This window comes from Geobacter sp. PheSNFMC, from assembly GCF_059620965.1.
On record NZ_JCAMRN010000055.1, the window covers coordinates 1 to 43051 of the forward strand.

At 61.6% G+C, this 43051-nt stretch carries 30 protein-coding genes and 1 pseudogene; 8 read left to right on the plus strand and 23 right to left on the minus strand.

What is annotated here, in order from left to right; genetic code table 11:
- Positions 1 to 249 (minus strand): annotated as a pseudogene (locus AC6CDK_RS12730) (thiol:disulfide interchange protein DsbA/DsbL); the annotation flags it as partial.
- 521 nt (positions 250 to 770) lie between these two features.
- Between AC6CDK_RS12730 and AC6CDK_RS12735 the strand changes: the two are divergent.
- The gene (locus AC6CDK_RS12735) at positions 771 to 2615 is read left to right on the plus strand and encodes an ATP-binding protein (RefSeq protein ID WP_226048363.1); all 1845 of its coding nucleotides are present in this window, start codon (positions 771 to 773) and stop codon (positions 2613 to 2615) included.
- Between the two features lies 1 nt (position 2616).
- Positions 2617 to 3273 (plus strand): response regulator, encoded by a 657-nt coding sequence (locus AC6CDK_RS12740; protein ID WP_039648621.1) that lies wholly within the window; start codon positions 2617 to 2619, stop codon positions 3271 to 3273.
- A 50-nt stretch (positions 3274 to 3323) separates the two neighbouring features.
- Here AC6CDK_RS12740 and AC6CDK_RS12745 read toward each other — a convergent pair whose 3' ends face one another.
- Positions 3324 to 4010, minus strand: coding sequence for a DUF554 domain-containing protein (locus tag AC6CDK_RS12745; RefSeq protein ID WP_039646340.1), 687 nt, complete (start codon positions 4008 to 4010; stop codon positions 3324 to 3326).
- A gap of 334 nt (positions 4011 to 4344) precedes the next feature.
- On the opposite strand from AC6CDK_RS12745, the gene AC6CDK_RS12750 reads away from it, so the two are divergent.
- The 3 genes from AC6CDK_RS12750 to AC6CDK_RS12760 all read left to right on the plus strand — a co-directional run bounded on the left by AC6CDK_RS12750 (position 4345) and on the right by AC6CDK_RS12760 (position 7827).
- Positions 4345 to 4689: a hypothetical protein gene (locus AC6CDK_RS12750; protein ID WP_039646341.1), complete on the plus strand. Its 345-nt coding sequence runs from the start codon at positions 4345 to 4347 to the stop codon at positions 4687 to 4689.
- Between the two features lie 16 nt (positions 4690 to 4705).
- Positions 4706 to 5044, plus strand: coding sequence for a hypothetical protein (locus AC6CDK_RS12755; protein ID WP_226048364.1), 339 nt, complete (start codon positions 4706 to 4708; stop codon positions 5042 to 5044).
- Positions 5045 to 5283: 239 nt separating this feature from the next.
- The gene (locus AC6CDK_RS12760; protein ID WP_192905520.1) at positions 5284 to 7827 is read left to right on the plus strand and encodes an MMPL family transporter; all 2544 of its coding nucleotides are present in this window, start codon (positions 5284 to 5286) and stop codon (positions 7825 to 7827) included.
- Between the two features lie 19 nt (positions 7828 to 7846).
- Here AC6CDK_RS12760 and AC6CDK_RS12765 read toward each other — a convergent pair whose 3' ends face one another.
- A complete protein-coding gene (locus tag AC6CDK_RS12765; protein WP_264158256.1) occupies positions 7847 to 7975 on the minus strand; it encodes a hypothetical protein in 129 nt (42 codons plus the stop codon).
- A gap of 1170 nt (positions 7976 to 9145) precedes the next feature.
- On the opposite strand from AC6CDK_RS12765, the gene AC6CDK_RS12770 reads away from it, so the two are divergent.
- The 3 genes from AC6CDK_RS12770 to AC6CDK_RS12780 all read left to right on the plus strand — a co-directional run bounded on the left by AC6CDK_RS12770 (position 9146) and on the right by AC6CDK_RS12780 (position 18023).
- Entirely contained in the window at positions 9146 to 15721 is a 6576-nt protein-coding gene (locus AC6CDK_RS12770) for a fibronectin type III domain-containing protein (protein ID WP_318842689.1), read from the plus strand.
- Positions 15722 to 15755: 34 nt separating this feature from the next.
- Positions 15756 to 16301, plus strand: a complete 546-nt coding sequence (locus tag AC6CDK_RS12775; protein ID WP_039646343.1) for a hypothetical protein — start codon at positions 15756 to 15758, stop codon at positions 16299 to 16301.
- A 381-nt stretch (positions 16302 to 16682) separates the two neighbouring features.
- A complete protein-coding gene (locus AC6CDK_RS12780) occupies positions 16683 to 18023 on the plus strand; it encodes an MFS transporter (protein WP_039646345.1) in 1341 nt (446 codons plus the stop codon).
- A gap of 111 nt (positions 18024 to 18134) precedes the next feature.
- On the opposite strand, the gene AC6CDK_RS12785 is transcribed toward AC6CDK_RS12780, so the two are convergent.
- The 20 genes from AC6CDK_RS12785 to AC6CDK_RS12880 form a co-directional block, all read right to left on the minus strand.
- Positions 18135 to 18629 (minus strand): chemotaxis protein CheW, encoded by a 495-nt coding sequence (locus tag AC6CDK_RS12785; RefSeq protein WP_039646348.1) that lies wholly within the window; start codon positions 18627 to 18629, stop codon positions 18135 to 18137.
- Between the two features lie 9 nt (positions 18630 to 18638).
- Positions 18639 to 20729, minus strand: coding sequence for a HAMP domain-containing methyl-accepting chemotaxis protein (locus AC6CDK_RS12790; RefSeq protein WP_066357870.1), 2091 nt, complete (start codon positions 20727 to 20729; stop codon positions 18639 to 18641).
- 204 nt (positions 20730 to 20933) lie between these two features.
- Positions 20934 to 21584, minus strand: a complete 651-nt coding sequence (locus AC6CDK_RS12795; RefSeq protein WP_039646352.1) for a response regulator — start codon at positions 21582 to 21584, stop codon at positions 20934 to 20936.
- 1209 nt (positions 21585 to 22793) lie between these two features.
- The gene (locus AC6CDK_RS12800) at positions 22794 to 23612 is read right to left on the minus strand and encodes a CoA-transferase subunit beta (protein ID WP_039646354.1); all 819 of its coding nucleotides are present in this window, start codon (positions 23610 to 23612) and stop codon (positions 22794 to 22796) included.
- A gap of 1 nt (position 23613) precedes the next feature.
- Positions 23614 to 24630 (minus strand): CoA transferase subunit A, encoded by a 1017-nt coding sequence (locus tag AC6CDK_RS12805; RefSeq protein WP_226048365.1) that lies wholly within the window; start codon positions 24628 to 24630, stop codon positions 23614 to 23616.
- Between the two features lie 115 nt (positions 24631 to 24745).
- Positions 24746 to 25903, minus strand: coding sequence for an acyl-CoA dehydrogenase family protein (locus tag AC6CDK_RS12810; RefSeq protein WP_192905521.1), 1158 nt, complete (start codon positions 25901 to 25903; stop codon positions 24746 to 24748).
- A gap of 235 nt (positions 25904 to 26138) precedes the next feature.
- Positions 26139 to 26669: a cob(I)yrinic acid a,c-diamide adenosyltransferase gene (locus AC6CDK_RS12815; protein WP_039646357.1), complete on the minus strand. Its 531-nt coding sequence runs from the start codon at positions 26667 to 26669 to the stop codon at positions 26139 to 26141.
- On the minus strand, positions 26666 to 27577 hold the full coding sequence (locus AC6CDK_RS12820) for an electron transfer flavoprotein subunit alpha/FixB family protein (RefSeq protein ID WP_039646359.1): 912 nt from the start codon (positions 27575 to 27577) through the stop codon (positions 26666 to 26668). Before AC6CDK_RS12820 ends, AC6CDK_RS12815 begins: the two co-directional genes overlap by 4 nt.
- 9 nt (positions 27578 to 27586) lie before the next feature.
- A complete protein-coding gene (locus tag AC6CDK_RS12825) occupies positions 27587 to 28363 on the minus strand; it encodes an electron transfer flavoprotein subunit beta/FixA family protein (RefSeq protein ID WP_192905522.1) in 777 nt (258 codons plus the stop codon).
- A 10-nt stretch (positions 28364 to 28373) separates the two neighbouring features.
- Positions 28374 to 30353 (minus strand): heterodisulfide reductase-related iron-sulfur binding cluster, encoded by a 1980-nt coding sequence (locus AC6CDK_RS12830; RefSeq protein ID WP_192905523.1) that lies wholly within the window; start codon positions 30351 to 30353, stop codon positions 28374 to 28376.
- Between the two features lie 123 nt (positions 30354 to 30476).
- On the minus strand, positions 30477 to 31616 hold the full coding sequence (locus AC6CDK_RS12835) for an acyl-CoA dehydrogenase (protein WP_192905524.1): 1140 nt from the start codon (positions 31614 to 31616) through the stop codon (positions 30477 to 30479).
- Between the two features lie 28 nt (positions 31617 to 31644).
- Complete coding sequence (locus tag AC6CDK_RS12840; protein WP_039646366.1) at positions 31645 to 32427, minus strand: enoyl-CoA hydratase-related protein; 783 nt, start codon at positions 32425 to 32427, stop codon at positions 31645 to 31647.
- Between the two features lie 15 nt (positions 32428 to 32442).
- Positions 32443 to 33291 (minus strand): 3-hydroxybutyryl-CoA dehydrogenase, encoded by an 849-nt coding sequence (locus AC6CDK_RS12845; protein WP_192905525.1) that lies wholly within the window; start codon positions 33289 to 33291, stop codon positions 32443 to 32445.
- A 9-nt stretch (positions 33292 to 33300) separates the two neighbouring features.
- Positions 33301 to 34476 carry a thiolase family protein gene (locus AC6CDK_RS12850; protein ID WP_039646370.1) on the minus strand — a complete coding sequence of 392 codons (1176 nt, stop codon included), beginning with the start codon at positions 34474 to 34476 and terminating at the stop codon, positions 33301 to 33303.
- 317 nt (positions 34477 to 34793) lie between these two features.
- Positions 34794 to 35963, minus strand: a complete 1170-nt coding sequence (locus AC6CDK_RS12855) for a M24 family metallopeptidase (RefSeq protein WP_039646371.1) — start codon at positions 35961 to 35963, stop codon at positions 34794 to 34796.
- Positions 35963 to 36493 carry a nitroreductase family protein gene (locus AC6CDK_RS12860; protein WP_192905526.1) on the minus strand — a complete coding sequence of 177 codons (531 nt, stop codon included), beginning with the start codon at positions 36491 to 36493 and terminating at the stop codon, positions 35963 to 35965. Before AC6CDK_RS12860 ends, AC6CDK_RS12855 begins: the two co-directional genes overlap by 1 nt.
- 10 nt (positions 36494 to 36503) lie before the next feature.
- On the minus strand, positions 36504 to 37562 hold the full coding sequence (locus AC6CDK_RS12865) for an acyl-CoA thioesterase (protein ID WP_039646376.1): 1059 nt from the start codon (positions 37560 to 37562) through the stop codon (positions 36504 to 36506).
- A gap of 14 nt (positions 37563 to 37576) precedes the next feature.
- Positions 37577 to 40825, minus strand: a complete 3249-nt coding sequence (icmF, locus tag AC6CDK_RS12870; protein WP_192905527.1) for a fused isobutyryl-CoA mutase/GTPase IcmF — start codon at positions 40823 to 40825, stop codon at positions 37577 to 37579.
- Positions 40826 to 40953: 128 nt separating this feature from the next.
- Positions 40954 to 41526 carry a DUF6125 family protein gene (locus tag AC6CDK_RS12875; RefSeq protein WP_039646380.1) on the minus strand — a complete coding sequence of 191 codons (573 nt, stop codon included), beginning with the start codon at positions 41524 to 41526 and terminating at the stop codon, positions 40954 to 40956.
- A gap of 89 nt (positions 41527 to 41615) precedes the next feature.
- Positions 41616 to 43051: solute symporter family protein (locus tag AC6CDK_RS12880; protein WP_496639858.1), on the minus strand; the 1436-nt coding region annotated here is incomplete at its 5' end.

Sequence of the window (43051 nt, forward strand, 5' to 3'; positions counted from 1 at the left end):
GTGAAACGGCCTGAATTGAAGATCAGCCGGCAACCGGGGCACCACCTTGGGGGTCACCTGCTTGTCATACTTGTAGCAGAAGGGGCAGTCGTAGCTGAAAACCTTGATCAGGGTGTTCTTCGCGTTGGGAATCGGCTTTTTCAGCGCGACGTAGTCGCTCCCTTCGCTGAAGGCAAAACAGGTGCTGGAAAGAATGGCTACCAGGGCGAGGCTTTTCGCGATAATTTTCGAAATTCTTAATGACACCATCGTTATTCTCCTTAGCAGTTGACGTGTTAACTTCGCGTACGGCTTGGTCCTTTCATTTCATGGGCACCTTCTCCTTTCCCTGCTTTTTTGGCCGCGCACAGCGCAAATGCATCCATTCAGAACATTCCCATTGACAGACGGGGAGACTCTCCCGCGCCGCCAGGTACTGGTAATCAGCAAAAACACCGCTTAAAAACCTCAAATATTACAACTAGGCTTACTTTTAGTCCATATTTACAAAACATTTAAAACTTTACTCCATAAAAGCAGACTATTTTTTTTGAGTCAAGCTTTTTTATCTTTTAATAGAAGGAATATACCAATTGCTCACAAAGGGGCTCCGGGGGCCGGACAAGGCGCCGGCACAGCACGGTAGCCCGACGACGCCGCTGCTACCCGCGAGGGCTTCAATGGATGTACGAGCTACTTTCCGGAATACGGGGGAAAAGGAAACGGGTGGGGGACGGGGTTGTTTTGCTGGTATACTTGAATCGATATGAAGCAGGACTGGAACTATTTCATTGCGCGGCAAAACGCATTTAGTTTATTATTTTGTAACAAATACCTATCCACAAGCACCGGTACAGCTACAGCGGCCAGCCACACATAGGGCAATTCCCCCTTGGAGCCGAATCATGATGAAATTTCTTGAAACAAATAAAAGCCGAATAGTTACGGTCACGTACATTTTCCTGTTCTGTACATTTTTTCTCTTCTCCCTGCTCGTCCTGCAGAAGAAAATGTCGGATTACTATTTTTCCACCAGCAAGACCAATGGCACCTTCAAAAAGATTTACGAGGGCGAGGCAACCTGGCTCAATCAACGCATGAACAATTACCTCAGGTCGATAATTGTCGAGCAAGGGGTAGCCGCCCATGTCGTGGGAAAAGACCGGGAACGCCTGAGCCGCATTTTCGATCCCGTCTTTGCCTCGTTCGGCAAGCGATACGTTCCGGTGATTGCTCTGTTCATTGCCGACACAAAAGGGAACATTATTTACCAGAATCCCGGTTCGGCCCCGGCGCTGCAAACATCCCACCTCGCGTCCCCGGCCATCCGATCGGCACTCGCGTCCGGCAAACCTGTTTACGGGTTTGAAGCGGGACCACTCCCCCTCCACCATTGCGTGGCGGTGCCGGTCATTAACGACAGTGATGGCACCGTTGTCGGCGTCATCAAGGTAGCCACCAGTCCCGCTTATTTTCATTTCACGTACAAGTGGATTTTCGATGACATAAAAACCGTCATCATACAGACGAAAGACGGGTCCGTGTTCATTCCATCCGATCTGCCGCTGCCTGGAGAACCGTCACCCGCCAGCAAAGACAAACGAGAGCAGGACATCGAGTTTTTCAAGCCGATCCTCAATCAGATCGATATGAGTTCCGAGTTTTCGGACCTCAGGGTGAAAGACCGGCATTTTCTGGTCAGCACCTCATCCCGCTTTCTTTCCCCCGAAGGCAAGGAGATGGGGAGAATCCTGGTTGCCTATGACATGACCGATGTCCGGGACAGGCTGTGGAGCGACGTCTATCTCTGGGGGGGCTTCTTTGCCGTGAGCGCAGGGCTCATGTTTTTGATCAACTTCGTCGGCTTCTACAAGTACGAGAGAATCATCACCAACCAGGGAAAGGTCCTGGCCCAGCGCTCAAAGCAGTGCGCCCTGGGAGAAATGTTGGGCTATATCGGCCACCAATGGCGGCAACCGTTGTATACTCTGTCGGTAGTCATCCAGAACATTGAGCTGCAGAGCCAGTTGGGGCAGCTCGACGATGCCCTGCTGAAAAAGCAGGTTACCCTGGCTAACCAGAACATCCAGTATATATCGAGCATTATCGACGACTGGCGCGCCCTGCTGATGTCCGGCAGCAGCCGGCAGGCGATCGACCTGCGGGCGTCGGTTGAGCGGGCCATCGCCATGGTGGCGCCAATAATGGAGATGAACCGGATTACTATCGACAACCAGATCAAAACAACCGTGATGACGTTAGGGTTCGTGAACGACCTGGTGCAACTGACGATCAATGTCCTGTTGAATGCCAGGGACCAGCTATGCATGAAAGATGGCGAGCGGATCATCCAGATATCCTGCCGCGAGGAAAACGGCTCCCTGGTGACCGTAAGATTCCAGGATAATGCCGGCGGGATTCCCAAGCATCTGCTGAAACGTATTTTCGAACCGTATGTCACCACCAAGGACAAGGCGGACGGTACCGGCCTGGGACTTTACTTGTGCCGGCAAATTGCCGAAAACCTTGACAATGGGAAGGTATGGGCCGAGAACGGGCCCTTTGAGTTCCAGGGCACGCGACATGTTGGCGCCTGTATCTGCCTGCAATTTGCCAAAACCACACAAAGGAGCTGATATGGATGTAAATGCCTTGAAGGAAATTACCGTTGTTTTCGTGGATGACGAGGAAGTCGCCCTGGATCAGATCTATATGGTTCTGAGCAGCTTCTGCAAAAAGACCATATGCGTGCGGAACGCAGAACTGGCACTGAAAGCCATCGAGGAGCACCACCCTGAAATAGTCATCACGGATATCCGGATGCCCGGAGCCTCCGGCATCGAATTGCTGGCATCCGTAAAGCAGCAGCACCCCGACATCGCCGTGGTCATCGTCTCGGCCCATTCCGAGTCTGAATACCTGCTTGACGCGTTTCGGCTGAAAGCGGACGGTTACCTGCTCAAGCCGTTCAACTTCCACGACATGCTGGAACTCATCTCCAGCATAGCCACCCAGAAGGTGACCGCCCACAAAGGATCGGCACACGAGCCGGATCAGAGGGAGTTTTTGTTGAAACTGCTCGACACGATCGGCGGAAGGCGGGTTGAGGTCATTGAGTACATTATCAACCACCTCGACGGTGACCTCATTTTCCATGGAACGTATGACGAAGTGGCGGAGGCCCTCAATGCCAGCAAGACCACGGTAGTCAATACGTTTCAGGTCATGCTGGAGAAAAATGTCCTGACCCGCGTGAAGAACGGGGTCTACAAGATGAACATCAGCGCCACCTGAGAGACGTAAAGTGACCGGCTGACGTCACGGCTGCCCCCAGACGCGCCGCCTCACGCCAGCCCGAAGGCCCACGCCAGCCCCACCACCACGAAGACCGACGGCAGCAGGTTGCCGACCGGGATTCTCTTCAGCTCCATCATGTCGAGGGCAATGGCCACGATCAGCAGGCCGCCGGCGGCGTTCATCTCCACGATGACGGGCTCGGTCAGCACCCCCTTGGCCACGTCGGCGGCCAGGGTGATTCCGCCCTGGTAGAGGGCCACGGGCAGCGCGGCGAACAGGACGCCGATGCCGAGGGTGGAGGCCAGGGCAATGGAGGCGACGCCGTCGAGGGCGGCCTTGGCGTAGAGGATGGAGGGCTTGTCGCCGAGGCCGTCCTGGAGCGCGCCCATGATGGCCATGGCGCCGACGCAGTAGAGCAGGCTCGCGGAAACGAACCCCTCGGCGATGTTGCCGGCACTGGAGAAGCGCGCCTGGAGCCAGCGGCCGAAATCCTCCAGCCGGGCCTCGATCTGGAGCATCTCGCCGAGGATGCCGCCGATGATCAGTCCGCCGATCACCAGGAGCGGCTGGCGGCTCTTGAGCGCCAGTTGCAGGCCGATCAGCAGGACGGTCAGCCCCAGCCCAGCCATGACCGTCCGGCGCATCCGGGCGGGGACGAAGCGGCCGGCATAGCGGCCGATCAGGGCGCCGGCGCAGATGGTGGCGACGTTGGCGATGGTTCCGGTGAGGATCATGGGCGTGGCGCTCCTTGCGGGGAAATGCCGCCGTGATAGCACGACAGCCGGCAACTGGCAATGGAAAATACCGCGGCCTCGCCATCCTGAAAACAGGGTGGCACCGGGCGCAATCACCCTCCGCCAATGGCGGGGATGCCATGCGCTACCGCTGGGGGCGACACCGCCGGGCTCGGGGACAAAATTCTTTTTGCGCACGGTAAACCCGTGCCGGAGTCGTGCGTTGTCCACAATGAGCCGGCCATGATCCCCCAAGCCGGGAACCCGGGAGACAACCTGCCCCGCCCGTCGCTCCGTTTGGGGCGTACGTTGCGCCGGGTGACAATCAGGAGCCATGGATACCAACGACACCCAGAAGACACAGTGCGACCTCGGCCTCGAAGAAGACGTGTCCATCCACATCTTCACCGCCTCGGCGGCCATGGTGGGGGTATGCCTCACGGTCATCGGGCTGCTGCGCGTGGTGCTGACCATCCGCGGGGGCGTGACCCTGGCGGATGATATGCTTGCACTCGATGCGTTCCTCTTCCTTGCGTCGTGCATCCTCTCCTATTTCGCGCTTCGCACGCGCAGCTCCCGCAGGATGCATCGCGTGGAGCGCTGGGCCGATACCATCTTCATTACGGGGCTGGTCCTTATGGTGTCCGTGTGTGCCATTATCGTGTATGAAATCGTGTAGATCTTCCGGAGGCGTTATGACGAGAATACTGGCGGTCGCCCTCCTGCTGACAACGGCGTGCGCCCAGGCCGGCGGCGGACGGCTGTCGGCCCCGACAACGGTGGTCCCCTGCTCCGCCCCCTGGAACCAGGCAGTCGAAGAGAGCGTGCCGACCGGCGACGGACAGGGGCACGGCCCGGACCTCGGCTCCGAGGAATGGAAGTCGGCAATCGAGTTCAGGCTGGGGGTCCGGGGCAACCCGAATGTGCCGGACCGTGCCGGCGACGCCTGGTGCGGGTATATCGACCGGCTCGTGCGGGAGCGCGCCCCGGCCCGGGCAACCGCGCCGGAGATGCGCCGCGTCGAGGCGCCCTGACGGGCCTCGGTGACATCATCCCGGGCCGGCACCCGGCGACTGCCGCCGCCACTGCCGACTGAAACGCAGCCCCTCCGCACCGCCCCACCCTTCCCGCTCTCCCTCCTCCGCCCGCGCATGCCCCATTGCACGCCAGTGAATAATGCGCTACGTTAGCCCGACCGGCACGCCACGCCTCACAGCCGGCGCGCCGGGCAGCGCTGCGCTGCCCGCCAATCCCACTCTCGGATACACGGCCAATGATCAAGCTCCTGCTGAACACTGTCGTCCAGACCTCCAACACCCTGGTCCAAAAGCATCTGGAATGGATCTACCGGATTACCACCACGAAGCCGGCGGCGGTCTTCGTCGCCTGCTGCCTGGCGTTCCTGCTCTCGTGCCTGTCGATCGCCAGAATCCACTTCGAGGCCGACATCTTCAAGCTCTTTCCCCAGCGGGGACCGCTCGCCCTGTTCCTGGACACGATGAAATGGACGGGCAGCGCCGGCAATGCCTACTTTCTGCTGGAAGGGGACAAGGAACAGCTCATCACGGAAGCCGAGACCTTTGCCGGCAAGCTGCGCGGGCTTTCCGTAGACGGGACGCCAGCCTTCAGTAACGTCAAATATCGCGTGTTCGACCTGGCCGAGGCCCAGTCGTTCACAACGTTCATGGGCTATGCCGTCACCCGGCCGCAGTTGTTCGTGGCGCCGGAAGACGCCCCGCGCTACCGGCAGTTTCTCGGCCCGGAAGCGGTGGCCGCATCCCTCCGCAAGGCAACGACGGAGCTTGCCGCGCCGGGAAGCCTCGTCGACATCATCGCCGTTGATCCGCTCTACCTGCGCGAGCTGATCCTGCCGCGGCTCAAGAAGGCCTCCCAGGCCCTGGACCTGGACACGACCTCCCCCTATTTCATTTCCCGCGACGGCAAAGTGCTCATCATCATCGCCGAGCCGAGCCGGCCGGTAACGGACATCGCCTTTGCCAGGAAGCTGGTGGCTGCCATCAACCAGGCCCGGGAGGGGGCACCCGTGAAGATATCCGTTGCCGGGGCCCACCTGAGCGCGGTCACCGACGAGGCGATCCTGAAGGAAAACGTCATCGTCGGCGTCCTGTCCTCCCTCGTCATCGTGCTGGGCCTGTTCTATGTCGCCTACCGGAGATTCCTGCCGACCCTGCTGATCCCGCTCATCCTGGTGTACGGCGTGGTGCTGGCGCTCGGCACGGGCGGGCTCGTCTTCCCGACGATCAGCATCATCTCCTTCGCGTTCACCTCGCTCATCATCGGCCTCGGCACCGACTATTCGGTTCACCTGTACGACCGGTTCCATTTCGAGCGGTCCCTTGGCGCATCGTCCGAAGAGGCACTCCGGCTCGCCACGGTGGACACCGGGCACGCCCTTTTCACCGCGGCCATGACCACGGCCTTCCCGTTTCTGTCCCTGGTTGTCTCGGAGGTGAAGATCCTGTCGGAGTTGGGCCTTCTGGTGGGGCTGGGGGTGATCTTCTCGCTCTATGCGACCTACTTTTTCCTGCCGCCGCTGCTTCTGTTCATGGAGAAGCGGTTTCCGCTCAAGGCCTACAAACCGCTGCCCACCTTCGGCATCGGCTTTTTCTGGACGGCCGGGCGCCGCCACTGGCGGACAACCATTGCCCTTTCCTTCGGCGCCGTGCTGTGCCTGCTCGTCTCCGCCACCGGCACGTCCTTCGAGTCGGAGCTGAAAAACCTGCAGCCCCGCTACTCAGAGGCCTTCCTTGCCCAAGAAAAGGTCGAGCAGCACCTGAGCGTGAGCCGCAAGCAACTCATCGTCGCGGTTGAGGGGAACGACCTGGCCGATGTCCTGTCCCGGGGGAGCAGGGTCGATGCCATGGCCCGGGAGTTGTTGCAGCGGGGGGAGCTTGCGTCTTTTTCGTCCATCGGTCAGGTGATCAACGGGGCGGACGACCAGAACGCTGTCATCGCGGAACTGAGGGCGGGCCTCGGCCATGCCCGGCTCGACGCCGACCTGAACGGAGCGCTGAGCCGGCAGGGCTTCGCCGCCGAGCCGTTCGGGCAATACATCCGGGGACTGGCCGGGCTCGCCGAGGCCGAGCCCCTGCCGGTGCGCGAGGGCATCGACCGCCTGTCGGACTCTCCGTTCCGCGGCATTGTCGAGCGGCACCTGATCCGGAGCGAGAGCGGCTATCACCTGCTCTCGTACCTGAACTACAACGGGCCGGAGTTCCGGCAGCAGCCGTTTCTCACCGCGCTGCACAACGACGTGCCCGGGGCGCGGGCGACGAGCGTGGACCTGGTGAGCGGACAACTGCTCGATTCCGTGCGGCGCAGCTTCATGCTGGCACTCATCGTCGGCAGCCTGCTGGTCCTCTCCCTGCTCGTTTCCCACTTCAACAGCCCCCGGGGGATTTTCTATTCCCTGTTTCCGGTCACCTCCGGGGCGATTGCCATGCTCGGCCTCATGGCCCTCACCGGCATGCGGCTCAACTTCATGAACGTGATGGTGCTGGTCACGATCTTCGGCATGGGCAGCGACTACGGCCTGCACGTCGCCCATCGCGTCAGGGGCTGCGCCGAAGAGGAGCTCAAGGGCCGGTTCGTTCAGTCCGGCCGGGCGGTCCTGCTGTCGGGGCTGACGACCATTGCCGGCTTCGGCTCGCTCGCGTTCACCGACTACGGGGCACTGGCCTCCATCGGCTGGGCCACCAACTTCGGCGTGGCCGCCACCGCCCTGTTCACCCTGGCGGGTCTGCCCGCATTCATGTACTACCTGAACACCATCCGGAAACGATCCCCGGCCGGCTAAGGAGCTTCCCCCCGCAGGTTCAGGCAAGCCGGAACGGGCAGATGCCGGACTGCATGCCGTCCGGCATCTGGGACCGGGAACTGGCCACGGTCGCCGTGTCCCGGGTGCCGCGGACCGTACCCTGCACCACCTGCCTGACCTGGTGCACGTTGTTGCTGATTTCGCCGATGGTGGTGTTCTGCCCTTCGGCGGCAGTGGCAATGGCTTCGGCCCGGACGTCAGGCCCCTGGCGGCTGCCTTGGCCATGGCTGCCGGCCTGGTGCCTTCGGCAAGGTATGCCCCATAGCCGTCACGGAATTCCGCAATCTTTTCTTCCCGGGAGAAATCGTGGTGCCCCAGAGGGGCCAGGCGCTCCTTGATCCTGACAGCGGACATACCGAAACTCCGTCTTTTCCCGCCGGGTTGGCGGCATCGGCCAACGCCAGCACGTGGACGGTCGCCAGGCGTATTTCCAAAAAGTCGCTTTTCACCGCCGCCAGGGCAGCCACGGACTCCTGCTCCCCGTAGACCTCACCGGGGCTCCTTCCCATGCTCCTCATCCCGCCGGTCCCCAACAGCCCGACCGATGCAACAAGCCAGGATCAGCGTCAAAATTTTGTACTCCGCCTTAAGGCTTTGCCCTGTCAATTTCTGCACCCTCCTGTTGTGGAAACATATGCATGCTGCCGAGTGTCCAACATCCCAGGAACTTTCCTCTATGCATCAAGCAACACCCATGGGTGCCAGGAATTTCCCTGTACATATCGGGGGGCTTCAATTTATCTAGTATGTTGTTCGCATAGTTGCCCGATTGTTCTGACACAGATTTTCCACTTTTCCATTCCAGCATGTTCCATACGGCCACTTCAATGGAACGAATTTTTCGTACATGCAAATCCGCACATAAAGCAGATCGGTCCGTGTAGCCGCGAATCACTATTCCGGTTCGCGCCCCCCAAACCGGGTCGGAGTGGTGAGTTTCGCCGCTCCATTCCGGTTGAACAGGGGGGGCACCCACACGCGGATCGGGCATTTCCGGTCAATCCCGGGTCTCCGCGTGCTGCCGGGCGCCTCACACGGGCGCAAATCAGCGCACATTAAAAACAATGTCATTAATAAATTTTGGCAAGAAGTATGCAAAAACGTCGTGAGCAGGCCGGCACATCTCGGCGGCGTCAGGAGATCCCCGCCGGCACCGTTCACATGAGACACCCTCGATGTCCGGCCGGCAGCCAACCGTGCGTTCGGCCCGGAAAAACGCATGTTCCGTTGTTATCTGCTCAAAACACCTACAGATGTTACGTGGCGTGAGGGCATCGTTGTCCAAGGAGGAAACATCGTGCACAACCCGTTCAGTCTTTCGCTATTCAACATGTACTTCATGCAGGCATTCGGCCGCCTCGCGGGCCGCTGCCGCCCCATGGGCACCCTCGGGGCGGCACTGGGAGTGATCCTTTCGCTCATGGTCATCCTTGGCGGCACCGCCCAGGCAGCCATCACGGCCCGGATCACCATGACCACCTACCCGGAGTTCGCCTCGCAGAACGCGACCCCGGGCCATATCACCTTCATGCGGGCGTCCATCCCCAATGCGGGGAATAACTATGATGCCGCCGTGGCCTGGCAGGACATCACCGGCAACGTCACCAACCTGGCGGTGAACCTGGGGACGACCCCCGGCTACTTCACCATGGGGTTCAACAACAATTCCTACATGAGCGCCGCATCATGCACCAGCAACGTGGACTTCTCCACATCGTCGGCCTACATGACCGACGGCGGTTCCTTCGACGTGCTCATCACCTGCACCGTGCCCGACACCACGCCGCCGACCCCCCAGAGCGCCGCCACCAATGCCGCGGGCACCACGGTCACCATCACCTTTGACGAGAGCATCGAGGCCAGTGACGGGTGGGCTTCCACGTCCGACTTCACCGTCACCGTCAATTCCGCGCCGGTCACTGTCAGCGGCCTGAGCTTCAGCGGCGCGTCCGTGACCCTGACCCTGGCAACGCCGGTCAGCATCGGCCAGACCGTGAAGGTGGGCTTCGACGACAGCAACATGGGCCTCGTCGACGATGCCTGGAACCAAGTGGCTTCCTTCTCAAACCTTGCCGTGACCAACAATTCAACGGTGTCCTTCAACGCCGCCCCGACCTTTGTGGGCGCGACCACGACGCTGACCGTTAACGCCAACTCCGGCGCCGCGGATATCAAGGGACTGCTGCACGCCAGCGACAGCGACACCGGCCAGACCCTGACCTGGTCGCAAAACACGGCGCCGAGCCACGGCTCCCTCAGCTTCGCAGGTGCAACGGCGTCGTCCGGCTCCACGGACATCACCCCCGGCGGCACCATCACCTACACGCCCGCTACCAATTACGCCGGCAGCGACAGTTTTGCCGTCAGGGTCAGCGACGGCACTGACACGGCTACCCGGACGATCACGGTGACGGTCAATGCCGTGGTCCCGGGCGCACCGACCATCGGCACCGCCACGGCCGGCGACACCCAGGTCTCGGTCGCCTTCACCGCCCCGGCCAGCACCGGCGGCGCCATCACCGGCTACACGGCCACGGCCAGCCCCGGCGGCAGAACCGGCACCTGCGCCGCATCCCCCTGTATCGTCACCGGCCTGACCAACGGCACTGCCTACACCTTCACCGTCACCGCCACCAACAGCGCCGGCACCGGCAGCGCTTCGGCAGCATCCAACAGCGTCACCCCCAAGGCCGCCCAGACCATCACCTTTTCTAATCCCGGCGGACAGAACTTCGGCGCCACCCCGACCCTGACCGCCACCGCCACCTCCGGGCTGACGGTCACCTTCAGTTCGTCGACCACCGGGGTCTGCACCATCACCAGCGGCGGCGCGCTCAGCTTCCTCACTGCCGGCACCTGTACCATCAATGCCGATCAGGCCGGAAACGGCGCGTTCCTGGCCGCGTCGACGGTCAGCCGGTCATTCGCCGTGAATGCCGTGGTCCCGGGTGCACCGACCAGCGTCACTGCCACGGCCGGCAACGGCCAGGTCTCGATCACCTTCACCGCCCCGGCCAGCACCGGCGGCGCCGCCATCAACGGCTACACGGCGACCAGCAATCCGGGCGGCATCACCGGCACCTGTGCCGCCTCACCCTGCACCGTCACCGGTCTGACCAACGGCACCGCCTACACCTTCACCGTCACCGCCACCAACAGCGCCGGCACCGGCAGCGCTTCGGCCGCCTCCAACAGCGTTACCCCAAAGGTCGCCCAGACTATCACCTTCGCCAATCCCGGCGCCCAGAACTTCGGCACCACCCCGACCCTGACCGCCACCGCCACCTCCGGGCTGACGGTCAGCTTCAGCTCAGCGACCACCGGGGTCTGCACCGTCACCAGCGGCGGCGCGCTAAGCTTCCTCGCTACCGGCACCTGTACCATCAGTGCCGATCAAGCGGGCGACGGCTCCTATCTGGCAGCGGCGACGGTCAGCCGGTCATTCGCCGTGAACGCAGTAGTGCCGGGCGCGCCGACCGGCGTCACCGCCTCCCCCGACGACGGCCAGGCCAGCGTGACCTTCTTCGCCCCGGCCAGCACCGGCGGCGCCGCCATCACCGGCTACACGGCGACCAGCAACCCGGGCGGCATCACCGGCACCTGTGCCACCTCGCCCTGCCTCATCACCGGCCTCACCAACGGCGTCGCCTACACCTTCACCGTTACCGCCACCAACGGCGTCGGGACGAGTCCAGCCTCTACCGCTTCCAACAGCGTTACCCCCACCCCGGGACCAACGGTGATCAGCGTCGCCGTGCCGGCGAACGGCAGCTACGGAACCGGCAGCACCCTCGACTTCACCGTCACCTGGGACAGCCCCGCCACCGTCACCGGCACGCCGCGCATTGCCCTGACGATCGGGGGCACCACCGTCTACGCCGATTACGTCAGCAGCCCCACCGTTACCACCAGTCTGTTCCGTTACGTCGTCACGGCAGGGAAAAACGACACCGACGGCATCACCATCGGTGCCCTCACCCTCAATGGCGGCTCGATCCGGAACGACAGCGGCGTCAATGCCACCCTTACCCTCAACAGCGTTGGCTCGACTGCCGGCGTCCTGGTCGACACCACCTCTCCCGTGGTCAGTTCGGTCACTGTCCCCGGCAACGGCATCTACCCTGCCGGCCAACACCTGGACTTCACGGTCAGCTTCAGCGAGAACGTCACGGTCACCGGCACCGATTCCACCCTCGGGCTGACCATCGGCGCTACCCCCCGGACCGCCGCCTACCTGGCGAAGACGGCCACCGCCATCACCTATCGCTACACGGTGCAAAGCGGCGATCTCGACAGCGACGGCATCGCCGTCGGCGGCCTGACCCTGAACGGCAGCACGGTCATCGATGTCGCCGGTAACGGCGCCAACCTGTCCCTCAATGGCGTCGGCGCCACGGCCGGGGTGTTGGTGGATACCGAGCAACCGGCTGTCACCGCCTTCACCGTTGCCACGCGTGCTGCCGGTCTCACCGTGCCCATCGCGTCGTTTACCGCTGCCGACGGCAGCGGCTCAGGGGTCGCCGGCTACCTGATCACCAGCTCCGACACCCCTCCCCCGGCCGGAGATCCGGGCTGGTCAGTTCTCGCGCCGACAACCTACGCCGTTGCCGCTACCGGCACCTACACCCTCTATCCCTGGGTCAAGGACGCGGCGGGCAATGTGTCGGCCGTTCATGGCGCGCCGACAACGGTGGGGGTCTACCCGGTGCTGTACGCGGTGCCGGGCGGCCGGGAGAGCGGCTTCTGCGAAAGCTGGGCAAACGCCTGCGAACTGCGCTACGCCCTGGCCAACGCGGTGAACGGGCAGGATATCTGGGCGGCGGCCGGCACCTACAGGCCAACCGCCGGCACGGACCGCAGCGCTACCTTCCAGCTCATATCGGGGGTGGCGCTGTATGGCGGCTTTGCCGGAACGGAAACCGCTCGTGCAGAACGTAATTTCAGGGCCAACGTAACGATCCTGAGCGGTGACCTGGGCGCCCAGGGCGCCGCCGGCGACAACTCCTACCATGTGGTCACCGGCGCGGACAGCGCTACCCTGGACGGCTTTACCATCAGCGGCGGCAACGCCAACGGCAATTTGCAGAACGGCTACGGCGGCGGGATGTACAACGACTACATCAACAGCCCGATTGTCGCCAACTGCATCTTCACCGGAAACTATGCCGGCCTGGGCGGCGGGATGTTCAATTTCGGCTCCAGCCCGACCGTCACCAACTGTTCATTCAGCGGCAACACCGCCATTTCCTACGGCGGCGGGATGTACAACAACACCGCCAACCCGGTGCTGACCGACTGCACCTTCAGCAACAATCACTCCTCCGCCTATGGCGGCGGGATGATAAACGGCGTCCTCAGCACCCCGACGCTGACCAACTGTACCTTCAGCGGCAATTCCGCGAACATTTCGGGCGGCGGGATCTACAACAATTTCGGGAACCCGTCAGTGGCGAACTGCACCTTCAGCGGCAATTCCGCCGGCACCTCGGGCGGCGGGATGTACAACACCAACAACAGCCCGGTTATTCGCAACAGTATCTTCTGGGGCAACAGCAACGGCGAAATCTCCGACAATGCCAGCACCCCCACCGTCTCGGACAGTGTGGTGCAGGGCGGATATCCGGGCGGCAGCAACATTATCGCCGCTGACCCGCTGCTCGCCCCGCTGGCCGACAATGGCGGCACCACCCGGACCATGGCGCTCCTGTCCGGCAGTCCGGCCATCGGTGCCGGCAATTGCAGCGCCGGCCCGGCTGCCGACCAGCGCGGCATGACCAGGCCCCAGGATGCCACCTGCGACATGGGCGCCTTTGAGCGGGGTGTGCCGGCCGCCGTTGCCGCAGTAGACGGAGCCGGCCAGTCAGCCGCGGTCAACACCCCCTTTGCCGCGCCATTGCGGCTCAAGGTTACCGACTCCCTCGGCGCGGTCCTTGACGGGATCAGCGTCGCTTTTGCCGGATCGGGTTCCGGCGCCGGCATTGCGGCCGGCGGCTCGGCCACGACCAACCCCGCGGGCATCGCTTCCTTCACTGCCACGGCTAACGGCACTGTCGGTTCCTACTCGGTAACCGCCACGGTCAGCAGTCTTACCGCCGGCTACCCCCTGACCAACATCAAGGGCGACCAGGCCATCACCTTCAATCCCCCCGCCACAGTCACCTTCGGTGATGCTCCCATTACCCTCTCCGCCACCGGCGGGGCCTCGGGCAATCCGGTCACGTTCGCCGTCACCAGCGGCCCGGGCAGCCTCTCCGGCACCACCCTGACCATCACCGGCGTCGGCAGCATCGCCGTCACCGCCTCCCAAGCGGGGAACACCAACTACAACGCCGCCCCCGACGCCCAGCGGACCATCACCGTCGGCAAGGCCGGTCAGTCCATCGCCTTCGGCGCCGCGCCCACGGTCGTGGTCAACGGCACCGGCACGGTCAGCGCCACTGCCGCCTCGGGGCTCGCGGTCAGCTTCACGTCCACCACCCCGGCGGTCTGCTCGGTAACCGGCTCCACCGTTGCCGGCCTGACCGCGGGTTCCTGCACCATCGCCGCCAATCAGGCGGGCAACGCCAGCTATAACCCGGCACCCCAGGTCACCCAAACCTTCGCCATCGGCAAGGCGAGCCAGTCCATCGCCTTCGGCGCCGTGCCGTCGCTCACGGTTGGTGGCACCGCCACGCTCAGCGCCACAGCGACCTCGGGCCTGCCCGTGGCCTTCACCTCCGCCACCCCGACGGTCTGCTCGGTGACCGGCTCCACCGTCACCGGCAAGGCCCTCGGCACCTGCTCCATCACCGCCAGCCAGCCGGGCGACGCCAACTATAACGCGGCGCCCCAGGCAACCCAGGGCATCACCGTGGTCTACGGCACCACCCCGCCGATGATGGCGCTTTCCATCCTGTCCGACAACGCCGTGACCACCGATACCACCCAGAACATCTGCGGCATTGCCACCGATCCGGCCGGCATCCGCTCGGTCACGGTCAACGACGAAGAGGTCAGCGTCAATCCCGACGGCAGCTTCAGCTATCCGGTGCAACTGGTTGCCATGGCCAACCCGGTCAGGATCGTGGCCACCAATAATGCCGGCATCAGCAGCGCAGTCACCAGGACCATCAACCTCGACGCCTCGGCGCCCAGACTGACGGTCGCTTCCCCCGACGACAACGCCGTCACCTGGCAGCAACACATCACCGTGGGCGGCTCCGTCACCCCCCTCGACCCGACCACGGTCGTCAGTTGGTCGGTCAACGGTTCGGCGCCCCAGGTCGCCGCGATCTCCGGCGCGGACTACTCCTTCGTCGCCAACCTGCGGGAGGGTATGAACACCATCCTGATCACCGCCGCCAATGCCGCCGGCCAGACCGTCGAGGCCAAGCGGACCGTCACCAGCGCCTCGCTCTTCTCCCTGGCCATCACCGACCCGGCCGCAGACATCCGCACGGCTCTCGGCACCTATACGCTGACCGGCCAGGTGGCCGACAACACCAGCCCGGTCGCCGTCACCGTGACCATGGATGGACACAGCTACTCCCCGGCGGTGGTCAATGGCGCCTTCCGGCAGCAGCTCACCTTCAGCGAGGACAAGGTCTACCAGGTGGCGGTCACCGGGGTCGACCAGAACAGCAACACCTTGACCGTGCAGCGCAACATCATCTACACCCAGCCGTCGGCAACCGGGACCACCGGCGCCGGGGTCACCATCGTCGATGCCCTGCAGGCACTGCGGATGACGGTGGGCATCATCAGGCCGGACAACAGCCAGATCGCCCGGCTGGACGTGGCGCCGATGGTCAACGGCGTCTCCGTGGGTGACGGCAGGATCGACATCATGGATGTCATCGTCATTCTGCGGATGGCTATGGGCATGATTCACTGACACGCGATACGGCACACTACCGAAGGAGGATAGCATGAGAAGAACACGGTACCTGATTGGCATAATCCTGACCGCAATCTCCCTGGCCGGCTGCGGCGACGACAAGAACGACAGCGGCACGGCCGGCGGCGAGTACGTTTTTCCGGCCGGAACGGCAACCCTGGCCTTCACTGCCATGAGCACGGCCCAGCTTTCGGTCCCTGTCAGCGGCATTGAGCTTACCCTGGCCCTGCCGGCCGGCATGGGCGTCACCACGACCACCGGCGGCACGGGTCAGATCGTCAACTCCACGCTGACGCCGGGCAGCGCCCTGAGCGGGACCAACCTGGCCTACGGCAACTACTCGGCCTCCACGCGGAAGGCCTACCTCTCCATGGCCACCACCAGCTCCAGCTATCGTTCGGGCGAATTCCTGCGGCTGGCCTGCACCGTGGACACAGGGACGAGCATCACCCTGAGCGGGCTGCGGGCGCTCAACACGCCGGTGACCCTGGTCAGGGCGGTGGGCTACGATGCCATCACCAACAGCACGGTGGACCTGACCCACACGCTCGCGGTGACCCTCGACGCCGTGAGGTAAGAGGCGGGAAGCAGGAGGCCGTTGCGCCGCCAGACAGAAAACGCCGTCTGCCGAATATCGGGCAGACGGCATGGACCCGGTGGTCGATCATCAGCAGGGCCTGGAACGGAACCATTACCTCGTAATCTTCCACGTAATCACCCACCAGCATCAGGATCTTCTTCGTTGCCATGAATTCGCCCCGTGTCCGGCAGTGCGCCGGCCGGCGCGCACCGGCCATGGCTCAAGCCCGCCACGCCTTTCCGGCCGTTCAGGGAAGCACGGGTGTTGCACCATGACGGGAACAGGATGGTGACAGGCGGCAATGCGGCTGCTAGCATAGAAGATATGAACGGGAAAATCGGGATGAACCGGCCCGGACGCGAAGGGCAGGAGAATTCGATGGAATCGGGTGGCCGGCTGGAAAAGGCGGGGACGCGGCTGCGGCTGATGCTGCGGGCGCTGAGCTCGAGAAACTACCGGTTGTTTTTCGCCGGGCAGAGCGTGTCGCTGGTGGGCACCTGGATGCAGCAGGTGGCCATGAGCTGGCTCGTCTACCGGCTGACCGGGTCGGCGCTGTTGCTCGGGGTGGTCGGTTTCGTCAGCCAGATCCCGACCTTCTTCCTGGCGCCGGTGGCTGGGGTGCTGGCCGACCGCTGGAGACGCCGGCCGCTCCTGCTCGCCACCCAGACCCTGGCCATGGCCCAGGCGGCGGTGCTGGCGGTCTTCGTCCTGACCGGGACCACCCCGGTCTGGCTGATCGTCGCGCTGAGCGCCCTGCTTGGGGTGGTCAACGCCTTTGACATCCCGATCCGCCAGTCGTTCGTGGTGGAACTGGTGGAGAAAAAGGAAGACCTGGGGAACGCCATCGCCCTCAACTCGTCCATGGTCAACGGCGCCCGGCTGATCGGCCCGTCCATCGCCGGGGTGCTGGTCGCCACCCTTGGGGAGGGGATCTGCTTCCTTATCAATGCCACCAGTTACCTGGCAGTGATCATTGCCATCGCGGCGATGCGGCTCAAGCCGGTGCCGCGGCGGCCCGGCCGCAAGCATATCCTCCACGAGCTGCGCGAAGGGTTCGGCTACGCCTTCGACTTCAAGCCGATCCGCTACATCCTGATGCTCCTCGGCCTGGTCAGCCTGATGGGGATGCCCTACGTGGTGCTGATGCCGATCTTCGCCAGGGAGGTCCTGCACGGCGGCGCCCACACCTTCGGCTTCCTGATGGCCTCGGTCGGGATCGGCGCCTTCTGCAGCACCCTCTACCTCGCCTCACGCACGAGCGTCATCGGCCTCGGCCGGGTGATCGCGGTGGCCGCCTGCGTCTTCGGCTTCGGCATCGCCGGTTTCGCCCTGTCCAGCTCGCTGGTCCTCTCGCCCCTGTTCCTCGCCCTGGCCGGCTTCGGCGCCATGGCCCAGATCGCCTCCAGCAACACCATTCTCCAGACCATCGTCGACGACGACAAACGGGGCCGGGTGATGAGCTTCTTCACCATGTCGTTCATGGGAGCCACCCCCATCGGCAGCCTGATGGCCGGGGTGGTGGCCAACCGGATCGGCGCCCAGAACACCCTGCTGATCGGGGGAGTCGCCTGCCTGCTCGGCGGGGCGCTCTTCGGCCGGGAACTGCGCAACCTGCGTCCCCTGATCCGGCCCATCTACGCCCGGCTTGGGATCATCCCCGAAGTGGCGGCCGGCATGCAGACGGCGACCGACCTGACCTCTCCGCCGGAAGATCCCTAGTCTCGTTTGGTACGTCCTTGGAAGAGATTGTGAGGCGTTGTGGCTGCTGGCGACGTTGCGCTCCTTGTCCTGGGCGCCATAGGGGCTGACAGCAGTCATCCGGTGCGGCAGTCAGAATGCGTCCGTCTCCATGCTTGCGATGCCGGCCAGCTCGTCGGCCCCGAACAGGCGGTCGATGTCCAGGATGATGATGAACGAATCCCCGTGTTTCCCCATTCCCTTCATAAATGAGGTGTCGAGGTTGGTCCCGATCCTGGGGGCCGGCGCCATGCTCTCCGGCGCAAGTTCGAAGACCTCCTGAACCGAGTCGGCCAGCATCCCCATCACCAGCGTATCGTCCCCCGTCAGCACCTCCACCACGATGATGCAGGTATTGACGGATCTGGCCGTTTCGGCCATACCGAATTTGAGCCTGAGATCGATCACCGGCACCACGCTGCCGCGCAGGTTGATCACCCCTCTCATGAAGTCCGGCGTCTGGGGAACCCTGGTTATGGTGGTCCACTCCAGAATCTCCCGCACCTTGTACACTTCCACGGCAAAGATCTCCTCGGACAGCGCAAAGGTCAGGTACGGGCGCGTGTCGGTTATCCCGGCAACGGTCATGGCAGCCTCCTAATAGGTATCGAACTCTCCGTCCAGGTGGTCGCTGGCCAGGTGCAGGTCAACGCCGCCCGCACCAACCGCCTTTTTAGGGGACTCGGCATGATAACTGCCGGCAAGGACATGGCCCGAGAGGGACACGGCCGGCTTTTTCCTGCCGATGGGGCGACGGGCCGTCTCAGCGGGGCGGGCACCCATCATCCGCTCATCGATCCTGAAGAATGAGATGGTAGCCTGCAACTGCTCGGCCTGGCTGGCCAGCTCCTCTGAGGTCGAGGCCATCTCTTCGCTGGCGCCGGCGTTCTGCTGGATCACCTGGTCAAGCTGCTGGATCGCTTTGTTGATCTGTTCCGCGCCCGTGTCCTGCTCCTTGCACGCGGCACTGATCTCCTGCACCAGTTCCGCGGTACGCTGGATGTCCGGCACGATCCGCGCCAGCATTTCCCCGGCCTTCTCCGCCACCTCAACACTGGAGGCCGACAGGTCGCTGATCTCGCCGGCAGCCCTCTGACTCCGCTCGGCAAGCTTTCTGACCTCGGCCGCCACCACCGCAAAGCCCTTGCCGTGCTCGCCGGCACGGGCCGCTTCGATGGCAGCGTTCAGCGCCAGCAGGTTCGTCTGTCGGGCGATCTCTTCGATGATCGAGATCTTGGAGGCGATTTCCTTCATGGCCTCGACGGTCTCGGTTACCGCGGAACCGCCCTCCTTGGCGTCAACGGCGCTCTTGAGGGCGATCTTCTCGGTCTGGGTGGCGTTGTCGGCGTTCTGCCGAATATTGGAGCTCATCTGCTCCATGCTGCTCGATGCCTCTTCAGCCGCTGCCGCCTGCTCGCTGGCCCCCTGGCTCATCTCTTCGGAGCTGGCGGAAATCTGCTGGCTGCCGGCGGCCACGTTGTCGGCGGCACTCATCACGTCGGCGACCACTTCGGAGAGCTTCTTGACCATGGCGGACAGGGCCTTCATCAGATCATCCCGGTCGGAGCGCACCGTGAGCGACACGGTGAGGTCACCGCCCGCAACCTGCTGAGCGGCCCGAACGATGCTGTTGGTCGCCTCGATGAGCGTGTTGAGGTTTTGCGTGATGAGGTTGTACTGCCCCTTGGACTGCTTGGTAATGGCCGGCGGCATGTCCCCCTTGCTGATCCGGTCCACGTAATCGGCGGTAACCATGAGGGGATCGACGATGTTGGTGACGGTATCGTTCACCCCTTGCACCAGCGCCTGCCACCCGCCCGAGAACTGGGAGGCGTCGGCCCGCCTGTCGAGCTCGCCGTCGGCAGCGGCACTGATCAGAACCTCCAACTGCTCCCGGAAGGATTTGAGCGTATCCACCATGTTCTGCATTGCCATCAGGAGCTGGCCCGTCTCGTCCGTGCTGGCGGCCTCGATGCTCACCGACAGGTCGCCGCCGGCGAGTTTTGTCGCGACATCCACCGCATCGCGGAGCGGACGGCTGATGATGCGGGAGAGGAAAATCCCCAGCCCTATGGCCACGGCCATGCCGCAGGCGAGGATGATGGCGGTCATGTTCACTGCCGATGCAGCTGCGGCCGAATTCTCTTCGGACTTCTTTTTCGCCAGGTTGATTTTGATATCCACCAGCCCCTGGATCGCTTGATCCACGGCGACGGCCGAGGCCGCCACGGACTCGTTCCGCATATAGGCCACGGCCTCGCTGTTCTTGCCGGCCATGGCCAGGGCAACAATCTTCTCGAGATTAGGCTCAAACCTTGCCAGACTGGCCTTGACCTCCGCAAAAGACTTCTTGGTCTCTTCGGACTGAAGGGATTTTTCGATCTCGGGCAAACTTTCATCAATCGTCTTTTTCATATCCTTGATCGAGCCAGCGTATTTCGCCTTTACTGCTGCATTGTCCTCCAGGGCAATGTCGCGATAATTGATCCTGATGCGCTGGAATGCCACCGCTGTGGCCAGGATCGGCCCCATGGGCTTGGTGTTCAGTTCGTACATGGCCGTATCGGCCTCGTCGATTGCCTTGATCTTGGCAATCCCGATTGCACCGACGACCCCTGCGACAATGGCGACCAGGATGAATCCGGACAGAAGCTTCGCTGCAATCTTCAGGTTGTAGTACCACTGCATTGCACGTACCTCCTCTGGTTGTGACGTGGCGGGCATTGAACGGCGTGTCCGGCCATGACGGATCACGCAATTAAGAAAATCTTTAAGTTGTATCGGCCTGCCTGCAAGCGGCTGCATCAGGGTTTACGCACGAATTGATGCGCAATTCCCGGCAAAAAATGCGGAGAGCGGTCCAGCGTGGGGAAAAAACGGGGGAACGGGGTGTTACAAGGTGGCAAGGCCCTCGCGGAGGGCGTATTTGGTCAGTTCGGCAACGCTGAACAGGCTGAGCTTTTTCATGATCCTGGTCCGCTGGACTTCAACTGCCCTCAGGCTCAGGCCGAGATCAAACGAGATTTCCTTGCTGCTCTTGCCCGACGCGATCATCGCCAGCATCTGCCGCTCTTTGGGGTTGAGCCCCGGCGACCCGGCAGCGACTTCTTCGGGAAGGCGCCAGAAGTACTGCGTGACGATAATCTGCGGAATGTTCGGCCCGAAATAGATTTCACCATCGGCAGCGGCCCTGATGGCGCGGCCAAGCTCGGCGGAGGTCGCCAGTCTCTTGAGAAAATAACCCGAAGCGCCTGCCTTGAGCATCCCGACCACGCATGCCGTTTCCTGGCGCGCGGAAAAACCCAGCACCGCAACGCCCGGATGCTCGCGCCTGATGATCCTGGTGGCGTCGATACCGCTCACCCCGGGCATCATCACCTCCATCAGCACCACATGGGGGCGCACGCAGCGGACCAACTCCAGCGCGTCGCGGCCGTCTGCGGCCTCTCCGGCCACGTCGATGCCTGGCTCGCGCTCCAGGAGCGATCGCACGCACTCCCGAAAGAGCCTGTGGTCATCAACAAGAATAACTCTCAGCGTCACAGCGTCCTCACTACACCCGATGCCGGAGGCTCTTCGAAGCAGTCCCCTCGCCGGGGGGGCAGCCGCACAAGGGGCCGGACTGCCGCCGCGCGCTCCGCGGGGCTTTTTCCGCCGTGTTTTCCAACCATGTGCACGGCACTGCACCACGGGGCGGAATGCGCCCTTTCCCGCCGGGGCCGGGCGTCCGGCAGCGGCCACTGCTTCGTGCGGCGCCGGAACAGGGTGACGCCATGTGTCGAGCGTATGGGAATGGATTGTCGAGGCGTTGGCAATCCGGACGATGCAGCCGTCACCAGAGGTGACTGGCTCGACCGTTGCAACGTAGAACCGGGGGGGGATAAGCTTTCTCCTTCATACCATGACAGAACACGCGCTCTGTTGTAGCAGGTTTTCGGGCTAGCCACAATTGCGCGCAAGAACCGTCTCCAGCCTGATCAGAGGCGGCCGGACGGCACCCCCTCCATTTCCCGTCCCGATTTAACGGAGACCCCAGTGACTTATCGGGATTTCCCTGCCTTGACAATATCCGGCCGGCTTGAAATAGTCGCGGCGACAATAACTATATAAATTTTAATGGGCCAACACTATCGGATTTTATGCCGGTTGGTCACACGGGGCGGCACGACGGTACTGATGGACCCGCTTATGTGGCATGAGCGGGTCGCGCGCACCCGCACGAACTGCACTCTAACGAATGGGGTGAATGAAACCAGGCGCATCAAAGACCCGTTTTCATACTCCGCCCGCCGGGACTCGCTGGGGCGGGACTGTGCGTATTGCGTACACATTGCCGGGACGCTAGCGATAACGGCAGGGCACACGGCACAGCGGTCGAGGAGTTTGAAACCGTAAAGGCGGACCTTCAGTCAGATACGCTGTACGGAACGGGTATTTGAAGGAAATCGAGTTTAAGAGGCTGAAGTAGGCGTATCCGCCCGCAGGACGGATACGCATGGGCGAAAGGGTGCGGATTGCGAACTAATGGTTGGTAGAAATGTTCCGTCGGGTTGGATACGCAGTTAGATATTTCCCAGATAAACAAGCGGAGGATGCAAATGAGAGGTATGTACGTGACTGCATTAATGGCGCCAATATTCGCCATTGGTTGTGTTATGCCCGTAAAGATGACAATTCGAATCTGCCCAATCTGTCCCGAATTTTCAGGATTTCCACCAGATTTCCCGGATGTTCCTTGAGTTGTGTCATCCATTACCCCTTTTTCACTTTGGGGATGAATATCTCATCAGGGTCAAGCACTTCGTGAATAAGGCGTAACTCCTCGCGAGTAGGCGGAAGCGTCTCCCCGTTCACCCGGGAAATATCCAGGTCGAACTGGCACTGGTCCTTGATCTCCTGCGGTGTCTTGCCCGGATGGCAGGTGTCAAGGAACATCCTTCCCGTATCACCATCAAACCTGAAAACCCCCATGGTGGAAATCACCACCGACGGGCCACCGCGGTACGCTGCACCGTACAGTTCACGCCGGTGGACGAAATCGCCGCCCGGCCATTTCTTCACCCGCCAGCCCGGACTGGTAATGTAGCTGACGTTCTCTACGAAGCGACGCTTTTCATGCACCATGATGAAGGCCGTTCGCCGGGCAAAGGAGTTGATATCCGGGTTGCCGCCGCTGCCGGTGAGCCGCAGTTCCGGGTTCAGATAGTCGCCGATGCACGTGGTGTTGACGTTGCCGTAGACATCCACCTCAGCGCCGCCAAGGAAACCGAGGTCCACATAGCCGCGCTGGGCGATGCTGAAGGCATCGAAGAGTCCTGAGGCGCGGGAGGCTCCCATTTCACAACGGGCGTCACCGACGGATGTGGGGATCTCAGGCGGACGGCCATCCAGGGTGCCGGCCTCGAAGATCAGCTTGAGTAAGGGGGCATGGGTCTTCTGGGCCAGCATGATCGCCACCATCGGCAGGCCGGTGCCGGCAAACACGACTTCATTATCCTGCACCTCGCGCGAGGCGGCACAGCAAAGGAGATCGGCCAGGCCGTATTCTTCGGGCAGTGCGTACTCACTCATCCTAGTTCCCTCCCTTCTTCTTGCGGGGGCTGTAATTCAGCGCCGTGTTCGCCTTGAGCCCCAGCATGCGGGGCCAGCCGAGCTTGTTCAGATAGCCGAGATGGTCCTGGCCGAAGATCCACTCTTTGGCAAAGGCATCAAACCCCTCCTGGGTACGGGTCTGGGCATAGAACTCCTTGAGAAAGGGGCCGTCCACATCGTACCTGCCGAACATCCCGGTGGGGTGGGCGCCGAAGGGGCACTCGACGATATGGTTCACCTCAAAGCTGACGACAGTGTTCTGGTCCGCGTTGCGGCGCAGGTACTCCTCCGGCACGATCTCCTCGGCCATAACGATGGTGATGTCCGCGGCCCGGGCAACTTCTGGATCGGAATAGTACTGACCATTGACCCTCACCGTCCCTTCTTCCCCGACCTGCTGGACGCACATCACCGCGACATCCACCTTGGCGGCCGGAAGCAGCACCTGATCGCCACCGTTGAAGAACGGATCGTCGGCAAAGAGGTATTTGTGTTTCGGTATCCGGACGCCGTCGCGACGCCCTGCCTTGCCGAGCATGTCGTATTCCGGGTTGTGGATGTCGGTGCCCAGCGATGCCTGGGTCACGGCGTAGGGGGCCCCTTGGGCTGCAGCGGCGAAGCGGAACATCATTTCCGCATGGCTGTAGTCCTCGACAATGATCTCCTTGCTCCCTACCTTTCGGGAGAGGTTGGCGCCGTACTTGCCGTACAGTTCATGCCCGACCCAGCACGACTCCCAGATGTCGACACAGCCTGCGCCGACAAGGAACTCGGTGTGGGAACCGCCGTTCACCTCGACCAGGTGCAGGTTTTTACGCTGCTGGCGGATCAGCTCGTAGACGATCGCCATTGGCCGCCGCCAGATGGTGAAGCCGGAAAAGGTGATGCGGGAACCGTCCTTGATGATCTCGGCGGCCTGTTGCAACGTAATGCGCTTGCCGTCGCTCATGCGCTCCTCCCTTGGCAGGTTGCTGAAGACCAGCCATTGTTCCGCCATCCTCGCAAGCCTCCTTGTGCGGCGTAGCGCTGCTACGCCTCTGCGGGGCCTTCTCCGGGTGCGGCAAGATGGCAGCTTCTGCGCAACCTGCGTTATCGATTCAAACGAAAGGACACTATGCAAATGTCCGTAGAATCTCTCGTGATATGATCAATCTCTGTATTTCGCTTGTTCCCTCGTAGATCGAGGTGATCCGTGCGTCGCGGGTAAACCGCTCGATCGGGTAGTCATTGGTGTAGCCGTATCCGCCGAGCATCTGCATTGCCTTGTAACAGCAGCGGTTGGCACTCTCAGTGGCATAGAGCTTAGCCATAGAGGCCTCCTTGGCGTAGCTCTTGCCGTTCTCCTTGCGCCATGCGGCGCTCATCAGCAGGAGCCTGGCCGCTTCCAGCTCGGTATAGCCGTCGGCCATCATCCACTGGAGCGCCTGGAAGCTGCTGATCTTCTGGCCGAACTGACTCCGCTCGGTGGTATACTTGGTGGCGTAGTCCATGGCTGCCAGCCCTATGCCGAGCGCCAGCGAGCCGATGCTGATCCGCCCGCCGGTCAGCTCGCCAACGGCGATCCGGTAGCCGTCGTTCAACGTGCCCATCATGGCTGAGGCCGGCACCCGGCAGTTGTCAAAGATCAACTCGTTGGTGGCAGACGCATGCTGCCCCATCTTCTTCTCCTCCTTGCCGATGATCAACCCCGGCGTACCCTGCTCGACCAGGAAGCAACTGATCCCCTTCCCCTTGGGGGCACTCCTGTCTGTGACGGCCCAGACCACGAACACCCCGGCATAGGGGGCGCTGGTGATGAAGATCTTGGAACCGTTCAGCACGTAGTCGTCGCCATCCTTGATCGCCTGGGTGACCATGCCGCAAGGGTCGGAGCCGGCCACCGACTCGGTGAGACCGAAACCGCCGGCAGCGTACTCGCCTGAGCAGATCTTCGGGATATACGCCTGCTTCTGCTCTTCGCTGCCGACGGACTGGATCACCTCGCAGACCATGTTGTTCACCGACACGGTCACCGCTGTGGAGGCACAGGCTCGGGCGAGCTCGGTCATGGCCACGCTGAAGGCGACCACACCGGCCTCGGCGCCGCCGTACTGATCCTTGACGTTCAGCCCCATGAATCCCAGATTCGCCAGCTTCTTCAGGTTGGCCATGAGCGGCGTCCGGTCGCCGCTCCGATCTAACTCGGCCGCCACCGGCTCCAGCTCGTTTTTCGCAAAATCGCGGGCCGCTTCCTGGATCAGTTTCTGCTCTTCGCTGAGCTCCAGAAACATAAAATCCTCCTTCGATGCGTGAGTTGTGTGCGTCGCACCGCTCAGAATGCCTTGACCGCCACACCTGCCCCTGTCCCCACTGCTCCCGGTCAGCCGCCATGTGCCGGGCACACGGCTCGACCGTGGTCACCGTTGCCCCAGTCGCGATAGGCGCTGGACCGCCGCCGGAGCGGTGAAGTTCAGGGCTGGATTGCCAACCCGTATTCCCATGAGTGGTTGTATTGCATCCCCTTCTCTACTTCTCAATCCCGATCCGGGCCTGGACCCCCTGCTGGTAGTAATGTTTGACCTCCACCATCTCGGTCACCAGGTCAGCGGCATCAATCACGCGGCTGTCAGCGTTTCGCCCGGTCAGGACCAGCTCCACCTGCGGCGGCTTCCGGGAGATCAGTGCCAGGATGTCATCCGCGGATATCAGTCCGAACCAGGCGGCACCGTTGATCTCGTCGAGGATCACCAGGTCGTATGCGCCGCCGGTCAGCACCTGCCGTCCGAGATCCAGCGATTCGCGGGCGATCCGCACATCCTCGGGGTCAAGGTTGTCCCGAAATAACCAAGTATCCCGGCCGGTCTGATGGATGGTGAGAAGGGGGGAGAACTTCGCCGCAGCCATATGTTCGCCATACGGCCCTCCCCCTTTGATGAACTGAATCATGCAGACTCGCATGCCGCGCCCGACTGCGCGCAGGGCCAGCCCGAGAGAGGCAGTGGTCTTGCCTTTGCCGTTGCCGGTATAGACCTGGACCAGCCCGTACTCCAGCATCAGCCGGCAACCTTGGCGGTCAGCGCGGGGATGAACTGCATGACATCGGCCACCACCAGCACATCGGCGATTTCGCCGATCGGGGCGTCCTTGTCCTTGTTGATGGCCACGATGAAGTCGGACTTCTTCATGCCGGCGAGATGCTGGATCGCCCCGCTTACCCCGCAGGCGATGTACAGCTTGGGGCTGACCGTCTGCCCGGTGGTCCCGACCTGGTGACTGTGGTCCACCCAGCCGGCATCCACCACCGGGCGGCTTGCCCCCAGCTCGCCGCCGAGTGCCTTGGCCAGGGCCTGGATTACCGGCACGTTATCCTTCTTGCCGATTCCCCTGCCGGCAGTGACGATCACCTCGGCCCGTGCCAGGTCGACATCCTTGGCCTCGGCCGGCTCGTAGCCGACAAAACTGACACGGCTGTCTGCCGTGGCGCTTACCTGCTGCACCTGGGGGGCCCCCCCCGGCTGCACCGCCGGGAAGGCGCCGGCCTGGATGGTAAGGACGGCCCGTGGAGTGGACGGCTTTATGGTGCGGCGCATTTTGGCGTTGCAGCAGCCGACTTCGAACTGGCCGTTTACGATGGCGATGATTTCCGATATCTGGGCCGCCTTCAGCCGGGCAGCCACCCGCGGGGCCAAATCCCAGCCATAGGAGGAGTGCATAAAGACGACGTAGTCCGGGTTTTCTTTCTGGATTGCGTCGAGGATCAACTGCTTGTGCAGGTCTGGGTGGTATTCGCCGCAAGCAGCGGCATCTGCCAGGTAGAGGGTGCCGCCATAGGCTGGCAGTCGAGTGGCGTTTCCCACCAGGAGCATTGCGGTTTCAGCCCCAAGCGCCTGGGCGAAACCACACAGTTCATAGGTGGTATCAAGCAGTCTCCCTTCGCGGTATTCACCGATCAATAGCGCTTTCATAATCGCCTCCTACCGCAGAACCGCGGTTTTTTCTTTGAGTATGCCGAGCAGTTGGTCCACCATCGGCCCCACATCACCTTCAAGGATGACGCCGCAACCCTTCTTGGCCGGGGGATGGAAACTGGCGGTGACCGCAAGCGGATCGACCGTCAGCAGATCGGCAACCGGAATGCTCAATATCTCTTTTTTCTTTGCCTTCATGATGTTGGGAAGCGTCGGATAGCGCGGGGTATTGAGCCCGAGCTGGCAGGTAACCAAGGCGGGGGTGGCGAGTCTGGCTACCCCCTTGATCCCCCCCTCGAGCTCCCGCTTGGCGGTAATGGTGCCGTTATCATAGGCAAATCCGACCAGGGTGGTGGCGCAGGCATACCCCAGTTCTTCCGCCACGGTGCCCCCTACCTGTGCTGAACCCCGGTCCTGGGACTGCATGCCGGTGAAGATCAGGTCGTACCCAACCCCCTTCGCATGGGCGGTAATGATGGCGGCGATCTGCCAGGGGTCCTTGCCGGCAACTGCATCGTCCACCACATGGACCGCCTTGTCGCACCCCATGGCCAGGGCCTTTTTGATCGCCTCTACCACCCGGTCCGGGCCGATGGAGAGCACGGTCAGCTCAGCGGCATCCCCCAGTTGCTCCCGCAGTTGGACTGCCTGTTCGACGGCGTATTCGTCGTATTCGTTCATTCGCCAGGCCAGGTCGGCCTCCTCGAACCACGTCCCCTGGCCGTTCGGTTTGAAGCGCGATTCCATGTCCGGAACCTGTTTGACGCAGACAAGCAGTTTCATGGCTTCCTCCCTAAAGTCTTGCGGCAACGATTTCCGCCAAATCTTTCACAAAAAGCTCACCTTCGTGCCCGCCGGTCTTGATCCCGTCCTCAAACATGGCTAGACAGAACGGGCAGTTACTTATCAACAGGGGTGCCCCGGTATCCCGGGCCATGCCGACTCGCTTTTCGCTGATCTTGCTGCCGATCTTCTCTTCGGCAAGGATCCTGCCACCGCCGGCGCTGCAGCAGAAGCTGTCGTACCCGGACTGGGCCATTTCCTGAATTCTGCCGCCGGCCGCGGAGATGATGCTGCGGGGCTGATCTATGATATCCATATAACGGCCAAGGTAGCAGGAGTCGTGGTAGGTGGCGACGAACGGCTCCGGCGTCAGCGCAAGCCGTCCCCCCTTCAGGAGTCCGGCAAGGAAGGTGGTGTAATGCTCCACCGGCAGATCAAGCCCCAGGTCCCTGTAATCCCTGCCGAGGGTATTGAAACAGTGAGGGCAGGTGGTGACTATCCGCTTTACTCCGTACCCCTTGATCAGTTCGATAGTTTCGGTGGCCTGCATCTGGTAGAGGTACTCGTTGCCGAGCTTGCGGACCGGCTCGCCACAGCACTTTTCCTCCTTGCCGAGAATGCCGACTCTGACCCCTGCCGTAGCGCAGATTTTGATAAAGCTGGCGGCAACCTCCCGGTTGCGCCTGTCAAAGGAGGCGTAGCAGCCTACGAAGTAGAGGATGTCGACTGCTTCCCCGCTCTCCATCAGGGTCACCGGCAGTTCGGCCGCCCAGTCGCCGCGGGCAGCGAAGGCGAGGCCAAACGGATTGGCGTTCACCTCGATGTTGCTGACTGCGGTGCGCACCTCCTCTCCCGGGAAGGCCCCCTCCATAAGGGTCACGTTGCGCCGCATCTCCAGAATCTTGTTGACATGCTCGTTGTTGGCTGGGCAGATGTCCTGGCAGGCCCGGCAGGTGGTGCAGGACCAAATTGCATCTATGCCGACGGTTTCGATCAGGCTGGCATCAGGAGTGGTCTTGGCCAATTCGCCGATCTGCTTGATCACCTTCATCGGCGACAACGGCTTGCCGGTGGTGTGCGCAGGGCAGCGGTCCTCGCAGCGGGCACAGGTGGTGCAGGCGTCGGCGTCGAAGATATCCTTCCAGGTGAGGTCGCCGATGGCGGCTGCACCGAACTGCTCGGTGTTCTCATCCTCCATGTTGATCGTCGCAAGCGCCCCCTTCGGTTCAAGCGGGGCAAAGAAGGCATTCAGGCTGGTGGTGACGATATGCCGCAGCTTGCTGTAGGGGATGGCACAGAAAAAGCCGAGCACCAGCGCAAAATGGATCCACCAGAATATTTTGTGCATGGTTCTGATCGAATCTTCGGTAAAGCTGGTGAAGAGGTGGGCAACCAGATAACCGACCGGCGAGAAGCGGGCAAGGTCCGGGTTCTGGGACAGTTCGGTGACGGCCATCCTCGCTCCCTCGATCAGGAAGCCGGTGATCAGGATGGCAAAGAGCAGTTGGTGGATGATGTAATCCTGGTCGACGGTTTCAAGCCCTTCGGGTTTCTTTACGAACCGGCGGCAGAAGAGCCCGCCGAGCGTCATGAGCGCCGTCAACCCGGCCAGGTCGAGCACTAGGGAGAAGGCCTTGTAGAACTTGCCGGAAAGGAGGTTGACCCCCATCAGGGGGGTGAAAAAATCCGCCTGCAACATCACGAGCAGGGTGCCGGCAAAGAGGGTCAGCCCCCCCCATAAGAAGAGCGAGTGCGGCAGGCCTCCAGCCCGGACGCGCGCTACCTTCTCCTGGCCGAATATCTCGCCGATCATCCGCTTAACCCGCTCATCATAGCGATCGAACCGGTCGAGTGCTTTCCCCTGGCGGTAGATGGGAAGCCTCTTCCAGACCCCCCAGGCCATACAGGCGAACGCTGCCATGCTCAGGGAGTACATGGGGAGCACCACGCCGTGGCCGATGTTCCAGTAGATTTCGCGAGTGACTTCCATACACATTACTCCTTTAGTGGACCGTTCATAGGTTCGTCAGGCCAAGGCGCCAAGGAGGAGCGCGGTGGCGTCGATTGGATGTCACAAGCGAGCGACGCCGGCATGGCGGGAATAAGGACGTTCCTATGACAACAGCAGTTTCGAGATCACCACCCGCTGAATCTCATTCGTCCCTTCATAGATTTCGGTGATCTTGGCGTCGCGGTACATCCGTTCCACCTCGTAGTCGGCAATGTAGCCGTAGCCACCGTGTATCTGCATCGCCTCCTTGGTGACATAGGTTGCCGTTTCCGAGGCGTGCAACTTGCACATGGCCGAATCCATGGTGTAGTTCTTCTTGTTGTCCTTGAGCCAGGCTGCCCGATAGGTCAGCAGCTTGCTGGTTTCGATCCGGGTCCACATGTCGGCCAGCTTGAACTGGATCCCCTGGAACTCGCAGATCGGCTGATCGAACTGCTTACGCTCCTTGGAGTAGGCCAGGGCCCGCTCGAAGGCCCCTTCGGCGATGCCGAGCGCTTGGGATGCGATGCCGATACGCCCGCCGTTCAGGGTGTCCATGGCGATGTTGAATCCCTTCCCTTCCTGGCCGAGCAGGTTTCCCACCGGGATACGCAGATTGTCGAAGGCGAAGGCAGTGGTGTAGCTACCGCGAATCCCCATCTTGTTCTCATTCTTCAAGATTGTCACACCGGGCGAGGAAAGATCGACGATAAAGGCGCTAATTCCCTTGTGTTTAAGGCTGCGGTCGAAGGAGGCGATCACAATGGCGGTGCCAAGGTAGCCGCCGTTGGTTATGAAGGTTTTGCTGCCGTTGATGACGAACTCGTCCCCTTCACGCTTGTACATGGTGGTGGTGCCGCCGGCGTCTGATCCGGCATTGGGCTCGGTGAGCATGAAGCAGCCGATCTTCTTGCCGCTGTTCAAATCCGGCAGCCACTCATTCCGCTGCTCTTCGGTGCCGAAGACATAGATCGGATTGGAGCACAGGGAGGTATGAGCAGAGATCAGCACGCCGCTGGATCCGCAGGCCTTGGAGACTTCCTCTACTACGATGGCATAGGAGAGCATGTCCAGCCCGGCCCCACCATATTCCTCGGGGAAGTAGCTGCCGAGAAAGCCCATTTCACTCATCTTCGCGACCAGTTCATCGGGGATGGCGTGGTCTTCGTCGATTTTTACCGCCAGCGGCTTGATCTCTTTGTTGACGAAGTCGCGCACGCTGTCCTGCAATACCTTGTGGTCCTGGTTCAGTTCAAAGTTCATAGATCGCTCCCTTACGCACGCCTTCGGATTACTTGCCGGTGAATGCCGCTTTCCGCTTTTCCACGAATGCTCCCATCCCCTCCTTCTGGTCGGCAGTGGCGAACAGCACGCCGAAGAGGGATGCCTCGTAACGGAACCCATCCTCCTTGGTCATGTTCAGGCCATTGGCAATGGCATCCTTAGCGTAGGCAACGCCCAGGAGACCGACACCGGCGATGGCTGCCGCCGTTTCTTTCGCCCTGGCCATAAGCTCCTCAGGAGGAAACACTTCGTTGGCGATCCCCCAGGCCAGCGCCTTGTCAGCCGTAATGACCTTCCCGGTGAAGATCAGCTCGTTGGCCTTGTTGGGGCCGATCAGCCTTGGCAGGTTCTGGGTGCCACCGAAGCCGGGCATAATGCCGAGGGTAACTTCAGGGAAGCCGAGCTTGGCTTTGGCCGATGCATAGATGAAATCGCAGCCGAGGGCCAGCTCAAGGCCGCCGCCGAGGGCAAATCCGTTAACAACTGCAATCAACGGGGTCCTCATCTTCCCCATGGCCAGCATCACGTTCTGGCCCTTGCGACCGAACTGGTGCCCCTCATAGGCGGACATCTCCGACATCTCCTTGATGTCGGCGCCAGCCACGAACGCCTTCTCCCCTGCTCCGGTGAGAATGATCACCTTTGCAGCCGGGTCGTACTCCAGTTGGTAGAGGGCACAACCAAGCTCGGTCAGCGTTTCGCTATTGAGCGAATTGAGCGCCTGCGGGCGGTTGATGGTGAGGGTGACGATGCCGTTGTCGTTTTCGATCAATAGGTTTTTGTATTCCATCTCAAACCGTCCCCTTTATTGGTATACGTAAAAGCCTTTTCCAGACTTTCGCCCCAGATACCCGGCGTTCACCATCTTAACCAGCAGCGGGCATGGGCGGTATTTCGGATCCTTGAACCCGTCGTACAGCACGTTCATGATCGCCAGGCAGGTGTCGAGGCCGATGAAGTCGGCCAGTGTAAGCGGCCCCATCGGCTGGTTGGTCCCAAGCTTCATCCCTTTATCGATGTCCTCTGCAGTGGCGATCCCCTCATAAAGGGCAAATACCGCCTCATTGATCATAGGCATCAGGATGCGGTTGACAATGAAGCCCGGATAGTCCTGGGAAACGGCAATCTCCTTTTCCAGCTTGGCCACCAGTTCGAACGTCACGCCAAAGGTCTCGTCGCTGGTGGCGTGGCCACGGATGATCTCCACCAACTTCATCACCGGCACTGGGTTCATGAAGTGCATGCCGATCACCTTTTCCGGACGCTTGGTGACCGCTGCGATCTTCGTGATCGGGATAGACGAGGTATTGGTGGCGAGATACGCACTTGCCTGGACGATACTGTCCAGTTTCCGGAAGATCTCCAGCTTGAGCGGCTCATGCTCGGTGACCGCTTCTACCGCAAAATCGACCGATGCCAGATCCTCCATTGCCATGGTAGTTTTGATCCGTCCCATGGTCTCTTCCACGAGGGAGGCGGGGATGACTTCCTTCTTCGCCTGCCGCTCCAGGTTCTGGCGGATGGTTGTCACCGCCTTGGCCAACTGCACCTCGGCTATATCGAACAGAACTACGTCGTAACCGAACCGGGCAAAGACATGGGCGATACCGTTTCCCATCTGGCCTGCACCGAGCACCCCCATCTTCGTGATCATAATTTCCTCCTAGACTCTTTCAAAAATGACTGCCACCGCTTCGCCGCCACCGATGCAGAGGGTGGCCAGACCGTAGCGCAGTTGGCGTTTGTGCAGTTCGCGGATAACCGTCGCCGCCAGGCGTGCGCCGCTGGCACCGATCGGATGGCCGATGGCGCAGGCGCCGCCGTTTACGTTAACCTTGTCCAGCGGCAGTTTGAGCGCCTTGATCGCCAGCAACACTACGGAAGCAAACGCTTCATTTATCTCGAACAGGTCGATGTCGCCCATGGTCAGGCCGGCCTTGGCCACGACCTTCTCAATGGCGCCGATGGGTGCATCCGGGAAGTTGTCCGGATGGCGGCTTTCAGTGGCGCAGGCCACGATGCGGGCCTTCGCCTTCAGGTTATGCCTCTTCAGGCCATCGGCGTCGGTGAGCAGCGCGAGGGCGGCGCCGTCGTTAATGGTAGATGCGTTGCCGGCGGTGATGGTGCCGTCCTTTTTGAAGACCGGCTTCAACAGCGCTAGCTTTGCCGGATCGCCCTTGAACGGCTCTTCGTCGGTGGCCAGCACCTCCTCGCCCTTCTTGCTCTGCTTTACGACCGGGACAATTTCGTCGACGAACAGACCGCCGTTTACGGCAGCCTGGGCTAGCTGATAAGAGCGGGCGGCAAACTCGTCCTGCTCCTCCCGGCTCAGGCCGAACCGGGCAACGCTTGCCTCGCCGATCTCCCCCATGTGCCTGCCTGTGTAAGGGTCTGTCAGCCCGTCATAGATCATCAGGTCGAGAAGCTGGCCGTGCCCCATCCGGTAGCCAGTACGGGCCTTCTGCATGACGTAGGGGGCAAGGGACATGCTTTCCATCCCCCCGGCAATCACTACCTGGGAGTCCCCGAGCCGGATGGCGTCGGCACCGAGCATGATCGCCTTCAGGCCACTGCCGCAGACCTTGTTGATTGTCAGGGCATGCGCCGAATCGGGAATACCCGCGCCGCGCATTGCCTGGCGGGCCGGAGCCTGGCCGCAGCCACCCGACAACACCTGCCCCACGATCACCTCATCGACCCTGTCCGCTGCCAGGCCGGTCCGAGTCAACAGCCCCTGCATAACCGTTGTCGCCATCTGTGGCGCCGTCACGTCCGCCAGCATGCCATTAAAGGACCCAAATGGGGTTCTTAAGGCATCTACAACAAACACATCACTCATCATCCACCTCCAGTCGGGAACTTTAAGCCCAGCATACTGTACGTTTACGTTCATGTCAACCGCTAATAAAACACCTTTATAACATTGTGCGCTTTTTCAAAAAGTATTGTCCCTTATTCGCGAATAGTGCCCGCCATTTCATCGACAACACATCTATATGGGCGTATTGAGGGGAATCAGAAAAAAGAGGGGCGCCCGTCGGCTACCCCTCATTTTATAACACCATGGCAGAACAAACAGATTAGGCACGGCAAAGAGTTATCCGAAATACACCCCTGAAGTGGTGAATTTCGGCGCAGGTGTGATGGTGTTTCAGACTAAAGGAAGACGATGTCGTCCGGCAGGTCGGTTATCTTCACTCCTCCCCCTGTGCTTACCGCAAAGGTGTTCTCGATACCCACCACCCCGAGGTCGGGGAACACGAATTTAGGTTCGATGGCAACGGTCTGGCCTGCCTTAAGCGGCACCTTGAATCCATGGGCGATGACCGGGAACTCGTCCAGCTCCAGTCCGACGCCATGCCCGACGAAGCGGGCATTCTCCCCAGGGGCACCCATGAAGTTCCGGCTGAGACCGGCCTGTTCGGCCATGTCGGCCGCGGCGAGGAACAACTCTTCGCAGATGGCGCCCGGCTTCAGGTTAGCGCTGAGGTACTGCTGGATAGCAATGGCGGCATCGAAGGCACGGCGCAGGGTCGGTTCAAGGTTGCCAATGACGAAAATCCGGGTCATGTCCACGATGTAGCCGTTGAAGACCCCCGTATAGTCGATGAGGATCGGGGTGTTTGCCGCGACGGTGGCGGTGGATGGGCCATGAGGTGAGGCGGCGGAGAGGCCGCGCCCCGTGACCGCGCCATCGAAGAAGCCGGGCTGGCCGGAGGTGGCAGCGGACACGGCAAGCCCCTGGAACAGTTCCTGGTTGAAGGCCCGCATCCGCACGTAGCCTTCGCTGCCGGCCTTGCGCAGGCGGCACTCGAACTCGGCCGCCAGGTCGATCTCCCGCATCCCTGCCCGCAGGAACTGGGGAACCTGGCTGAACACCTCGCACAAGCGGACACCGCTCTCGTGCATCCGCTCCAACTCCCAGGCCGACTTGACTGACCGCAACTCCCGGTTGATGGCCGAAACGTCGACAAACTCCTTCCCTTCCAGGAGCTTCGCGTAGAAGTTGCACTGCTGGACCGGCGCCACGTCGAAGGTAAAACCGACCCTCCGGATAGTTGGTTTGAAGAGGGCCGGAAATTCCTTGCTCGACGGGAAGGGACGGGTGTCGGCGACCAGGCTTTCCTCCTGGGCTCTGGCGAGACTCTTGCGCACCAGCAGGAGGGGGTTCCCTTCGGCCGGCACCCAGAGAACCGCGTTCTGACGCGTGCCGGTGAAATAATAGATATCAATCGGATAGATGAAGAGCGCCCCGTCGATCTCCTTGGTGCGCAGTTCCTGCTGCAGTCGGATGATCCGCTGCTCGGATTCCACTCTGATCGGCATCAGTTTTCCCCCCATTTTTCGAAGTAGGCAATCTCGTTGAGCTCCTTGCGGGGCCGCGGCTTCGGGTCCTGGTCCGGATAGCCCAGGGGGGTGATGCCGACAATCCGGAACGTGGGGGGGATGCCCAGCCCCTTCCGGATCAGATCTTCGTTGAAGAGCCCCATCCAGCAGGTGCCAAGCCCCATTTCCGTCGCAGCCAGACAGAGGTGCTCGAGGGCCATGGCCGTGTCTGCAACATAATAGTGAATCCCGTTTTCGATCCCCGACTCGGCAGGGTCGGCACAGACCACGATCGTCACCGGTGCGGCCGCGATCCCCTTTTTCCCCGGGTTGTCATCTCCGAATCCAGCCAGGATTTTCTCCCGCTTGGCAGCATCGGTCACCACCAGAAAACGCCAGCACTGCTGATTCTTCCACGACGGGGCCAGGCGGGCCGCCTCCAGCAGATGCTCGACGGCTTCGCGCCCCACCGGTGTGTCTTTGTACTTCCTGATGCTGCGTCGATCCTGGAGAGCCTGCAGTAATTCCATTCTCATCCTCCTAGAGCATAGGATAGTGGCCGGTGAGCGCCTGCAGGCTCCGGTGGGCCTCCAGGTAACGGGCATCTTCTCGGTAGGTCGTCGGGAAGATGGCAGGGACCGGCCGATGGTTCAGGTCCCGGTCCACATTGACAAAGGTGAAGAGACAGGAGTTGGAGAGGGCCTTGCTGGAGCGGTCGCGACTGATCCGCTCGATGCTCGCCTCGACGCAGACGAAGCTCTCCGCGGTATATACCACCCGGCTGGTGAAGTGCAGCTTGTCTCCAAGGCGGACGGGATGGAAAAAATTGATCCGGTTCACGGCGGCGATGATGGAGCGATCCGGCGCTACCAGTTCCGAGCAGATTCCCGACAGTTCATAGGCCCGCCGCATCAGGTAGCCACCGAAGACCCGCTGCGGCACGTACTCCTGCTCCGGATACATCCGCTCCCATGCGTCGGCAACCAGCCGGCCTGCGACAAGGCCGGCAAAACCCGGCTCCTCCTGGGCTTGGTGCATCCGGCTCAGCAGATCGTACTCTTCCCGGCTCGGAGGGGCTTGCAAGGCAGCCTGCTGCTGCCGGTACTCCTCGCGGCCGGCCATCACCTTGGCCGCCCGCTGCTGCTCCAGGTAGTCCAGGTATTCCAGGGGAGGGAGCGGCAGACTCTCCCCCGCCTCGGCCCCTTCCCGAGCGGCCATGGTGAAGTAACACGAGGCGATGTGCAGTTCCCCTCCCCCTCCAGGTGCCATGGCAGGATGTTCCACCCGGATGCCGATTTCCAGCGAGGAGCGCCCCACATGGTTGATTCTGGCCTGCAAGACGATGTCACGGGTCACGTCCACCACATGCCGGACCACGATGTTGTCGATGGCCGCAGTGACCACCCGCCCCTCCGGATGGGTCCGCCGCACATAGGCCAGCGCCGTCTGTTCGGCCAAAATATCCAGATGCTCAAGAAGCAGGCCGAAGCGGAAGTTCCCCCGGATTTCCTCGTCAATCACCGTGAAGCGGCGACGAAGCGCCAAATCGCTTGCAAAGGGGAGTGTAGTAGTCAGTGATGTGTCAAGGGGTCTGGTCATGGCGCGTCATCCCGTTACATGTTCCTCCGGTATTTGCCGCCGACTTCGTAGAGCGCATGACTAATCTGCCCTAGTGACGCAACCTTTACGGTTTCCATCAATTCTGCAAAGATGTTGCCCCCACTGGTGGCCACCTCCTGCAGACGTTTGAGGGCGGCCGGGGCCTCGTCCCGGTTCAGTTCGTGGAACTTCTTAAGGTTTCGAATCTGCTGCTCCTTTTCCTCCTTGGTGGCCCTGGCCAGTTCGCTAGGCACCTGCTGCCCCCCCTCGCCTGCACGCGGGTTGAGGAAGCAGTTGACCCCGATGATCGGGAGTTCGCCGGAGTGCTTCTTGCTCTCATAGAGCATGGACTCGTCCTGGATCTTTGAGCGCTGGTACTGGGTCTCCATGGCTCCCAGCACCCCGCCCCGCTGGTCGATCCGCTCGAACTCGGCAAGCACCGCCTCTTCCACCAAATCGGTCAATTCCTCAATGATGAACGACCCCTGACAGGCGTTCTCGTTTTTCGTCAGTCCGAACTCCCGGCTAATGATCATCTGGATCGCCATGGCCCGGCGCACCGACTCCTCGGTGGGGGTGGTGACCGCTTCGTCATAGGCGTTGGTGTGCAGAGAATTGCAGTTGTCATAGATCGCCATCAAGGCCTGCAGCGTCGTACGGATGTCGTTGAAGTCCATCTCCTGGGCATGCAGCGAGCGCCCCGATGTCTGGATGTGGTACTTAAGCTTCTGGCTCCGCTCGTTGGCACCGTATTTTTCCTGCATCACCACCGCCCAGATGCGACGGGCCACCCGTCCGATCACCGTGTACTCCGGATCGAGTCCGTTGGAGAAGAAGTAGGAAAGGTTCGGCGCAAAGTCGTCGATATGCATCCCCCGCGACAGGTAGTACTCCACGTAGGTGAATCCGTTGGAGAGGGTGAAGGCGAGCTGGGAAATCGGGTTGGCGCCTGCCTCGGCAATGTGGTAGCCGCTGATGGAGACCGAGTAGTAGTTGCGCACCTTCTGCTCGATGAAGTACTGCTGGATATCCCCCATCATCTTCAAGGCGAATTCGGTGGAAAAGATGCAGGTATTCTGCCCCTGGTCCTCCTTGAGGATGTCGGCCTGGACCGTGCCGCGCACGGTCTGCAGGGTGCAGCTCCTGATCTCGGCATATTCGGCGCCGCTCGGCTCTCTGCCGTGCTGCCCCCTGAACCGCTCCACCTGCTGATCGATGGCGGCATTGAAGAAGAAGGCGAGCATCATCGGCGCCGGGCCGTTGATGGTGATGGAAACGCTCGTATTGGGGGCGCAGAGGTCGAAGCCGGCATAGAGCTTCTTCATGTCCTCCACCGTGCAGATGGAAACTCCGCTCTCCCCCACCTTGCCATAGATGTCGGGCGGGTAGTCCGGGTCCTCGCCGTAGAGGGTGACGCTGTCGAAGGCCGTGGAGAGCCGCTTGGCGTCGTCATCCTTGCAGAGGTAGTGGAAACGGCGATTGGTCCGCTCCGGCGTCCCCTCGCCAGCAAACTGGCGTTTCGGGTCTTCCTCGGCCCGTTTGAACGGGAACACCCCGGCGGTAAACGGGAAAAGCCCCGGAGCATTCTCGAGCATGCTCCAGCGGACGATCTCCCCCCAGTCGGCGAAATTGGGGAGGCAGACCTTGGGGATGCGCGTCCCGGAGAGTGTGGTGGTGTAGAGGGCGCTGCGGATCTCCTTGTCCCGCACCTTGGTGACCAGATGGTCCCGGGCGTAGGTCTCCTTCAGGCAGGGCCAGTCGGTCAGGATCTTCTTCGGCTCCTCCTGCAACCGCGCTTCATGCTGGGCGATCTGTTGATCCAGGTCGGCAAGGGACGGGGAGTCGCCCAACAGCTCCTTCGCCCCCTGCAACTGGAACAGTCGGCGGGCCACGGCGCTCTGCTCCTGCACTCGCTTGCGGTAGCCACGCACCACCTGCACGATCTCTCCGAGGTAGTGGACTCGGTCCGGTGGAATGATGTACTGCTTGAGGCTCTCCCGCTCGGTGATCACCAACTGCGATTGTAGTTTCAAATCCAACTTGCGGTTGAGGGTGTCGATGAGGGACCGGTAGAGCACGTTGGTCCCCGGGTCGTTGAACTGGGCAGCGATGGTCCCATACACCGGCAGATCCTCGTCCGCCACCTCAAACAGGTTGCGGTTACGTCGGTACTGCTTGCGCACGTTGCGCAACGCATCCTCTGCCCCCTTGCGCTCGAACTTGTTAAGGGCCACCAAGTCGGCGAAGTCGAGCATGTCGATCTTCTCCAACTGGGTCGGGGCGCCGAACTCGCAGGTCATGACATAGAGGGATACATCAGCGATATCCACGATCTTCGCGTCCCCTTGGCCGATGCCGCTGGTCTCGACGATCACCAGGTCGAAGCCGGCAGCCTTGACCACGTCGATGGCGTCGCGGATGGCAGCCGAGAGCTCCGAATGGGAGTCGCGGGTGGCGAGGGAACGCATGTAGACCTTGCTGGTGTTGATGGCATTCATCCGGATCCGGTCCCCCAGGAGTGCCCCGCCGGTTCGCTGGCGGCTCGGGTCCACCGCCAGGATGGCCACGCTCTTGTCAGGGAAGTCCCGAAGGAAACGGCGTACCAGTTCATCGGTGAGGGAGCTCTTGCCGGCACCGCCGGTGCCAGTCACCCCTACCACCGGTGCGGGGCGGGCCAAGGCGCGGATTTGCTCCCGCAGCGGGCCGTAACCGGTAGTATGGTCGTGCACCGCCTGCTCCGCCAGGGTAATAAGGGTGTTGACGGCGCGGATGTCCTGATGCTGCAGCTTGGTGATCTCCTCGGCGATATTCCGCTGCGGCGCGAAGTCGCACTCCTTGAGCATCAGGTTGATCATTCCCTGCAGCCCCATACGACGGCCATCCTCAGGCGAGAAGATCTTGCTGATGCCGTACGCTTCCAGTTCACGGATTTCATCCGGGATGATTACCCCCCCTCCTCCACCGAAGATATTAATCTGCTCGGCACCGCGCTCTCGCAGTTGATCCTTGATGTACTTGAAAAACTCAAGGTGCCCCCCCTGATAACAGGAAACCGCGATCCCCTGGGCATCCTCCTGGATGGCAGCGGTAACGATTTCGTTCACCGACCGGTTGTGTCCCAGGTGGATCACCTCGGCGCCAGACGATTGGAGGATGCGACGGATGATATTGGTCGAAGCATCATGACCATCGAAGAGGCTGGTAGCGGTAACAAAGCGGACCTTGTGAGTGGTGCGATAGATTTCAGGGGTTGCTGTATGCATAACGGTTCTCCCGATTCGGTATTGTAGGGCGCTTTCCACGGTTGCCCGGCTCGACACGTCCACTGCCCACTCCCCCTTTACCAGTCGATGCGTATCTCGCCTCCACTGACAAGAAGCTCTGCCTGGGATCATTCCCCTACTACAAACTCCCAGGCACACAAAAAGGTATCAGGGTGAGCATCGGGCGGACAGGCGATGCAGCGGGTCGTAATCCGTGGATCGATCGCCCGGGCAAATTCAGCATATTCCACCATCCCCACCTCCTTGCAGGGGAAGTCAGGAAGGCCCTTGCGCTTGCGAGCCGATTGGACGCGGCAGTCCAGCATCCGGAATATCACCCGCCGGTCGCTCTGCTCTATGACATCCTGCAGGTTCAATCGTGCATAGAGCCTGTGGCGCAAACACTCAACAAGCGCAGGAATTCCCCCTCCAGGCCGCAACCCGAGCCGCTCCATGATCCTCTTCGCCTCTATGACCGTGAAGTATCTCCACGCCTCGATATCTGCATCGATGGCAACATCAATACCGTATCGCTTCTCGACTGCCTGGAACCAGAGACCATCGTGCGCTAGCCAGTTCTTTGCGTCGTCAATGATGATCCTGATCAGCTCTTCCTTACTCTGCCGGTTGAGAAGCTGAATCCCCTCGTCGCCCGTGACAGCCGATGGCACTCCATAGCGTTGCAGCTCCATCTCTCCCATTGCTCTCCTCCCCGAATGGTACGTTTACTAACGGCGTTACGGCAAAGAAGCCCCCCGTGCCGCAGCACGGGGGTGCGTTCGTGGCAACATCAGTGATCACTGGCCTTGGCAATATCCAAACCCGTAATCTGCCGCACCTCGATCTCGTCGAACATCTCCTCGGCCCGCCGATCACGGAACAGCAGGGTGCAGAAAATGGCCGCAAAGAGCCCCAGCGGCAGGGAGACGATGGCCGGGTTCTTCAGCGGGAAGATCGGCGCCGTGAGGCCCACCATGGAGGTGCCGCCGTCGTTCTTCTTGAAGTCGACCCGGGCCTTCTCCAGCGCCTTCAGGTCCTTCTCGGCAAGCACGGCACCTTCGGCCTGCTTCTGCTCCAGGGTGACGACAACCTTCTTGGCATCGTCGGCGATCTTTTGCGGGTAGGTCATCACCGGCGAGACCATCACCAGTGCCAGAGCCGAGACGGTGCCGACCACCAGGGCACCGACGGTGCCGGCGGTGTTGAATTTCTTCCAGAACAGCGACAGCATGACCGCCGGGAAGTTCCCGGAAGCAGCCACGGCAAAGGCCAGGGCCACCAGGGCCACGACGTTCTCCTTCTCCGCCATCAGCCCCATAACGATGGCAGCTATGCCGACGAAGAGGGAGGTGATACGCGCCACCCTCACCTGGGTCTGCTGGTCGGCCTTGCCGTCCTTGATGATGTTCACGTAGACGTCATGGGCGATGGCTGCCGATGCCGCCAGCACTAGGCCTGAAACCACTGCCAGGATGGTGGCGAAGGCCACTGCACAGATGAAGGCAAGGAACACATCACCGCCAATGCTACCGGCACCGCCACCCAGGTGCTGGGCCAGCAGCAGGGTTGCCATGTTCCCACCCTTGTCCACCGAGCTGATCAGTTGCGGAGTAAGGTAGAGAGCGGCACCGAAGCCGATCAGGTTGATAAGGAAGAAAAAGCTGGAGTTGATGAACAGAGCGACGACGATCGACTTGCGGGCTTCCTTGGCGTTGGGCACGGTGAAGAAGCGCATCAGGATGTGGGGAAGACCGGCTGCGCCGAGAGCCCAGGCGATACCGAGGGATATCTGGTCGAGCGGGTTCTTGAGGAACAGGCCCGGCTCCATGAAGCGCTGGCCGTAGTCAAAGCCCGGCTTGGGCAGGGCATCCTTCAGGACGTTCATCCTGACGTGATCCTGGATGTTCTGGCTGCTCACGATATCGGAGAAGAAGCCGATGGGGTTCATGCCGGCCTTCAGCATCACCAGAAATGCCAGCAGCACCGTACCGGTCATCAGCAGGCCGGCCTTGATGATCTGCACCCAGGTGGTGGCCTTCATGCCGCCGAAGACAACGTAGGCCACCATGAGCACGCCGACACCGATGACCGAGAAACGGTAGGGGATGTCCAGCAGTACCTGCATCAACTTGCCGGCGCCGACCATCTGGGCGATGAGATAGAACAGGGAAACGGTCACCGTGGAGATGGCGGCCACGCCACGCACCGTCTTCGGGGCGGCGCGGA

What these genes read in the sequence shown, in the direction of transcription:
- AC6CDK_RS12780 (WP_039646345.1), top strand. Translation starts at nt 16,683, where the DNA reads ATGGAATCGGGTGGCCGGCTGGAAAAGGCGGGGACGCGGCTGCGGCTG.
- AC6CDK_RS12800 (WP_039646354.1), bottom strand. Translation starts at nt 23,612, where the DNA reads ATGAGTGAGTACGCACTGCCCGAAGAATACGGCCTGGCCGATCTCCTT.
- AC6CDK_RS12750 (WP_039646341.1), top strand. Translation starts at nt 4,345, where the DNA reads ATGGATACCAACGACACCCAGAAGACACAGTGCGACCTCGGCCTCGAA.
- AC6CDK_RS12810 (WP_192905521.1), bottom strand. Translation starts at nt 25,903, where the DNA reads ATGTTTCTGGAGCTCAGCGAAGAGCAGAAACTGATCCAGGAAGCGGCC.
- AC6CDK_RS12760 (WP_192905520.1), top strand. Translation starts at nt 5,284, where the DNA reads ATGATCAAGCTCCTGCTGAACACTGTCGTCCAGACCTCCAACACCCTG.
- AC6CDK_RS12840 (WP_039646366.1), bottom strand. Translation starts at nt 32,427, where the DNA reads ATGGAATACAAAAACCTATTGATCGAAAACGACAACGGCATCGTCACC.
- AC6CDK_RS12865 (WP_039646376.1), bottom strand. Translation starts at nt 37,562, where the DNA reads ATGACCAGACCCCTTGACACATCACTGACTACTACACTCCCCTTTGCA.
- icmF (WP_192905527.1), bottom strand. Translation starts at nt 40,825, where the DNA reads ATGCATACAGCAACCCCTGAAATCTATCGCACCACTCACAAGGTCCGC.
- AC6CDK_RS12790 (WP_066357870.1), bottom strand. Translation starts at nt 20,729, where the DNA reads ATGCAGTGGTACTACAACCTGAAGATTGCAGCGAAGCTTCTGTCCGGA.
- AC6CDK_RS12825 (WP_192905522.1), bottom strand. Translation starts at nt 28,363, where the DNA reads ATGAAACTGCTTGTCTGCGTCAAACAGGTTCCGGACATGGAATCGCGC.
- AC6CDK_RS12740 (WP_039648621.1), top strand. Translation starts at nt 2,617, where the DNA reads ATGGATGTAAATGCCTTGAAGGAAATTACCGTTGTTTTCGTGGATGAC.
- AC6CDK_RS12775 (WP_039646343.1), top strand. Translation starts at nt 15,756, where the DNA reads ATGAGAAGAACACGGTACCTGATTGGCATAATCCTGACCGCAATCTCC.
- AC6CDK_RS12785 (WP_039646348.1), bottom strand. Translation starts at nt 18,629, where the DNA reads ATGACCGTTGCCGGGATAACCGACACGCGCCCGTACCTGACCTTTGCG.
- AC6CDK_RS12805 (WP_226048365.1), bottom strand. Translation starts at nt 24,630, where the DNA reads ATGGCGGAACAATGGCTGGTCTTCAGCAACCTGCCAAGGGAGGAGCGC.
- AC6CDK_RS12850 (WP_039646370.1), bottom strand. Translation starts at nt 34,476, where the DNA reads ATGAGTGATGTGTTTGTTGTAGATGCCTTAAGAACCCCATTTGGGTCC.
- AC6CDK_RS12875 (WP_039646380.1), bottom strand. Translation starts at nt 41,526, where the DNA reads ATGGGAGAGATGGAGCTGCAACGCTATGGAGTGCCATCGGCTGTCACG.
- AC6CDK_RS12755 (WP_226048364.1), top strand. Translation starts at nt 4,706, where the DNA reads ATGACGAGAATACTGGCGGTCGCCCTCCTGCTGACAACGGCGTGCGCC.
- AC6CDK_RS12860 (WP_192905526.1), bottom strand. Translation starts at nt 36,493, where the DNA reads ATGGAATTACTGCAGGCTCTCCAGGATCGACGCAGCATCAGGAAGTAC.
- AC6CDK_RS12845 (WP_192905525.1), bottom strand. Translation starts at nt 33,291, where the DNA reads ATGATCACGAAGATGGGGGTGCTCGGTGCAGGCCAGATGGGAAACGGT.
- AC6CDK_RS12835 (WP_192905524.1), bottom strand. Translation starts at nt 31,616, where the DNA reads ATGAACTTTGAACTGAACCAGGACCACAAGGTATTGCAGGACAGCGTG.
- AC6CDK_RS12820 (WP_039646359.1), bottom strand. Translation starts at nt 27,577, where the DNA reads ATGAAAGCGCTATTGATCGGTGAATACCGCGAAGGGAGACTGCTTGAT.
- AC6CDK_RS12855 (WP_039646371.1), bottom strand. Translation starts at nt 35,963, where the DNA reads ATGCCGATCAGAGTGGAATCCGAGCAGCGGATCATCCGACTGCAGCAG.
- AC6CDK_RS12745 (WP_039646340.1), bottom strand. Translation starts at nt 4,010, where the DNA reads ATGATCCTCACCGGAACCATCGCCAACGTCGCCACCATCTGCGCCGGC.
- AC6CDK_RS12830 (WP_192905523.1), bottom strand. Translation starts at nt 30,353, where the DNA reads ATGGAAGTCACTCGCGAAATCTACTGGAACATCGGCCACGGCGTGGTG.